This is a genomic window from Arthrobacter oryzae (genome assembly GCF_037911235.1).
GTDB lineage: Bacteria > Actinomycetota > Actinomycetes > Actinomycetales > Micrococcaceae > Arthrobacter > Arthrobacter oryzae_E.
The window spans coordinates 1-57,671 of record NZ_JBBLYW010000005.1; the positions used below are offsets into that span (position 1 = coordinate 1).

Consider the following 57,671-nt stretch of genomic DNA (forward strand, 5'->3'; position numbering starts at 1 on the left):
ACGTCTCTTCCACAGCCACAAAGGCCGGGTCCCCGGGCACATGGGCGCATTACGCCGCGTCCAAGGGAGCCGTAGATGTACTGACCGTTGGTCTGGCCTCGGAAGTCGCGTCACAGGGAATCCGCGTCAACTGCGTCGCGCCCGGCAGCACCAAAACCGGGCTGCACGCCGCGGCGGGAATGCCGGACCGGGTGGAACGCCTGAATCCGACCATCCCCATGGGCCGGGGTGCCGAACCCGACGAGGTGGCGGCTGCAGTGCTGTGGCTGTTGTCCGGCGACGCCGGCTACATTACCGGCGCAGTGCTGCCGGTAGCGGGCGGCCGCTGACAGCGTCCGATTTCCGGGCTTGGTGCCGGTGGTGGCTTCGGCTTCCCCTCCGCTGCCACCACCGGAGTCTAGAGCGGGCTCTTCTCGGGGCTCGTGCCCTTGGCAGCCTTCGCTTCGACTTCCGCTTCATGCCGAAGGATCGCGATGGCTGCTTCGAAATCCTCCAGGGATTCAAAGGCCTGGTACACACTCGCGAAGCGGAGATAGGCGACTTCGTCGAGCTTCTGGAGCGGGCTGAGGATAGCCAGCCCCACCTCGTGGGCGTCGATTTCCGCAGCGCCGGATGCCCGGATTGTCTCCTCGACTTCCTGCGCGAGCAGGGCGAGGTCGTCTTCGGTCACGGGCCTGCCCTGGCAGGCTTTCCGCACGCCGTTGATCACCTTGCTGCGGCTGAAGGGCTCGCCGACGCCGGAGCGCTTGATCACCGTGAGGCTGGTTGTTTCCACGGTGGTGAAGCGGCGCCCGCATTCGGGACACTGCCGACGCCGGCGGATGGCTGAGCCGTCGTCGGCCATCCGGCTGTCCACCACGCGGGAATCAGGGTTGCGACAAAACGGACAATACACGTTGCTTCCTTCCCTGGCGGGGTGGCAGGTCGGCTGAAATGCAGGCCGCTCGCGTGCAGGGCCGGACTACATTCTTCCAAGCTCAGTTTACGACTACATGTAGCTGAATAACAAGCCTGTAATTACTACATGTAGTGGTTAGCCGTTGCCGGCGAACCGCGCCGTCACGGCCTCGCCGTGGGCCGGCAGGTCCTCCGCTCCGGCGAGGCTGACGATGTGGCCGCTGACCTTTTCAAGGGCCGGCTTGCTGTAGTTGACCACCTGGATGGCACGAAGGAAGGTGGTGACGTTAAGGCCTGATGAGAAAGCTGCGGTACCGCTCGTAGGCAGCACGTGATTGGACCCCGCGCAATAATCTCCCAGGCTGACGGGGCTGTAATCGCCAACAAAAATTGCTCCCGCGTTGCGGATGCGGGCGGCGACGCCGGGGGCATCCGCCGTCATGATCTCCAGGTGCTCCGCGGCATAGGCATCACAGGCTGCGATCCCCTGTTCCAGGTTATCTACCAGCACCACTCCGGACTGCGGCCCGGACAGGGCTTCCCGCACGCGCTCAGCGTGCTTGGTTGAACCCGCCTGCACGCCAAGTTCGGCCCGGACCGCCTCGGCGAGGTCCTCTGAATCGGTGATGAGGACGGACGCCGCCTTGGGGTCGTGCTCGGCCTGGCTGATGAGGTCGGCCGCCACCAGTGACGGACGGGCGCTGCTGTCCGCGAGGATGGCGATCTCAGTGGTGCCGGCCTCGGAGTCGATGCCCACAACGCCCTTGACTAGCCGCTTGGCTGTAGCGACAAAGATGTTGCCCGGCCCGGTCACCACGTCCACGGGATCCAGTGCTGCGTCCGGATCCTCCGCGGGAACACCATAGGCGAAGGCTGCGATGGCCTGGGCACCTCCAATGGCGTACACCTCGTCAATGCCCAACAGGGCCGCGGCAGCCAGGATGGTCGGGTGCGGGAGTCCCCCGAAGTCTTTCTGCGGAGGCGACGCCAGTGCAATGGATGCAACGCCGGCGGCCAGCGCCGGGACGACGTTCATGATCACCGAGGACGGGTAGACCGCCAGCCCTCCGGGGACATAAAGGCCCACGCGGCCGACTGGCACCCAGTTCTGGCTCACCACGGCGCCTTCGCCCAACTCGACGTCGATGTTCGCCGGCCTCTGGCTGTCAGCAAACCTGCGCGCGCGGCTGATGGATTCCTCGAGGGCGGCCCTCACCGCCGGGTCCAGGTTCTCCAGTGCTGCGCGCAACGCAGCAGCCGGGACCCTCGGGTGTTCCTGCTCCACGCCGTCGAACGTCCTGGCGAACTCTCCCAGCGCGGCGAAGCCCCGTGAGCGGACCGCCGTGATGATGTCCGCAACCTTTTGCTCGGCGTCGGCCATGGTCTGGTGCCGGGCTCGGGGAACCGCCGCCCGGAGCCCGGCCAAGGAGAGCCGCTGGCCGCGTAGGTCAACAGTGCGGTAGCTGATGGCCGGGGTGGTGGTCTGGGCGGGGCTGTCCGGTGAAATGGTCACCCGCCCATTTTACGTGCCGGCCGGAGCGCTTCGTTCCGTGTTAAGCGGGGTGGATTAAGCGGGGTCGATTAAGCAGGGCCGACCAAGCCCAGCGCGACGACAGCGCCTAGCTGTCCTGCACCGGCGGCGTGCCCAGGAGACTGATCAGGTTCGCCACAAAGACCGCAATGGCCACGGCTGCCGGCCAGATGGCCAGAACAGCGAAGGCCCGAAGCGAGAACGCGATGCTGGCGTTCGCGGCAGTGTCTTCGTCCGGTCCCCACCATTGCCCCGCCAGCACCCCGGTCTGCCAGGCGATCAGGGCGCCCATCGCCCCGCCGATCACAGCGAAGAGCACTGTCCCGGGCATCGGGGCCGCGGCGCGTTTTCCATCGAGGAGGAATCCGGTCACGCAGCCCGCCAGAAGGAACAGGCCCGCCAGCACGAGGTCCCGGGGAAGCCAGCCTTCGGCATTCGTTCCGCTGGCCAGGGAGGGGTTGCCGGAGAGAAGGTTCAAGCCGCCGGGCGCCAGCAGCCACCACAACAGTCCCACCGGAATCCCGGCGGCGGCTATGGCCGCCGGCAGGCGCCACGAAGCGCTGCCACCGCGGTAAAGTACACCATAGGCAGGCGGGTTGCCGTCACCCACGGGGTGCTGCGGATTCGGCGGGACCGGGCCGGTGCCGGATGGCTGTGTCATGAAACAAACATTAACAAATGTTCACCGTCGTCAAACACGGGACGCGGCAGGTAACCAAGTCACGGACGCCACCGTTGGGCCCCTACGCTGGCATGCAGGATTCAACCGGAATTAGTTTCAGCAGGGAGTTAGAACACAGTGTCCTCAGACAACGCAGCCTTCGAAGGCACGTTCAAGGAGATGTTCCGCCGGCATGCGGCCGGCGTGGCGATTATCACCGTGAACTACAACGGCACCCCGTATGGATTCACGGCCACCTCCGTGGCATCGCTGTCTGCCCAGCCGCCGCGCTTTACCTTCAACATGGCGCGCACCTCCAGTTCTTGGCCGGCCATCGCCAACACCACGCACATTGGCGTCCACATGCTCGGGCTGGAAAACCAGGAACTCGCCGACCGCTTCGCGCGGACCAAGAACCGTTTCGAGGGTGACCACTGGGAGCTCGGACCGCACGACGTTCCCGTCCTTAAAGACGTAGCGGGCTGGCTGATCGGCAAGATCCAGATGCGCCTCTCCTTTGAGAACAACGCGGTGGTTGTGGTGGAGGTTGTGGAAGGACAGGTGGGCGAGGACGGCTCGCCGCTGCTGTACCACTCTGGCGCCTACAGCCAGCCCGTGCCGCTCGACTACGAGATTTAGGGCATTACCAGGGCAGGGGCGCGGACGATCCCAGTTCGAAATAGCGCGGGCTGGTCCCCCGGCTCCCGGTGAGCTCCCGCAGCAGCTCCCTGGCCGCCGTTGCGGGCTCCTTCGTCGCACCGGCCCTTCCCATTCCGGTGTTGAGTGCGCCGGGATGTACGGACCAGGCGTCCAGTTGGGCGCCGAACTCCTCATGCAGGCTCAGCGTCAGCATGTTGAGCGCCGCTTTGCTCAGCCGATAGCCGTAACTCGTCCCGAAACCCGCGAATTCGCCGCCCGCCTGAAGCGCTGCCGAGCCCAGCCTGGACGACACGTTCACCACCAGGGGCCTGCGGCCGGTCTGCCCCGCCCGGAGCAGACCGGGCAGGCATGCCTGGGTCACCCGGACGGCACCCCCGATGTTGTTGTCAAGAAGCTGCATAAGAAAACCGGGGTCAACTGCCCCCAGTGTCTTCTGTTTGCTGCCCACCGCGGCATTATTGACGACGACGTCGATGCCCGCCCCGGCGCGTACCGGAGATCACTGCCGTGCCCGGTGCCGTCGTCACTGACTGACCGGGCAACTAGCTGTCCAGGCAGGTCGGTCCGAGGAGCACCTTCAGGTCGCCGAAGAGCGACGGGCTCGGGTTGACCCTCAAGTGGACCGGGAGCGCCATCACTTCCACCCGGGTGTCGCCCTGCAGGTGCAGCCTGACTTCCGAGTTGCCCCGGTGTGTCCTCAGCACGTCACCAAGTTCAGTCACCACGGCCTCCGTGGCCTTGTGCGTCTGCATGGTGATGACCAGCGGCCCGTTCAAGCCCTCGCTGAGGTCCGGGACGGACAGCTCCATGCAGTTCAAGGTGACAGCGCCGTCGTCGCGCCGCTGCAGCCTGCCCTTGACCACCACGATCAGGTCTTCGGCGAGCACGGACGCAATGGGACCGTAGACCTGGCCGAAGAACATGACCTCCATGGAACCGCCCAGGTCCTCGATCTCGGCACGGGCATAGGCATTGCCGCTGGCTTTCGCGATCCGCCGGCTCAGCGAAGTGATCATGCCCGCAATGGTCACGATGGCGCCGTCGTGCGGGCCGTCTTCCGCGATGATCGAGGTGATGGACTGGTCGGCATGCTGGCTCAGCAGCCCCTCGAGGCCCTGCAACGGGTGGTCCGAGACGTAGAGGCCCAGCATGTCGCGCTCGAAGGAGAGCTTGTCCTTTTTCTCCCATTCGGGAAGGTCCGGGATCTCGATGCTGAGGGACGCCTCGGATTCTGCCTCGTCAAAACCGGCGAAAAGATCGAACTGACCGATCGCCTCGTTGCGCTTAAGGGTGATCACGGAGTCGATCGCTTCTTCATGGATCATGGCCAGGGCACGCCGGTGGTGCTTCAGGGAGTCAAACGCACCTGCCTTGATCAGGGATTCAATCGTGCGCTTGTTGCAGACCACTGCCGGGACCTTCATAAGGTAATCCTTGAAGGACGTATAGGCGCCCTCCTTTTCGCGTGCCGCCACCATGGCCTCGACGGCGTTAACGCCGACGTTGCGGATAGCGCCCATGCCGAAGCGGATGTCGTTGCCCACTGGAGTGAAGTTGAGGGCCGACTCATTGACGTCCGGGGGAAGCACCGTGATGCCCATGCGCCGGCATTCGTTCAGGTAGATGGCCGACTTGTCCTTGTCGTCTCCCACCGACGTCAGCAGGGCGGCCATATACTCCGGCGCGTAGTGTGCCTTGAGGTACGCGGTCCAGTAGGAGATCACGCCGTAGGCGGCCGAATGTGCCTTGTTGAAGGCGTAATCGGAGAACGGGAGCAGGATATCCCAAAGGGTCTTGACCGCAGCCATGGAATAGCCGTTGTCCTGCATGCCTTGGGAGAAGCCGGCGAACTGCTTGTCCAGCTCGGACTTCTTCTTCTTGCCCATGGCGCGGCGCAGGATGTCGGCCTGGCCGAGGCTATAGCCGGCGAGCTTCTGCGCCACGGCCATAACCTGCTCCTGGTACACGATCAGCCCGTATGTGCCGCCGAGGATTTCAGACAGCGGTTCCTCGAGCTCCGGGTGGATCGGAATGACTTCCTGGATCTTGTTCTTGCGCAACGCGTAGTCGGTGTGCGCGTTGGCGCCCATCGGACCAGGACGGTAGAGGGCCAGCACCGCGGAAATGTCCTCGAAGTTGTCGGGCTTCATGAGCTTGAGGAGGGACCGCATGGGGCCGCCGTCGAGCTGGAACACACCCAGGGTGTCGCCCCGGGCCAGCAGCTCATAGGATGCAGTGTCGTCCAGGGCCAGGGTTTCGAGATCGAGGTCGATGCCGCGGTTCATCTTGATGTTTTCCAGGGCATCGGAAATGATCGTCAGGTTTCGCAGGCCGAGGAAGTCCATTTTGATCAGGCCGAGGCCTTCGGACGTCGGATAGTCGAACTGCGTGATGACCTGGCCGTCCTGGAAACGGCGCATGATGGGAATCACGTCGATGATCGGGTCCGAAGACATGATGACGCCGGCGGCGTGGACGCCCCATTGCCGCTTCAGGCCCTCGATGCCAAGTGCCGTCTCGAAAACCTTGGCGGCTTCGGGGTCGGTGCTGATCAGCTGCCGGAAGTCACCGGCTTCGCTGTAACGCTTGGATTCCTTGTTCTGGATATCGGCCAGCGGAATGTCCTTGGCCATCACGGCCGGCGGCAGCGCCTTGGTCAGCGTCTCGCCCATGCTGAACGGGTAGCCCAGCACACGCGATGAGTCCTTGAGGGCCTGCTTGGTCTTGATGGTGCCGTACGTGACGATCATCGCGACGCGTTCGTCGCCGTATTTGCGCGTGACGTAGTCGATCACTTCGGAGCGGCGCCGGTCATCGAAGTCGACGTCGAAGTCAGGCATGGAGACGCGGTCCGGGTTGAGGAAGCGTTCGAAGATCAGGCCGTGGTGGAGCGGATCAAGGTCGGTGATGCGCATGGCGTACGCCACCATGGAGCCTGCACCGGAGCCACGGCCCGGGCCCACCCGGATGCCGTTGTTCTTGGCCCAGTTGATGAAGTCGGCCACCACGAGGAAGTAGCCCGGGAAGCCCATGGAGGTGATGACGTCGAGTTCATAGTCGGCCTGCTTGCGGACCTTGTCCGGGATGCCCTGGGGATAGCGGTAGTGGAGGCCCTTGTCGACTTCCTTGACCAGCCAGGAGGTTTCGTCTTCCCCCTCCGGGCAGGGGAACCGCGGCATGTAGTTGGCTCCGGTGTTGAACGACACTTCGCAGCGCTCGGCGATCAGGAGCGTGTTGTCGCAGGCCTCCGGGTGGTCGCGGAACAGCTCACGCATTTCCTGCGGGGACTTCAGGTAGTAGCCGCTGCCGGAGAAGGCGAAGCGCGAACCGCCGTTGTCGTAGGTCGGCTCCAATAGGGTGGAACCCGATTGGATGGCCAGCAGGGCCTCGTGCGCCTTGGCATCGTGCTCGTGCGTGTAGTGCAGGTCGTTGGTGGCCACCAGCGGCAGGTTCAGGTCCTTGGCCAGGCGCAGCAGGTCGCCCGTGACGCGCCGCTCGATATCCAGGCCGTGGTCCATCAGCTCGCAGAAGTAGTTCTCCGCACCGAAAATGTCGCGGAACTCTGCTGCAGCCTCCAGTGCTTCACGGTACTGGCCGAGCCGCAGCCGGGTCTGGACCTCCCCGGACGGGCATCCGGTGGTGGCGATCAGCCCTTCCGAATAAGTGTTCAGCAGCTCACGGTCCAGTCGGGGCCATTTGCCGAAGACCGAGTCCAGCGAGGCGATCGACGAGGCCCGGAACAGGTTCCGCATGCCTGCGTTGTTGTAGCTCAGCAGGGTCATATGGGTATAGGAACCACCGCCGGAGACGTCGTCCTTGCGCTGGCTTTCCTCGCCCCAGCGGACCCGGCTCTTGTCACCGCGGGCTGTCCCGGGTGTCACATAGGCTTCGACGCCGATGATCGGCTTGATGCCCTTGTCCGTGGCCTTGCGCCAGAAATCGAAGGCACCGAACAGGTAGCCGTGGTCGGTCGTGGCCAGGGCAGGCATCCCCAGGCGTTCGGTTTCGTCGAACAACTCCCCCAGGCGGGCCGCCCCATCCAGCATGGAGTATTCGGTATGGGTGTGCAGGTGGACGAACGAGTCATTGCTGGAAGTCACCGGACCATTCTAGTGCCGAGCGGCGACAGTTCGGGCTCAGGCGTCCCCGGAGGCCAGGACTTCGAGTGCGTACGCGAGATCCTGCGGGTAGTCGCTGGTGACCGTCACGCGCTCCCCCGTCCGGGGATTGTCGAACCCCAGCTGCCGGGCGTGGAGCCACTGCCGGGTCAGGCCCAGGGTTGCGGCCAGTCGCGGATCGGCCCCATAGGTCAGGTCGCCGGCGCACGGGTGGCGCAGGGCCGAGAAGTGTACGCGGATCTGGTGCGTCCGGCCGGTTTCCAGATGCACCTCAACCAGCGACGCCTTGCCGAAGGCCTCCAGCACCTCGTAGTGGGTCACGGACTCACGGCCGTCTTCGAGGACGGCGAAGCGCCAGTCGTGGCCGGGGTGACGGCCGATGGGCGCATCGATCGTGCCCGCGAGCGGATCCGGCAAGCCCTGGACCACCGCATGGTATACCTTGTCCACCGTCCGCTCCTTGAAGGCCCGCTTGAGGGCCGTGTAAGCCCGCTCCGACTTTGCCACCACCATGGCCCCGGACGTTCCGACGTCGAGTCGGTGCACGATGCCCGCCCGTTCAGGGGCACCCGACGTCGAAATGCGGTAACCCAGCCCGGCGAGTCCCCCCACCACGGTGGGCCCCACCCAGCCGGGTGACGGGTGCGCGGCCACACCCACTGGTTTGTCGATGACCACGAAGTCCTCGTCGTCCAGCAGTACTTTCAGGCCTTCCACAACTTCCTCCACGACTTCCAGGGGGTCCCGCCGTACGGGGACAACAACCTCCAGCACGGTGCCGGAGGCCAATTTCAGGGACTTGCCCACGGCCTTTCCTCCGGAACTGACATTGCCTTCGGCGATCAGCGTGGCCGCCTGCGAGCGGGATATGCCCATCAGCCTGGCGAGTCCAGCGTCGACACGGGTCCCGGCGAGCTCTTCGGGAACGGTGAGTCTCTCAGGCATCCTTGCCCTCCGTGGCCTTCTGGAGCCGTGAACCGTCAAGGGAAATCCCCCGGAGCGTCAGCAGGCAGATGATCACGACGGCGGAGACGACGGCGGAATCGGCAATGTTGAAAATGGCGAAATTGGGGAGTTGGATGAAGTCCACCACATGGCCCATGGCGAACGACGGTTCGCGGAACAGCCGGTCCGTGAGGTTGCCCAGGGCACCCCCCAGGAGCAGGCCGAGGGCCAATGCCCACCAGGCCGAACCAAGTTTGCGCAGCTGGAAAAGGATGGCGATCGAGACGGCCGCCATGATGATGGTGAAGACCCAGGTGACGTTCTCGCCGATGGAGAACGCAGCCCCGGAGTTGCGGATGTAGTACCAGTGCAGCAGCGGGGGAAGCACCGGGATGCGCTCCCCCTCCACCATGGTGTTGGTGACCCACAGCTTGGTGAGCTGGTCAAAGACGTAGGCGAAAACAGCGAATCCGGCGAAGAGCGACAGCAGGACCGCCTTCCGGGGCCGTGCGTGCGTCGTTTCTGGCTGCGCTGCGGCAGGTGCTGTTTCGTCAGTCATAAAGCTTTCATTCAGGAGCCAGTCCCGTGGACTGGAAGGAGGGTGCTCGTGCCTGCCGCTAGCCGCGCAGGTGGCAGTTAATGGCAAAAGCCGGCGGCCGAGGAGTCCTCAGCCACCGGCTTTCAGAATACGTGCTAAACGGCGGGGCTGCCGTCGCTGATCTCTGGCGCTGCGACGGAACCGCGGGCGTCCAGGTCACGGAGCTGGCCTTCGATGTAGGCCTTCAGGCGTGAACGGTAGTCGCGCTCGAAGCCGCGCAGCTGCTCAACCTTGCGTTCCAGGACGGAGCGCTGCTGCTCCAGGGCGCCGAGGATCTTGCGGGACTTCTCCTGCGCGTCGTTGACCAGGCTGCTGGCTTCGATCTGCGCTTCGGCGATGATCTTGTCCTTCTGCTGCTGGCCGTCGGCGACGTGCTTGTCGTGCATCTGCTGAGCCATGGCCAGGAGGCCGGCAGCGGACTCCGCCGTGGCGTTGGCCGCGGCAGGGGCAGCCGGGGCCGGAACTGCTGCAACAGCAGTTGCCGGTTCTGCGGCCTTCTTCTTGGCTTCAGCGGCGGCCTTAGCCTCTGCTTCCGCCTTGGCCCGGGAGTCGTCCTTTTCAGCCTTGACCGGAGCGGGGACCTTTTCCACCACCGGCGCCGCTGCTGCGGAGCTGGCGGGCGTGCCTGAGCCGCTCTCGGCAAGCTTCTTGCGAAGCTCGTCGTTCTCTTGGTTCAGGCGGCGCAGTTCGACGACGATTTCGTCCAGGAAGTCGTCAACTTCGTCCTGGTCGTAGCCTTCGCGGAACTTGGTCGGCTGAAAGCGCTTGTTGACTACGTCTTCTGGCGTCAAAGCCATCTGGTCACCTCGTTGGTCTAGTTAGTCAGTAGGCCTTCCGGCCGTCAAAACTACGGTACCTAAATATGGTCTGGTTCCTCTAATTCAACACTGGGTGTCAAACCGGAGTTTCTTGGCGATGCCGTGGATGGCGGTTTCCCGCCTGCTTCTGCGCCGCAAGCTGTAATGAAAATTACGCGAAAGACCTCACGATTGCCATAGCCACGCTGATAGCGATGAACAACAGCAAAAAACCGAGATCAAGCGAAATCCCGCCCAGGCGCAAGGGCGGAATGAGGCGCCGCAGCACCTTCAAGGGCGGATCTGTGACGGAGTAGACAGTGTGGGCCGTCACCAGGGCGGCGCCCTTGGGCCTCCACTCCCGAGCAAACATCTGCACCCAGTCGAAGACCAAACGGATGATCAATGCCACAAATACGAATAATAAAGCGATATAGACAAGTCCGAAAACAATTCCCATGAGTTAACTCATATCTCCATGTTCATTCCGGATACCGCAGTGTCCTGTTGCCGTTCTTATCTATTTCAGCACGGATGCCAGACAGGTGTCCTGTCTGGCATCCGTTCGGGTCTGGTGCTAGCTCTGGTTGAAGAAGCTGGCCTGCGTCTCGCTGACCTTCTTGTCGTCGCCGATGACCTCAACGTACGACGGCGAGAGCAGGAACACCTTGTTGGTGACCCGCTCGATGCTGCCCCGGAGGCCAAACACCAGGCCCGCCGAGAAATCTACGAGGCGCTTGGCGTCAGCTTCGCCCATGTCCGTGACGTTCATGATGACGGGAATGCCGTCGCGGAAGCTTTCGCCGATCAGCTTGGCGTCATTGTAGGACCGCGGGTGGATCGTGGTGATCTGGCGGAGTCCGGTGGTCTCTTCGCGGCTCGAGGCCGCGCGCTTGATAGGTGTCACAGGTGCGCGATATTCCTCTTCGGCGGCGTGTGGAGTCGGAGTTTCCCGGGCGACCTCGCGGACGGGCGCCGGCGCCCGGCGTTCCTCGCGGTCATGCTCCATTGAATCGTCCTCGTCCTTGTGCGGTGTGTTGTGCTCGGACTCGTAGTGTTCATCGCCATCGGCGAGCCCAAGATAGATCATTGTCTTGCGCAGAGCGCCAGCCATGGTCGACTCCTAATCGTGTCCGTAAGCGGGCCGCTGAGTTGACTTGACAGTATTGGAATCCCCGCCATTCTCTTCCAATACTTCGACGCTACCGCAACGCAGGACGCGAACCCAATATATCGGAGCCTATTCTCAGGTGTGTCGCACCCGCCCTGACAGCGGATTCAAGGTCCTGGCTCATGCCTGCCGAGATCCCCGAAGCTGAGGGGTGGTCCCTGAGCAGCTGCGCCGAAATTTCCGCCAGCTTGCCGAAGGCCGCATCAGGATCCGAACCCAGCGGAGCCACCGCCATGAGGCCGGCGAGCACGAGCCCCGACGACCCGGCCACCTGGTCCGCCAGCGCGGGAACTTCCAGACGGGCCGCCCCGCCCCGGTGGCTTCCGGCGTCCTCGTCCAGGCTTACCTGGATAAAGCACTCCAGTGGTCCCCTTCCGGTCCGTTCCTGCTCCGCGGCCACCGCCTTGGCAAGGGCTGCTGCCAGTTGCGGCCGGTCTACGGAATGGACAGCATGGGCATATCGCACCACGGATTTTGCCTTGTTGCTCTGCAACTGCCCCACAAAATGCCACCGTAGCCGCAGTTCACTGAGGGTGGCAGCTTTTTCGGATGCTTCCTGGTCCCGATTCTCCGCCACATCGGTGACACCTAAAGCTGCCAGCCTTCGAACGTCGTCGGCGGGGTGGAACTTGGTGACCACGATCAGCTCCGGCGGATTGTCCTGGCGGCCCGCGGCTTCGATGGCGGCCGCAATCCTCCGCCGGACCACGGCCAGGCGCTCCCGGATTTCGAGCAGGCGGGGGTCATCTGCGTCCGTCATGTCCCGGAGTTCACTCACCGGTCCACACCAGCCCGGCGAACCGCCCCGTGTCCGGGTCGCCGCGGTAGGAGAAGAGACCGTCAGTTTCGAGAGTGCAGGGTCCGGAATACTCCACAGTAACCCCGTCGCCTTCAAGCTGGCTGCGCGCACCGGCTGGAAGATCCAGGCCGGGAGTGCCCCACGATGTTGTGCACCAGGTTGCCGGTACGGCGGCGGCCACATCTGTCCGCATACCCTCGGGCACCTCGTAGCAGGACCCGCAGATCGACGGGCCGATCCAGGCCCGGATGTTCCCCGCTCCCTCGGCGCGCATGCGCGCCACTGTTGCGGGGATGACGCCGCCGGCCACGCCCGGGCGGCCCGCGTGGGCGACAGCCAGGACCGGCCGTCCCGCTGCCGTCTCTCCGGCAAGGACGACGGGCACGCAGTCCGCCACCATAACGGCAAGCGGACGCCCGGACGACACCATCGCATCAGCGGTTGGGCCCCCCGGGCCAACGCTGCCCGCCGTGGCGACCGGCGCGTCACCGATGTAGGCCACGGCACTACCGTGGACCTGGTTCATGTACTGGAATCCGTCTGCCAGGCCCGCTTCGGCCGCCAGGAGTTCGCGCCGGCGAACCACGTCAGCCGGGTCATCCCCTACGTGCAGGGCAAGGTTCCCGGCCCCGGCGTCAGTGAATGCAACCCATACGCCGGGCCGGACTTCGGTTCGCCACCAAAACAATCAAAACACCGCTAACTGACGAGCTGATAAAACGTCCTGCCGGGCCCTACTTCAGGAAGTCGGGAACGTCCAGGTCGTCCGAGCGGCTGCCGGACAGGTCCGGCTCCACAACGGAGGGAAGGTCGACGTCGAAGCCCGAGTCTGCAGGGACGGCAGAGGGACGCTGCTGTCCCCAGTTGCTCAAGCCCGATGCGCCAATACCGGCGTGGACCGGCTGGACGTGCTGGGCCGGCGCCTGAGCGGGGGCCGGAGCCGAGGCAGGCACTGCCGGACGCTGGGGCGCCGCCTGGGGCTGCGACTGGTCCATGGAAGGCGACGTGGCTTTGACGTCGTCGAAACCTGCCGCGATGACTGTCACCCGGGCCTCGTCACCGAGGGCGTCGTCGATGACAGCACCGAAGATGATGTTGGCCTCCGGGTGGGCCACTTCCTGGACCAGGCGGGCAGCCTCGTTGATCTCGAAGAGGCCGAGGTCAGAGCCGCCCTGGATGGACAGCAGGACGCCGTGGGCGCCGTCGATCGATGCTTCCAGGAGGGGTGAGGCAATGGCGAGCTCGGCCGCCTTGACGGCTCGGTCCTCGCCACGTGCCGAACCGATGCCCATCAGCGCCGAACCCGCACCCTGCATGACCGACTTGACGTCTGCGAAGTCGAGGTTGATCAGGCCCGGAGTGGTGATCAGGTCGGTGATGCCCTGGACACCGGACAGCAGGACCTGGTCGGCGGAGCGGAATGCATCCAGCACAGAGACGTTTCGGTCGCTGATGGAGAGCAGCCGGTCGTTGGGGATGACGATGAGCGTATCGACTTCGTCGCGGAGGGCGTCGATGCCCGCCTCGGCAGAACCTGCGCGGCGGCGGCCCTCGAAGGTGAACGGGCGGGTGACAACACCGATGGTCAGCGCACCGAGCGAACGTGCGATGCGAGCCACCACGGGGGCGCCACCGGTTCCGGTGCCGCCGCCTTCGCCGGCAGTCACGAAGACCATGTCGGCACCGCGCAGGACCTCCTCGATTTCGTCGGCGTGGTCCTCGGCTGCCTGCTTGCCGACCTCAGGATTTGCACCGGCCCCGAGGCCGCGCGTCAGCTCGCGGCCGACGTCAAGTTTGACGTCGGCGTCGCTCATGAGCAGAGCCTGGGCATCGGTGTTGATTGCGATGAATTCGACACCGCGGAGACCGACTTCGATCATGCGGTTGACTGCGTTCACGCCACCGCCGCCGATGCCGACGACCTTGATGACGGCCAAGTAATTCTGCGGAGCTGCCACGTTACGTGTCCCTTGTTCGTGTCCTATTGCGAAAACTGATGGAGTCTTGCTTGAAGCGTCTAACCTTAACCTTCGACTTGAAGGTTATAGTTATGTCAAGTAACTCATGTTGTGACGCTATTTCCTATGCCTGAGACATTCAATGACCTGCTCCGCGTGTCGTGGGAATACCCGCTAAATAGAGCAGGAACCGCCCCTGACCACGCCAGCCGGACCGCCACTGTGGCAGCGCCCGTGAATGCCTGTCCCGCCTGCGTGCCGCGGAACCCGTCCACTATCGTGTCACGGGATGCCGCGGCACGCTGACATCGTAGACCTGGACCGGGTTTTTGGGATCGGCGGGCGCTTTGAGCAGAGCCGCGAGCACCCTGGCCTTGAGCTCCTTCTCGCCCGCGTTACCCCAGATGATGGTCTGCCCGTCGACCAGTTTGAGTTCGACGGCGTCCACGGACTTCGCGGAGGCATCGGACAGCCTGGCGAGAACGTCGGCAGGCAGCGCGGCCAGCACCGCGGTGATGGCCTTGAACAGATCCTTGCCGATCACCCCCGCCCCGCCGTCGATCACGGGCAGCTGGATGCTGCCGGGGTCCTGGGTGCTGCCAAGCTGCACCCCGTCAACGTCGACCAGTTGGAAGACGTCCCCCTGTTTCACCAGGGCGACCGGGGTACGTTCATGGATGTGTACCACCAGCACTGACGGCGGCCTGGCCTCCGTGGTCACTTCCTTGACCTGGACGAGCGGCTGCAGCAACTGCTTCACCTCGTCGTCGTTCACCTGCGGCAGGGGCTTGCCGTGCAGCGGCTCCAGCGCATCCTTGACCTGCTGGGGCGTCAGCATTTTGGTGCCGTCCACGGTGACCGTTTGGACGGCGAACACCGGCGAGTAGACGACAACCGCCAGCAGGCCGGCCACCAGCGCCGCAATGATGCTCGCGGCCAGGATGATGTTCCGCCGGATCCGCTTGCGTTTGGGCTCCGGAAAGGACAGCACGGTGGCGGCGGGGCGATCGGACGGGGATGGGCGTTCGGGCGGAGACGCATGGTCGGCTGCAGGCGCGTCCTTCGAAGCGGAAATCACGTCCGCTTGCCCGTTGCGCGGTTGGGCCTTCCCTTTGGCGGGCCTGCCGGCCTTGTAAGTCGGCCGGCGCGTGCTAGCCACCTGGCGCCTCCGCCAGCAGTGCCTGGACGATCAGCGGGCCGTAGGCCGTAACGTCGCCCGCGCCGGCCGTAAGCACGATGTCCCCGGGTGCCGCGTTGGCCACGATAGCCCGGACTGCGTCCTCGGCAGCGACGAGCCGGCCGCCAGTGGAAAGGCGGTCCGCAATCAGTTCACTGCTTACTCCTGGAATCGGGTCTTCCCGGGCCGGATAGATGTCCAGCACCAGCGCGCTGTCAGCAGCGTTGAGTGCTTCGGCGAACTCGGCCGCGAACTCCCGTGTCCGGGAAAACAGGTGCGGCTGGAAAAGCACGTGCACCTTGTGGTTCCCCGCCACGGAACGAGCCCCCGCCAGCGCCGCCCGGACCTCCGTGGGGTGGTGGGCGTAGTCGTCGTAGACCCGCACGCCCCGCCCCTCCCCCTTGAATTCAAAGCGGCGCGATGCTCCGGAGAAATGCGCCAGGGCGCCGGACGCCGCATCGGGCGCAACGCCAAGTTCGAGTGCCACGGCAAATGCCGCGGCAGCGTTGAGGGCATTGTGGCGGCCGGGAACCTGAAGTTCCAGCGCGAACCTTCCCGCAGGGGTGGACACCCACACGTCTCCCGGTCCGCCGTCGTGCAGCCGCAGCTTTGAATCTTCAGCGGTGCCGTAGGTAACCACTCTGGTGTTGCCCCGCTCGCTGGTCCGCTCCGCAAGGGCGCGGGCGCCGGCATCATCGGCACACGCCACCAGGACGCCGTCGGCCGGGAGCAGTGCGGTGAAGCGGTCAAACGACTCGTAAACGGCTTCCGCGGTCCCGTAGTAGTCAAGGTGGTCAGGTTCAACATTGGTGACAACGGCAATGTCGGGCCGGTAATTCAGGAACGATCCGTCGGATTCGTCGGCCTCCGCGACAAAGATGTCAGACGTGCCGCTGGCAGCGTTAACTCCCAGGGCCGGCACGTTGGCACCGATTGCGAAGGTCGGATCCAGGCCGGCACGCTGGAGCAGCACCGCGATCATGGACGTGGTGGTTGACTTCCCGTGCGTTCCGGCCACCGTGACCACACGATCGCCGGCCATGGCCGCCGCCAGCGCCTCCGAACGGTGCAGCACGGGCAGCCCGGCGTCACGGGCGGCCTGGAGTTCCGGATTGTCCGCGCGGATGGCGGAACCCGCCACCACAGTCTGGGCTTTCCCCAGGTTGCCGACGGCGTAGCCCACATGGATGCCTGCGCCCGCAGCGGCCAGGTCTGCCATCACCGGGAGGTCCTTGGCGTCTGAGCCTGTCACCGGGACTCCACGGGCCACCATGATGCGGGCCACGGCAGACATGCCCACGCCGCCGATGCCGATGAAGTGCACGCGGCCCAGGGATTCCAGGCTCCGGCCGGTGCCTGCTGTTGACGTGGTCATTTGCTTACCGCTTCCAGGACAAGATCGGCCATGCGGCGATCTGCGTTTCGGATACCCAGCGCTTCGGAGCTGGCCGCCATCTTCGCCAGCCGGGCAGGATCTGACAGCAGCGGGATAATTTCCCGGCTCACCCATTCGGGCGTGAATGATTCATCGTCCACCACCAGCGCCCCTCCCGCCGCTACGGGCCCGGCGGCGTTCAGTGCCTGTTCGCCGTTGCCGATAGGGAGCGGAACGAACACGGCCGGAACGCCGACGGCCGCGGTCTCGCAGACCGTGGCTGCCCCTGCACGCCCCAGCAGCAGGTCGGCGGCAGCGTAGATGTTCTCCATGCCGTCGACATACTCCACTTGGCGGTAGCCGTCTGCGGTGAGCGGTTTGCCCTCGTCATCAACGACGACCTTGCCTCTTCCGGTGATGTGGAGGGTTTGGATTCCGGCCTTGCCCAATGCTTCCGCGGACGCCGCGATGGTGCGGTTGATGCTCTGCGCCCCGGACGATCCGCCGGTAACAATCAGGGCAGGCTTATGCTGGTCCAGCCCCAACAGCCCGCGTGCCGCCTCCCGGGCGGCAGCGCGGTCCAGCCCGGAGACTTCCTTGCGCATCGGCATGCCGACGTGACGGGCGCCGCGGAGTTTGGTGCCGGCGAAAGCAACGCCGACATGGCGGCTGAACCGGGCGCCCACCTTGTTGGCCAGGCCGGCCCGCGTGTTGGCTTCGTGGATGACGATGGGGATCTTGCGGCGCCGGGCGGCGAGGTATAGCGGCGTGCAGACGTAGCCGCCCACACCGACCAGCACGTCTGCGTGTGCGTCGTCGAGGATTTTTCCGGCCTGCTTGACAGCGCCGGCAAGCCGTCCGGGAAGCCGCAGCAGGTCCAGCGAAGGCCGGCGGGGAAACGGCACCCGGCTGATGGTGGCCAGCTCAAGGCCCGCGGCCGGGACCAGCCTGGTCTCCATCCCGCTGGGCGTTCCCACTGCCAGGAGGCGCACATCGGGACGCACGTCCCGCACTGCGGCCGCTATGGCCAGCAGCGGACTGATGTGCCCCGCCGTTCCGCCGCCGGCAAGGACTACTGACAAAGACTCGGCATTCATTAAGTGCTATTTACGCTTTCGTGTGGGGTGTGGGCGCCCGCCCTTGGTGCGGAACTTGAGCAGCCGCTTGGGCTGGACGCTTGGCGCCATCTGTTCCCGCGCCAACGACAACACTACGCCGACCGCACACAGCGACATCAGCAGCGCGGAACCGCCGTAGGAAATGAACGGCAGCGGAACTCCGATGACTGGCACGAGACCGGTGACCACGGACATGTTGACGGTTGCCTGGCCCAGGAGCCACACCATGATGGTCCCCGCAAGGACACGGTGGAACAGGTCTTCCTGCGCCACCACCACGCGGTAGATCGCGGCACCGAGGATGGCAAAAAGGATGAGTACGACGACGGTGCCCACCAGGCCGAGTTCCTCGCCAATGATGGCAAAGATGAAGTCGTTGTGGGCTTCCGGGATCCAGCTGTACTTCTGCCGGCTTTGGCCAAGGCCCACACCGAACCAGCCGCCGGACGCCAGGCCGTACAGCCCGTTGGTGGCCTGGTAGTTGGCGTCGATGCCGTTGGCGCATGACTCGCCGGTCCACCAGGACGTGATGCGGCACATGCGGTTTGAACTCGTCACGGCCATGACGGCTGCTCCGGCGGCACCGAGCAGGCCGGCAATGCCAAAGAAGTAGAGCGGGACACCGGCGAAGAACAGGGCCGCAGCCACCATCATCATGATGATCATGGCGGTGCCGAGGTCGTTGCCCACCAGGACCAGCCCGATGATGATCATGGCCATTGGGACGGCCGGGATAGCAACGTGCTGCCAGCGGCTGAGCAGCCTTCCCTTCATGGCCAGCACGGTAGCCATCCAGAGAGCGAGGGCAAGTTTTGAAGCCTCCGACGGCTGGAAGGTGATGCCGCCGAGGTCGATCCAGTTCTTGTTGCCGTTGACCTCGTCGCCCACCACTTGCACGAGGACAAGCAGAACCAGCGCCGCCCCGATCGCCGGCCAGGCCAATCGCTTGAGCCACACCACGTTGATCCTGGACAGCACGAACATGGTGAAGATGCCGATGGCGGCGAACATGCCCTGCTTCAGCGCCGCCGTGTACGGCGACTCCCCCGCGGCAATGGCCTCGACGCTGGACGCGGAGAGCACCATCATGATGCCGATGGCCGTGAGCGCGAGGGTGGAGCCGAGGATCAGGTAGTACGTGGAACCGTTGCGTGACTTTCCGTTTCCCTCCAGCTTCGCCCAGAAGCTCCGGTGCAGGCTGCGAAGCCTGGCCAGAGGAGGCACGTGCCCGGTCCTCGAAGCGGACGGGAGCCGGTTTGCACCCTGTGGCTTGGCAGCCGGGGCACGGGTGGGCGTGCTGACCATTGTTACTCCTCGCCGGTCTGAGCCTGCCCTTCCACGAGCCCGCGGACGGCTTCAATGAAGGCGTCGCCACGGTGAGCGTAGGAAGAGAACTGATCCATGGAAGCAGCCGCCGGGGCCATCAGCACAGTGTCCCCCGGAGAGGCCAGCTGCGCCGCTGCGGCAACGGCCTGGGCCATCACAGTTTCCCCGTAGATTGGCGAGGGCACTGTGCCGGCATCATCCGTTTCGGCAGACTGCACATTTTCAGTGTCGCCCTTGGTGCGTCCGATCACGGGGACATCGGGTGCGTGTCGCCGGAGGGCGTCCGTGAGCGGCGTTGTGTCCGCTCCGATCAGGACGACGGCCTTCAGCCGGGGTGCCTGCTCCTGGACGAGTTCGTCGTAGCTCACGCCTTTGGAGAGTCCGCCGGCGATCCAGATGACGTTGCTGAACGCCGACAGGGATGCTGCCGCGGCGTGCGGGTTCGTGGCTTTGGAGTCGTTGATCCAGAGCACATCGTTGTGCCGGGCAACAAGCTGGATGCGGTGCTCTCCCGGGATGTAGTTCTTCAGTCCCTGCCGTACAAATTGCGGTTCCACACCGTAGGCCCGGACGAGTGCCGCCGCCGCCAGGGCATTGGCGACCATGTGGCGCGGTGCCACCGGGCCGAGGTCCGCCATGGCGGCAAGCTCGGCGGCACTGTCCTTGCGCTCGGGGATGAACGCGCGGTCCACCAGGAGGCCCTCGACCACACCGAGCATGCTGATGGCGGGCGTTACGGTGGTGAAGCCCACGGCCCGGCAGCCTTCCACGACGTCCGCGTCCTCCACCATGCGTTCGGTTTCGATCTGCTCGGCGTTGTAGATGCAGGCTTTTTGGGTCCGTTCGTAGACCTTCGCTTTGTCGGCCAGGTAGGAAGCATAGGAGCCGTGCCAGTCCACGTGGTCCTCAGCGACGTTGAGGCAGACACTGGCGACCGGTGAAACGGAGTGGCTCCAGTGCAACTGGAAGCTCGAAAGCTCTACGGCAAGGACGTCGTACTCCACCGGGTCACGCAGGGCGTCCAGGATGGGCGTTCCCACGTTGCCGACGGCAATGGCTTTGAGCCCGGAGGCCTGCAGCATCGATTCGGTCAGCCCCACGGTTGTGGTTTTCCCGTTCGTGCCCGTAATGGTCAGCCAGTCCGCGGTCTTGCGGCCCTCCCGCTCACGCACGCGCCAGGCGAGTTCCACGTCGCCCCAGACGGGTATATGGGTCCGTGCAGCCAGCGCGAGCAGTGCCTGGTCCGGGCGCCAACCCGGGGAGGTCACAATGAGGTCCGGTTTCTGCCCGTCGATCTTCGGCATCGCGTGCACGGCGTCTTCACCCAGGAGGACGTCCACGGCACCGACGATTTTCAGAGTGTCCGCCTGAGCCCGGGCTCTCGCGCTGGTGGCTGCATCCACCACCACCACACGGGCGCCGAGTTCGATCAGGGTGTCTGCGGCGGCGAACCCGGAGACGCCGATTCCCGTAACAACGACCCGGAGTCCGGCCCAGTCGGAGTCCCAGGTCACGAGGTTCTCGAGGCGGGGCGACGTTGCCAGGGGCGACGGTATAGGACTGCTCACAGCAGGACCACCCATTCTGCGTAGAAGATACCAAGGCCCGCGGCGACGAAAAGGCCGCCGAGGATCCAGAACCGGACCACCACGGTGACTTCCGCCCAGCCCTTGAGTTCGAAGTGATGTTGAAGCGGGGCCATCTTGAAGAAGCGCTTGCCCTTGGTGATCTTGAAGTAGCCCACCTGGATGATGACCGACAGCGTGATCAGGACGAAGAGGCCGCCGATGAACGCGAGCAGCAGTTCGGTCCGGGACAGGATGGCGAAACCGGCGACTGCACCGCCGATGGCCAGCGAACCGGTGTCGCCCATGAAAATCTTCGCCGGAGACGTGTTCCACCACAGGAAGCCGACCAGGGCCGCGCTCAGGATGGCGGCAAGCAACGCCAGGTCCAGCGGGTCCCGGACGGAATAGCAGCCGCCGCCGGCCTGCCGCGGGGAGCCGCAGGCCTGGTTGCTCTGCCAGATGCCCATCAGCGTGTAGGCGCCGAACACCATGACCGATGCCCCGGCCGCGAGCCCGTCCAGGCCATCGGTGAGGTTCACACCGTTGGTGGCCGCCGTGACGATCAGGTTGGACCACAGCACAAACAGGATGGCGCCGAGGACGGAGCCGCCGAACGCAAGGTTCAGCCAGGGAATGTCCCGCACCAGCGAGATCTGGGTGGACGCCGGAGTCACGCCGTCGGCATTGGGAAAGTTCAATGCCAGGATGGCGAAAATGATGCCGACAGCACCCTGCAGTATCAGCTTGGCTTTGGCGTTCAGGCCCAGGCTGCGTTGCTTGGAAATCTTGATGAAGTCGTCCAGGAATCCCACCAGGCCCATCCCCACCATGAGGAACAGCAGCAGGAGCGCGGAGGCGGACGGGCCGGCTGACCGCGGGTTCACCATCCACATGATGAGGTGGGTCAGCGCGTAGCTGAGGAGGACCGCAAAGACCACCACGGTGCCGCCCATGGTCGGGGTGCCGCGCTTCGTGTGGTGCGATGTGGGACCGTCGTCGCGGATGAACTGGCCGTAGCTCTTCCGCACCAGCAGACGGATGAACAGCGGGGTTCCCACCAATGCAAACAGCAGGGCCAGGCCAGCGCCGATCAGCAGTGCAATCACAGCGACTCGCTCCCTTCATTGGCGGTTGCTCGGACGTGTGGGGGTAATGCTATCCGATCGCCCAGATGCCTCAGTCCCACGCTGTTGGAGGACTTGAAGAGGACCAGGTCGCCCGGTTCAAGTTCCCGCTGGAGGAGATCGTAGGCTTCGTCCACCGACTCCGCGAAGACGCATTCGTCGCCCCAGGAGCCCTCGTTGACGGCGGAGACATAGAGCGAACGTGCCTCGCGGCCAACCACCACCAGGCGGGCAATGTTGAGCCGCACCACCTGCGTGCCGACTGCCATGTGCTCCCGGATGGACTCGTCGCCCAGTTCCAGCATGGCGCCGAGGACGGCCCAGGTGCGGCGGCCGCGGCCAAGATCCGCCAGAGTCCGCAGGGCGGCACGCATCGATTCAGGGTTGGCGTTGTAGGCATCGTTGATGATGGTCACACCGTCAGGCCGCTCGGTGCGTTCCATCCGCCAGCGGCTGGCAGCGGTCTGTGAGCTAAGGGAAGCCGCGATCCGTTCCGCCGGGACGCCGGCGGCATAGGCCGCGCCGGCTGCTGCCAGGAGGTTGGTCACATGGTGGGCGCCGATCAGCCGGCTGCGGACCTGGTGCCCGGCGGCTTCGCCGGGGAAACGAAGTTCGAACTCGGGATTTCCGGCTGCATTCGTCTCGACGTGGACGGCGCGCAGTCCGGCGGCCGGGACCTCGTCTGCGGCCTGCGCGGAGAATCCCAGGACGTTTGCCTTTGTCCTGCTTGTCATGGCGGCAACGCGGCCGTCGTCGAGGTTGATCACGGCCGTGCCGCCCTCGGGGAGGGCTTCTACGAGTTCGCCCTTGGCAACGGCGATGTTGTCCACGCCGCCGAACTCCCCGGCATGGGCGGTGCCAATGCCCAGGACCACCCCGATGGCGGGCCGGACCATGTCTGCGAGATATCGGATGTGGCCCACCCCGGTGGCGCCCATTTCGATCACGAGGTAGCGGGTGTCGAACCCGGCCTTGAAAACGGTCAGCGGAACGCCCACTTCGCCGTTGTAGGACCCCTGGGGCGAGACCGTGTTGCCTTCGGCAGCAAGGATTCCGGCAAGGAGGTCCTTGGTGGTGGTTTTCCCGGCGGAACCGGTGATGCCGATGACGGTGAAACCCGACCCCTCAGCCTCGCGGCGGGCACGGATCCGGCGCACGGATTCGGCGGCCAGGGCGCCCATGGCGATGACCGCGTCCTCCACCACGATGGACGGATACGGCTTGCCGGAGTCATCCGCCACGTCCTTTTCCACCAGCGCCAGGACCGCGCCGCGTTCGAAGGCAGCGACGATGAAGTCATGGCCGTCGGCTGTCTCGCCGGGCTTGGCTACGTAGAGGGACCCCGCCGTTGCCTCCCGGGAATCCGTCACCACCGCCGAGGGCGTAATGGTCGGATCGGCGGCAAGGCGGCCGTCAGTAATATCGGCAATTTCCGCCGCAGTAAATGCAATCATCTCGGTCTAGGACTCTATCCGCTCGTCGTTCAGAACGGTGAATCCCCGGGCTGTCAAGGCCTCGCGGAGCTCCACCCTGTCGTCGAGCGCCAGGTTGACACCTTTGACTTCCTGCCAGACCTCGTGGCCGCGCCCGGCCACGAGGACCGTGTCGTGCGGATGTGCCATGTCCACAGCCTGACGGATCGCCGCGTCGCGCGGGTAAGACTCCAGGATCGTGCAGCCCAGGCCGCCGGCTTTCTTGGCCTCCAGTGCGCCCGCCAGGACGTCTGCGCGGATGGCAGCCGCGTCCTCATCGTGGGGGTCGTCATCGCTGACGATAACGACGTCCGCCAGGCGCGCGGCGATGGCCCCCATGGCCGGCCGCTTGCCCTGGTCGCGCTGACCCGTGGCACCAAAGACCACGATCACCCTTGAGCCGGGCTGAGGTGAGCGGACTGCTTCCAGCACCCGCTGCAGGGCGTCCGGGTTGTGGGCGAAGTCGACGACGGCGGCCGGCGCCATAGAGACGAGCTGCATGCGTCCGGGGACGGCTACCGTGAAGGGATCGGCCGAGTCGAGGGCTGACTGCAGTGTTGCCGGGTCCACTCCGCTGGCCAGGACCATGACGGTTGCGAGGGCGGCATTGGAGACGTTGAAGCTTCCCGGGAGCCCTGTATGGACCCGCAGTTCCGTGCCGTCGCGGTGCCGCAGCAGGAACTCCGTGCCGAGGCCCCGGGGCGCGGTGGCAGTGACGGCCCAGTCAGCGGACGCTTCCGGCTCGTTGCCTTGGGCCGTCGCCAGCGTGGTGACCGGAATGCCGGCACCGGCAGCGAGCCGGCGGCCCCATTCGTCGTCCACGGTAACCACCGCTGACTTGGCGTGCGGGGGCGTGAAGAGCTCCGCCTTGGTCTGGAAATATTCGTCCATGGTGCCGTGCAGGTCCAGGTGGTCCTGCGTCAGGTTGGTGAAGCCGGCGACGTCGAACTGCACCCCGTCCACCCGGTGGAACGACACGGCGTGCGAGGAAACCTCCATGGAGGCAGCGTCCAGGCCGCGCTCCCGCATCAGGGCCAGCAGCGCGTGGATGTCGGTGGACTCAGGCGTCGTCAGCAGGCTGGGAATCGGCTCACCGCCGGCCAGGATCTCGATGGTGCCTATCAGCCCGGTCCTACGGCCCAGCGCCTGCAGGAGCGCGTTGATGAAGTAGGTGGTGGTGGTCTTGCCGTTGGTGCCGGTGACGCCGAACAGCGACGGAGCAGCACCGCCTTCCGGCCGGCTTTGGTAGATCAGCGCCGCGAGGCCGCCCACGGCGCCTCGGGGCTTGTCAACCACCAGGACCGGCACGGGAGTGTCAGCGGACAACGCCAGGAGCCTGGCGCCGTCGTCGTCTGTCAACACCGCAACGGCGCCTGCGTCGACGGCCTGCGACACAAAGTCCGCTCCGTGCCTGGTGGCGCCGGGCAGGGCGACATAGAGGTCGCCGGGCGCCACAGTACGCGAATTGAGGGAAATCCCGGTGACGGGTACGGAGCTTGAAGCCCCCGGAACGACGACGCCGACCGACTCGCCGATGGTGCCGAGCGGCACCGCTGCAACGGCGGTGGGCCGGAACCCGGAACCGGGAACCGTGCCGCTCGTTGCGTCGGTACTGCCTTGGGCATGGTGCTCTGACAAGTGGATCTCCGTTGGTGCTAGTGGATCACACCGGGCGTAGGGGAAGTTCCCCGGGTACGTACGATGTTGTGGACGTGCTACTTGACGTACTGGGGCAGCCTGACCGGCTCGCCCGTTGATGGCGGAACGTTGTACGTCCGCAGGGCCTGGCTCATCACGGAGCGGAACACCGGACCATTGGTAATTCCGTAGATGCTGCCTTTGGGTCGCTGCAGGACAACTTCAACAATAAACCGCGGATCGTCCATCGGCGCCATCCCCACCATGGAGGCCGTGTAGCCGCAGTACCCGGACTTGCCGTCATCGCACGGCGACTCGGAGGTTCCGGTCTTGGCGCCGACACGGTAGCCGTCAATGGCCGCATCCTTGATCTGGCCCTCGGTCACTGCGCTCTCCAGGATGTCCCGCACCTGTTGCGCGGTTTCCTTTGACACCACCTGCCGGCTCTCCTTCGCCGGAACCTTCTCTTCGGTTCCGTCGGGGCCGATGTAGCTGTCGATCAGGCGCGGCTGGAGCATCACGCCGTCGTTGGCAATCGACTGATAGGCCCGGACGGTCTGCAGCGTTGATTGCGACACGCCCTGGCCGAACAGAACGGTGTATTCCTGCCTGCCGTCCCACTGGTCAGCCGGGGTGAGGATGCCGCGGGCTTCGGCGGGAAGTCCGATCTCGGGGGCCTCGCCGATGCCGAACTTCTGCAGCCAGTCGTGGCGTTGCTCCTTGGTGAGCCGCTGCCCGGCCATGACGGTTCCGGTGTTCATCGACCAGCCCAGGATGCCGGCCAGCGTCCGTTCCTCGGTCCCGTGATCGAACGAGTCCGTGAACACCTGGCCGTCGACCACGTACGACGACGGGATGGTGAACTTGTCCAGCGGGCTGGATTTGCCTTCCTCGATGACGGCGGCGGCGGTAATCATCTTCTCGACGGAACCCGGTTCGTAGGCAGCCGTCACGGAGCGTACGCCGCGGTCCTTGGCGTCCACTTTGCCGGGATCGTTGGGATCCGGAGAGTTGGTGTCTGCCATGGCAATGATGTTGCCGGTCTTGATGTCCTGGACAATGATGACGCCCCATTCGGCGCTCAGCTTGTCCGACTGGTTCTGGATGGCCTGCTGGGCAAAGTACTGGAGGTCGGAATTGAGGGTGAGCCGGATGTCCTTGCCGTCAACGGCAGGGGTCAGTTCGTCCACGCCAACCGGGATGCGGAGGCCGTCGGCGCCGATTTCGAAGAGCCGCTTGCCGGGGGTTCCCTTGAGGACTTCATCCTGGGTCTGCTCCAGGCCCGCCTGGCCGGTGGTTCCGTCTTGCAGGAAGCCGACGATCCCGCCGGCAACCGACCCGTTCGGGTAGACACGCTTGCTGGTGCCGACGGTGACTATTCCCGGAATCTGGAGTTTGGAGATACGGTCCTCCATGTCCGGTTTGAGGTCCTTGGCAACGATGTAATAGGGCTTCTCCCCCGTCAGCGCGTCCTTGATGTCCTCGGAGTCCTGGCCCAGCAAGACGGCCAGCTCCTTGATGCCCTGATCCCTGGAAACGGTGACGAGCTCTTCTTTGTCACCGACTGTGTCCAGGCGCTTGAACGACTCCGTCTTGGTGTTGACGCGCTGGTCCACCACGACGTTATAGCGGATGACACTGTTGGCGAGGACGGTTCCGTCGGCGTCCAGGATGCTGCCGCGCTCTGCAGGAAGCTCGATCGGAGTGAGGCGGTTGTTCAGCGCGGCCTCGGCCATCCCGCCGATGTCCAGGCCCTGGACCATGAACAGCTTGCCGCCGACTACCAGCAGCAACGCAAGCATCATGCCCAGGCCGAGGCGGAGCCTTCTGGTGGCGTTGGGCACTTTTGCGGTATTTTTCTTGCCGGTGCTCTGTGCCACGGTGAGTCCTTGCTGCTTGCTTGCTGGTGGTCAGTCCCGTCAGTTACTGTCCCGGCGTCTTTTGCCGCGGCGCGGGAACGGATCCGCCGTGGAGGTCAACCGCGGGCTTCGGGGCAGCCGCGGCGGGTGCTGCTGGTGCTGCCTCCTTGGCGTCCGCTGCCGCTGCGGCTGCCGCCGGAGCGGCGGCTTCCGCCGGCTTGCGGACGGCCAACGGCTCCTTGGTGCTGGCCGGAGGAACCACGGTCAACTGACCGGCGACTGCCGGCGCAGCAATGATCGCTCCGGGCTTGTCACCCTTGACGGCCGGTTTGGGCGTGCCGCTTACCGTCAGCGTGGACAGGTCGATCTGTCCCTTGCCGGTGGAAGCAACCATGCCTAACTCTGTGGCCTTGGCCGCAAGATTCTGCGGAGCATCGAAGTTCTGGACCTGCTGTGTCAGGTCCTGGTTCTGCTTCGTCAGGGTGGACTGTTCGCTGCGGAGCTGCACCAGCTGGTACTGCGCCGTAGACACGGAAATGTTCAGGACAAGGACCGCCATGAGCGCGACGGCCAGGAGGGCAAAGCAGAGCACAACGAAAGGGGCCCGGCGCTTGCGCGGCGCTGAACGGACCACGGACAGCGGGGTCCGCAGCTTCCGTTCGGATCCTCCGGAGGGCTTGAGCCCCGTGAGGGCACGGGCCGCCGTGCCGGACACGACTGGGAAGTTTTTGGCAGCGGCGGTGCTCATGCGGCCCTCCTGGCTCTGATTCGTTCAACTGCACGCAAGCGGGCGGACGCTGCGCGTGGGTTTTCGGCGATTTCGTCGGCGGTGGGCACCTCGGTGCCCTTAGTCAGGGTCTTGAGTTCGGGCTTGTGCTCTTCCAGTTCCACGGGGAAACCCAGCGGCGCGGACGACTTGGAGCCGGTCTGGAAGACTTTCTTGACGATCTTGTCCTCCAGCGAGTGGTAGGACATGACCACAACACGGCCTCCCATGGCCAGCGCGTCCACGGCGGCGGGCACGGCACGTTCCAGGACGTCTAGTTCTTCGTTGACTTCGATCCGCAGGGCCTGGAACGTGCGTTTGGCCGGGTGTCCGCCGGTTTTCGCCGCTCCGGCCGGAACGACGGCACGGATAGTGTCAACCAGTTCACCCGTGGTGGTGAACGGCTTTGCCTCACGCGCGGCTACGATGCGGTTGGCGATCCTGCCGGCGAACTTCTCCTCACCCCATTTGCGGATGATGCGGACCAGGTCCTCTTCGCTGTAGTTGTTCACAACGTCCGCGGCCGTCTGCCCGCGGCTGGTGTCCATCCGCATGTCCAGGGGCGCATCAAAGGAGTAGGCGAAGCCGCGTTCGCGTTCATCCAGCTGCAGGGACGAAACTCCCAGGTCCATCAGCACGCCGTGAACCTCATCGATGCCAAGGTCCCGGAGAACGTCGGGTATTTCGTCGTAAACAGCGTGGACCAGGTCAGTGCGGTCCTCAAAGGGCTTCAGACGCTCACCGGCAAGAGCCAGTGCTTCTTCGTCGCGGTCGATCCCGACCAGATGGAGATCCGGATACCGCTGGAGCAGGGCTTCAGAGTGACCGCCCATTCCCAGGGTCGCGTCGATGACCACCGGCGTCTCGCCGCGGTGGCGGGCTGCTTCAATACCAGGGGCCAACAAATTGATGCACCGGTCCCTGAGGACCGGTACATGGCGTTCGGACGTGGGTTTGGGCTGGTTGGGATCGCTCATACCTTCGTCCTTTCGTGCCTGGTTGCGCCTCGGTGGTCTTCGATGCGCTTCTTAAGCCAGATCCCCATCCGCGCCTATCCCAGCGTCCGCCTGGCTCCGGGGAAGTGAGCCAGGAAAACGATCGGATGGGCGGCTGGAGATCTCGTTCAAGAAACGCTTCCGTCGTCGCCTCCGGGCCTCAAAAGATTCCCGGGATGGCGTCGTCGGTTTCAGAGAAGGAGGTTTCCTTCTCTGCCAGGTACTCGTTCCAGGCCTGGGCGTCCCAGATCTCCGCACGGGAGCCGGCGCCGATAACGGCGAGCTCCCTGCCAAGACCTGCGTATGCCCGGAGTGCGGGAGGAATAGTCACGCGCCCCTGCTTGTCAGGTACCTCGTCCGAGGCTCCAGAGAGAAAAACCCGGATGTAGTCACGAGTCTGCTTGGAGGAGATGGGCGCCTCCCGCATTTGCTCGTGAATCCGTCCGAATTCCCGCTCACTGAAGACGTAGATGCAGCGTTCCTGGCCCCTTGTGAGTACCAGTCCGCTGGCAAGTTCCTCACGGAACTTCGCTGGGAGGATGATCCGCCCCTTTTCGTCCAAACGCGGCGAGTGAGTGCCAAGAAACATGGCCACCCGCCTGTCTGTCGTCAGGAGCTGCACGTCCCCTGTGCTGCCACTACCCTCTTACCTGCTCCACTTTACTCCACATCGCTCCACAGTCAACGCGACACGGAAGATTCGTCCGGAGATTGGAGGAATCTTGGCCCCGAAATAACGGGGTTTTCGGCCGGTGGCAGAAAGTGGAGGGGTTGAGTCGCCCTGTGGAACGCCTGGGGTGCTTTAAATGCAAAAGACCCGCCTGGACGGGTCTTTCTGCGATCCTGCCAATGGCAGGTGGTGCGAAGTGGAGTGGTTTAGCTGACTGCCGTCACGGCTCGCCGCGGCGGCGCTCGTCCCAGCGTTCTTCGAGGCCGCTCATGAAGGAACTGCGCCCCTTGCCGGTTTTCTTGCCACCGGTTGACTTCGCCTTGCCGGCAGCGGAGCTGCGCATCGTTGCGAAATAGACTCCGGCTCCCATCACAATGAATCCGAGGACACCAACAAAGATGCTCTGAAGTGAAACGCCCACCAGCAGGAGGAGGACACCGGCCAGGGTGGCCAGCACGCCAATCACGATGTGGCGCGTGGACCAGTTACGGCCCGGATCCGATCCCATTGAATTGGCAAACTTCGGATCGTCCTCGTGCAGCTGCTTCTCCAACTGCTCGAGCAACTTCTGTTCGTGCTCCGAGAGCGGCATCACGACCTCCTTAAGTCGGCCAGCGTCCGGACGTACCGTGGCCTCTGTGTTGTCAATCCGATAACGACCGGCATGCGCAGGAGGTTCCCGCCCCGCATGTCGGAGGACCGGATTCCACGCATTAGGACGAAAGGGCTGGTCCAGAAGACCTTTGGGAATGTCCAGACGTTCGAAATCTATGTATATCTAAGGATAGTTTGTTGCGCCCTGTTCTGAAAGACACCGCTCAGCTAGTCAGCGGCCTTATGAGGGTCCAGCAGCCGGGCAGGGAGCACTGACTTCGAGCCGAACTTCTCCGCCACCCTGTCCAAGGCTTGTTCCGCGGCCCGCCAGTTGTCATCGCGGCGGTCAAAGCTCAGCTGGAGCGAGGTCTGGGCTGCATCCTCAAGGTGCTCGGCCCTGACACCGACCAGGCGGACTGTCATGGCCCGCGGACCAAGGGATTCAAGGAGCTGCACCGCCACGGCATAGATCAGCTGCGCACTGTCCACCGGGGCGTGCACTGTTCTGCTGCGCGTGATGGTGGAGAAATCGGTGTAGCGGAGCTTGAGGGAGATGCTCCTGGCAACCATCCCCGTGCTTCGGAGCCGCTCGGCTGTGCGGTGCGACAGGCGCAGCAGCTCACGATGCAGGAGGACGTCGTCGGCAGTGTCCACGGCAAACGTTTCCTCGGCACCAATGCTCTTCTCCAGGCGGACCGGAGTCACGGGCCGGGGATCGATCCCCCATGACAGCCGGTACACGTGCTCCCCCGATGCCCCGAGCAGTTTTTTCAGTGCGGACGGCGGGGTTGCGGCAACATCGGCCACTGTGCGGATTCCCATCCGGGCCAGCACCTCGCCCGTTTTCGCCCCCACACCCCACAGCGCGTTAACGGGAAGACTGTGCAAGTAGGCAACGGTCTCATCCGGGCCGATCAGCAGGAGCCCGTCCGGCTTGCAGCGGGTGGACGCTATTTTGGCCACGAACTTGCTGGCCGCGATTCCCACGGAGGCCGTGATGCCGAGCTCCTCATGCACGCGCCGGCGGATGATCCCGCCGATCTCGCGAGGGCTCCCGAGCCGCCGGATCGCTCCGCCGACGTCAAGGAAGGCCTCGTCCACGCTCAGGGGCTCCACCAGGTCCGTGATCGAGCCGAAGATTGCCATGAGCTGGGCGGAAACCTCGTAGTAAAGCTTGTGCCGTGGCTCGATAATGACTGCCGAGGGACACATACGCGCCGCTACCGCCATGGGCATCGCGGATTTGACTCCGAATTTCCGGGCCTCATAAGAGGCGGACAGCACTACCGAGCGGTCCGCCGGGTAACCAACAATCACCGGTTTTCCGCGCAGCCCGGGCCGGGACCGAAGTTCCACCGAGACGAAAAATGCGTCCATGTCCACATGCATGATGCTGCTCCGACGGAGCTCCCGGAGGGTCGCTTCGAGCTGCTGTTTATCCTGTTCCGACCCCACGCCTTCAATCCTATGCCGTGGTACTGACTAAACTGGAGGCTGCATCCGGCGTCAACACCAGGAGGACTGTCCCTGTGAAGGTAATTGGAAAGCTCAAGCCTGCGGGCTGCGCCGTTGTGGTGGCTGGCGCGATGCTGGCCCTGGCGGCGTGCACCCCGGCCGGTCCCGGAGCCAAGGCAACCGGGACCGCCAGCGCTTCAGCTTCCGCCACGGGGCAGGTAACCACCACGGCTCCGGCCAGCCCGTCGGCGTCGCCCGGGACCACCGCGGCCGTCGGAGCGCTCGTCGCCGGGTTCCCGGAAAAGCTGCTCCCCGTGATGCCGGGGGCGCGGGTGGTCTCGAGCAGTTTCGACAAGACGTCCGCTCCGGCCACGGCAGCATTGGTGGGTAACATCGGCTCGCCGGCCGCCGACGTCGTGACCTTTTACACGAAGGCGCTGGAGGCCCAGGGGTTCAAAGCCGTACCTGGCGAAAACGTAGGCGCCGTCGCGTCAAAGGATTTCCTTCGCGGTGACAACGAGACGGTGAACATCGCAGTGGTGGAAACCGGCGGGGTCTCGACGTTCACCATCGGCGCCAACGTCGCAGCTGAGTCCGCGAAGTGACGGTCGCAGAGCAGCTGCGCTTGGAGCAGACGGCCTTCGTGGCCGCCGTCGCCGGCAAGCTCAATGACTTCCTGGCCACCCGCCAGTCAGTGATGTCCGCCATTTCCCAGGACATCGATCCGCTGATGGGCTCCATCTCCAACCTGGTCACCGGCGGCAAGCGCCTGCGTGCCCTGATGTGCTACTGGGGCTGGCGCGGCGCCGGCGGCGAGGCTGCCGCCACGGAGGTGGTGACTGCCGGATCCGCACTGGAACTTTTCCAGGCGGCGGCACTGATCCACGATGACATCATCGACCGTTCGGACACCCGGCGCGGAGGCCCCAGTGTGCACCGCCGCTTCAGCCAACTGCATGAAACGCAGGGGTGGGCCCTGGACAGCGAGCGGTTCGGCCACGCCGCAGCCATCCTGACCGGCGACCTCTGCCTCTCCTTCAGCGAAGAGACATTCACCGAAATAGGCGAGGCGGCAGCATCGGGCAGCCGGGCCCGGCTGATCTTTAACCTAATGCGGGCCGAAGTGATGGCGGGTCAGTACCTTGACATCCTGGAAGAAGTGGCCGGCCCCATGCGCGACCGCGCCGGAGCTGTCAGCCGGGCCCAATCAATCATCCGGTTCAAGTCGGCGAAGTACTCGACTGAGCACCCGCTGGCCCTGGGAGGCGCCCTGGCAGGAGCGTCGGATGAACTGCTCCGCGGCTATTCCGCATTCGCCTTGCCGCTCGGCGAGGCCTTCCAGCTCCGCGACGATGTACTCGGCGTCTTCGGTGATCCGGTTACCACCGGGAAGCCGGCCGGCGATGACCTGAGGGAAGGCAAGCGAACGGTCCTGGTTGCCTTCGCCCTCGACCAGGCGTCCCCCGCGGAATCCAGCTTCCTCGATGCAAAACTCGGAAGCCCCGACCTGTCCGACAGCGATGTGGAGGAAATCCGGCGCATCATTGTGGACTGCGGTGCGCTCCAGGCCACAGAAGTCCTGATTGAGGAATTCGGCCGCGCAGCCTTCGCCGAACTGGACCTGCTGCCGTTGGACGACCTGCCCAAGACGGCCCTGCGGAAACTGGCCGAGGCAACTGTCAGCCGCGCCGCCTGAGATCGGCGGCGCGGCCCCCGCGCCTGAACTCGTCCAGGCCGGGGTCGCCCCGGCTACTACCAGGCGAGGGACTGTGCCCGGCGGCGGATCTCCGTCTTTCGGCCTTCGCGCAGCGCGTCAATCGGGCGGCCGCGCAGTGATTCATCCGGCGTAAAAAGCCAGGTGATGAGTTCCTCATCGGAGTAGCCCGCATCGGACAGGACCACGATGGTCCCCTTCAGGCTTTCAACCGGATGGCCATCCTGCATAAAGTCGGCGGGAACCGACCTGATTCGACGTTCGCCGACCCTGAGGGCAACCAGCGCCTTTTCGTCCAATAATCCGTGGACCTTCGTGATGGAAACGTTCATCATTTCTGCAACGTCGGGCAGCGGCAGCCATTCGCCTACAAGGCTTTCTACAGTACTCACGGATCAAGATTGCCACGGCGGGCGCTATTGCGCCTAGTCAGCGCGATTCGGCGGCGTGACCCGTGAATCGACACTCCGAAAATAGGCATATATCCAATGCCAAACATTTCTTGTGCTAATCGACAATTCGTGAGAGATTCACATAGATCACATTTGCATCAACACTAACTTTAGTAACACTAGTATCATTCGTAACACCGGCCTGACCGACAGCATTCGCCGCTGAGAAGAGGATCATCCCTATGACCACGCCCCGATCGCCAAAGCAGCACCCCAGGCCGAGCCTGCCTCTGATTGCGGCGACCACGGCCGCGCTTCCCGCAGTAGTGCTCTCTTCGCTGGCTATCGCGCAGCCGGCAGCGGCGGAATCCCGCCCGCGGACCGTACCCGCGACCCTGGCTGCTGCCATGCAGGCCCAGGAAGCCGCGCTGAAGTCAGGCGTCATTCCGGCAGGATCCGTTTCCACGTCCCTGCCCGCCTCCCTCCGCCCGGCCCGGCCCTCCGCCCCGGCCGAATACACCATTGCGCGCGGTGACACCGTCAGCGGCATTGCAGGTCGCTACGGCCTCGACGCCTACGCCATCCTGAAGCTGAACAACCTGCAGCCGAACACCGTTATTTACCCGGGGCAGAAGATCAAGCTGACCGGTTCGGCATCAGCGCCGGCCCCCTCCGCTCCCGCGGCCAAGCCGGCGGCCCCTTCCCTTGCCAGCACCGGGGGGAGCGTCTACACCGTCAAGGCCGGTGACACCCTCGGGGCCATCTCCGCACGGCACGGCGTCAAGTTGTCTGAGGTGTTGGGCTGGAACGGCCTCAACATGAACTCCGTGATCTACCCGGGCCAGAAGATCAAGATCGGCAGCGGCCAGGCTACCGCACCGGCTGCGGCCCCTGCGGCCAAGCCCGCTCCTGCGGCGGCTCCGGCTCCTGCCGCCAGCTCGGGCTCCTACACGGTGAAGTCCGGCGATACGTTGTCCGCCATCGCCGCCAAGCACGGGGTCAAGCTGTCAGAGATCCTGTCCGCTAATAAGCTGACCATGAGCAGCGTGATCTACCCCGGCAACAAGCTGGTCATCCCGGGCGCTTCGATCCAGCCGGCCGCCAGCGTCACTCCCCTGGTGCCCAGCTCATTCCTCGGCTTCACCTACCCGGCGGCCGTGGTCTCGTCCGCCAACCAGAACAAGGCCCTGCTCAACGCTTCGCCCGTACCCTCCAGGGAACAGATGAAGTCGATCGTCGCGGACACGGCACGCCGCATGGGCGTGGATCCCTCCCTGGCCCTGGCCTTCGCCTACCAGGAGTCCGGCTTCGACCAGCGCGCAGTCTCGCCGGCCAACGCGATCGGCACCATGCAGGTCATTCCGACATCGGGCGAATGGGCTTCGGACCTCGTGGGCCGCAAGCTGAACCTGCTCGACCCCTATGACAACGCCACCGCCGGCGTAGCCATCATCCGCCAGCTGACCCGTACCAGCAAGGACCTGGACCACGCCATCGCCGGCTACTACCAGGGACAGTACTCGGTCAGCAAGTACGGCATGTACGACGACACCAAGACCTACGTTGCAGCGATCAAGGCGCACAAAAAGAACTTCAGCTAATTTGGCGCCGGAGCTCGTGCAGCGAGTGCCGGGAGGGTAACGATACGGGTCCGGATTGCATGTCGATTCGGGCCCGTTTCCTCGTAGCACTTAGGATCGTAAGGTGCAGGAAAAAGTGTCGGACTCCCTCGTTGGAACGCTGGTGGACAACCGTTACCGGGTTCAGTCCAGGCTGGCGCGCGGCGGCATGTCCACCGTTTACCTTGCAACGGACCAGCGGCTGGAGCGCGACGTCGCGCTCAAGGTCCTGCATCCGCACCTCGTCAATGACGGTAATTTCCTGGACAGGCTGGGCAGGGAGGCAAAGGCAGCGGCCAAGCTCTCCCATGCCCATGTGGTGGGCGTCCTTGACCAGGGCAGCGACGGGCACACCGCCTACCTGGTGATGGAGTACATCAAGGGCCACACGCTCCGGGACGTCATCAAGGAGAAGGGGGCTTTGTCGCCGCGGCTTGCCCTGGCACTGATCGACCCCGTGGTTGAAGGGCTGGGAGCAGCACACGCGGCGGGACTGATCCACCGGGACATCAAACCCGAAAACGTGCTGATCGCCGACGACGGCCGCATCAAGGTCGGCGACTTCGGACTGGCCCGCGCGGTCACCACCTCGACGAGCACGGGGGCCCTGATCGGGACGGTGGCCTACCTGTCACCGGAGCTCGTGCTCGGCAGGCAGGCGGATGCCCGCAGTGATATCTACTCAGTGGGCATCATGCTCTATGAAATGCTCACCGGCAAGCAGCCGTTCGACGGTGAAGTCCCCATCCAGGTGGCCTATCAGCACGTGAATTCCTCAGTGGAGGCACCCTCTGCGGTGGTCCCGGGGCTGGCTGCCGAAGTGGACGAGCTGGTGCAGTGGTGCACGGCAAGGGACCCCGAACAGCGCCCGGTGGACGGCAATGCGCTCCTCTCAGAGCTCAGGCACATCCGTACCAACCTGACCGACGCGGAACTTGATCTCCAGCCCCCTGCGGCAATCGCCGCCGTCGCCCATTCTCCGGCGGGCCTCCGCCCGCCTGCGCACCCGCCCGCCAATCCGCCTCTCGTCAGCGCGCCGTCCGGCAAAGCAGACACCGGGCCAGGGTCCCCCGGCCGCCAGGACCAAACGGAAATCCTGTCCGCCGGACAGCATCCAACGGAAATCATCGCCCGCGAAAGCAATCCCACAACGGTGCTTTCCGCGTCGGGACGGCGGCCCGGCCAGTTCGGGGCGCTGGCGGCCCCGTCGGATCAGGAAGCCGCCTTCGGGGACGCAGATGATGACGGGCCCGACACCGCCGCTCCCTTGAGCAAACGGGCGCTCCGCAAACAGGACCGCGACGCAGCAAAGGCACAGTCGAAGGCAGCATCAACCCCGGTCCGGTCTCTCCGCGAAGGCAACCCCCGTCGTCGGGGCATCCTCTGGATCATCATCCTGGTGATCGCCGCGTTGCTGGCAACGGGCGCCGGCTGGTTCTTCGGCATGGGCCCCGGCTCCCCCGGGACCGTTCCCCGGGTGGCCAATAAGACCGTAGCCGAGGCCCAGCAGCTGCTGGGCACCGCGGGGTTCCAGTCCACCACAAAGGACGTTTTCGACGACGACATCCAGTCGGGTCTCGTCGTGGGCACGGAACCTGAAGCGGGGCGGGAAATCCGCAAGTTCCAGATGGTGTCGCTGTTCGTCTCCAAGGGGCCCCAGCTCTTTCCCTTGCCCGGCCTGGCCGGCAAGTCGCTGGAAGAGGCAAAGAACGATCTCAACGGCGCGGAGATGGCCCTGGGCAAGGTCACGGAAACCTACAACGAAACCGAGCCCGAAGGGACCGTCCTCGCCCAGGACCCGGCGGCGGGCACCCCCGCCCGTCGTGGTACGCCCGTCAGCCTGACCGTCTCGAAGGGGCCCGAGCCCATTGCCGTTCCCGACGTGCGCGGGCAGGAACAGGGTGCAGCGGTCAAGGCGCTTGAGGCCGCGGGACTGGCTGCTGTCATTTCGCCCGAAACAGTCAACGACAAGAAGGTCCCCAAGGGCGCCGTCGTGGCCCAGGACCCGTCGTCCGGTACCCTCACCCGGGGCAAGCCCGTCACTCTCACGGTGTCCAAGGGGCCTAAACTCGTGGAAGTCCCCAGCTACATCGGCAAGCAGGCCGATGATGCCCGCAAGGCACTGGAGAAACTCGGCTTTGAAGTCCGGGTGAACAACATCCTGGGCGGCTTCTTCGGAACAGTCCGGGACCAGGACCCGGTAAACACCCAGGTGCCCGAGGGCTCCGTCATCACCCTTACCGTCGTCTGACGACAAGGCCGCGCCTGACGAACTCCCCAAACCGCTGCTACGAAAAAGCTCCGCCCGGCTGGTGCAGCCGGGCGGAGCTTTTTAGTCTGTCAGCGGTTCTCTTGGCTGAAGGGCAGCGGGTCAGCGCTTGGACAGGGCCCCTGCAACGAGGAAGGCCATTTCCAGTGACTGCATGTGGTTCAGGCGCGGATCGCAGACCGATTCGTAGCGGTCCAGGAAGGCTTCCTGGTCGATGGGGTCGGCGCCGCCGAGGCACTCCGCCACGTCGTCGCCGGTCATCTCGACATGCAGGCCGCCCGGAACGGTTCCCAGCGAGTGGTGGACCTCGAAGAAGCCGCGCACTTCGTCGATGACGTCGTCGAAGTTGCGTGTCTTGTAGCCGTTGGGCGATGTGACCGTGTTCCCGTGCATCGGGTCGGTGACCCAGAGGACCTGCGCGCCGGAGGCGGTGACCTTCTCAACGATGGCGGGGAGCTTCTCGCGGATGTTGCCTGCGCCCATGCGGGTGATGAAGGTCAGCCGGCCGGGTTCGCGGTCCGGGTCCAGTTTGTCGATGAGCCGCAGGGCGTCGTCCCCGGAGGTTGAGGGTCCCAGCTTGACGCCGATGGGGTTGCGGACGCGGGACAGGAAGTCGACGTGGGCATGATCCAGTTCGCGGGTGCGTTCGCCGATCCAGAGGAAGTGCGCCGAGGTGTCGTACGGAAGTCCCGTGCGGGAATCAATGCGGGTCAGGGCGCGCTCGTAGTCGAGCAGCAGCGCCTCGTGGCTCGCGAAGAACTCAACGCGCTTCAGTGCCTCGAAGTCAGCGCCGCAGGAAGCCATGAACTTGATGGCCCGGTCAATGTCACGCGCCAAGGACTCGTAGCGGGCGTGTGCCGGGTTCTCGGTGAAGCCCTTGTTCCAGTGGTGGACCAGGCGCAGGTCAGCGAAGCCGCCCTGCGTAAAGGCCCGGATGAGGTTCAGTGTCGAAGCCGACGTGTGATACGCCTTCAGCATCCGGCCTGCGTCATGGGCGCGGGATTCCGGGGTGAAATCGTAGCCATTGACGATGTCGCCCCGGTACGCCGGGAGGGTCACGCCGTCGCGGGTTTCGTCATTGGAGGATCGCGGCTTGGCGAACTGTCCGGCCATGCGGCCCATTTTGATGACTGGCATCGCCGCGCCATACGTCAGGACGACGGCCATCTGCAGGATGGTCCTCACCCGCGCGCTGATCTTGTCCGCCGTTGCGGCCTCGAACGTTTCGGCGCAATCCCCGCCCTGGAGCAGGAACGCCTTGCCCTGCGCAGCAGCGGCGAGCCTTTCACGGAGGATGTCCACTTCACCGGCGAAGACGAGCGGCGGAAGGACGGATAGTTCCTTCACGGAGGCGTCAAAAACCTCTTTGTTTTGCCAGCTGGGCTGCTGGGAAACCGGCAGTTCCCGCCAGTGGTCCAGTCCCGGATAGTTGGCGGCACCGCTCTGGGCGGTACTGGTCAGCAGGGAGGCAGGTTTTGCAGATAGCTCAGTCACACTACAAGACTAGTTCCCGCATCGGGGTTTCGGCACCGCACCCGTCATTCGGCCCGAAGTTCCGTCACAGAACCCCGTCACGCATTTCCGGAATCCGAGGAACCGGTGCCGCCGTCTGAGCCGGTGGAGTCACCCGGGCTGCCTGAGCCATCGGTGGGTTTGCCCGCCAGCCGCAGTTTGACCACCGCCGCGTACTCGTCCACATACTCCTGCCCTGACAGGCGCATGAGTTCGTACATGATTTCGTCGGTCACGGACCGCTGGATCAGGCGATCTTCCTCCAACCCGTAGTAGCGGCTGAAGTCCAGCGGTTCGCCGAAGATCATGCCGATGCGCCTGATGTTCGGCATCCGTTTTCCGATGGGTTGGACCTTGTCCGTCCCGATCATCGCAACGGGAATGACCGGAACCCTGGCCTGCAGGGCCAGCTTGGCTACACCGACCTTTCCCCGGTAAAGCCTCGAATCGGGGCTGCGGGTTCCCTCCGGATAAATGCCCAGCAGCGAACCGTGCGAGAGAACGTCCATTCCGGCGTTGAGCGAAGCTGCGGAGGCCGCTCCCCCGGACCGGTCCATGGGGAGCTGGTTTGTCAGCCGGAAGAACAGCGCCGTCAGCCGGCCCTTAAGGCCAGTGCCGGTGAAATACTCAGACTTGGCCAGAAAGATCACGGGACGCGGAACCATCAGGGGCATGAAGATGGAGTCGGAGAACGACAGGTGGTTGGAAGCCAGAATGGCGGCGCCGTCGGCCGGGACGTTGTCCAGTCCCTTGACCCAGGGCCGGAAAAGGAGCTTGAGCACCGGCCCCAGAACGAACGTCTTCATGAACCAATAAAACACGTGGTGTACCTCTCCGGAAGGCGTCTGGCCGGCCCTCCGTCGGGTCCGGCCAGGACTTCAATGCAACCCTACTCTAGTGAGATTTGTGCCGAATGATGACACGATGGGCATATGAGAGAAAGCAGCAAACCGACGGTGCCTGCCGCTTTCAGCTACCCCGGCCATGGCCCCAACGCCCGGATCGGCGTTGCCGTTTGCCACGGTTTCACCGGGAGTCCACTCAGCGTCATGCCATGGGCCCTGCACCTCGCGGAACAGGGGTTCGCAGTCTCAGTCCCCCTCCTGCCCGGGCACGGGACTGACTGGCGCGAGCTGGCCCGTTCCGGCTGGCGCGACTGGGCCGGCGCATTTGAGGATGCCTATCTCGAGCTCGCGGACCGGACTGACGCCTGCTACGTCGCCGGGCTCTCCATGGGCGGCGCTGTTGCCCTGCACACGGCGTCCCGCCACCCTGTTGCCGGTGTGGCCGTGGTCAATCCCGGGCTCAGCTTCTACGATCGCAGGGTTCGGATCATCGGCGTCCTGAAGTACTTCCAGCGGACCACCCTGCCGATTGTTGAGGCCAACCCCACCGCAGCCGCCACTGACGACGGCGACTATTCACAGACCCCGCTCGCCGCTGTCCACCAGCTGAAGAAGCTGTTTGCCGCCGCCCGCCGTGGATTGCCCCGTGTCACCGCCCCGGTCCTGGTCTTCAAGTCGGACACGGACGATGTTGTGCCGCCGACCTCGCTTGAAATGATCAGGCGCCGGCTGGGATCGGCCGAGCTTCGCGTGGTGCCGCTGCCCAACAGCGGCCACGTGGCCACGCTGGATAACGACGCCCCCGCGATCTTCGAGCATTCCACCCGCTTCTTCCATGAGCACGCGCCGCACGACGTACCCTCGGAGACATCATGAGCATCGCCGCCGACCACAGCCCCTTCAGCAGCCCCTTTACCGGCGACGGCCCCCCGATCGGAGTGGCCGTTTCCCACGGCTTCACCGGGAGCCCGCACGGTGTGCGGGCCTGGGCCCGGTCGCTGGCCGACGCCGGCTTTGCCGTGCGGATGCCGCTGCTGCCGGGGCACGGCACCAGCTGGCAGGAACTGTCACGGACCCGCTGGCAGGAGTGGTATGCCGCTTACGACAAGGCTTACCTGGAGCTCGAAGCCGAATGCGACCATGTGTTTACCGCCGGCCTGTCCATGGGAGGGGCCCTGGCCTTGAGGGTGGCCGCACTGCGCCCGGTGGCGGGCACGATTGTGGTCAACCCCGGCCTGGTCATTGACGATCCCCGGGCGCCGCTGGCCGGCATCCTGAAGCTGGTCCTGAAAAGCACTCCGGCCATCGCGAACGACATCCTCAAGCCGGACACGGACGAGGGCGCCTACCCGCGGACTCCGGTGGCGGCGGCCCACGAGCTCAACAAGATGTTCAGGGACACCCGTCGGCTGCTCCCGCGGATCACCGCACCCGTGCGGGTGTTCCGCTCCACAGTGGACCATGTGGTGTCCGACTCGAGCATCGTGGCCCTGCGCCGCGGCCTCACCAATGCCCCGCTGGAGCTGAGCGCGCTGGAAAACAGCTACCACGTGGCCACCCTGGACCATGATGCCGACCGGATCTTCAGCGGGACCACGGACTTCATCCGCGCAGTCGTGTCCGGAAACGTCAAGGCGTCCCCCGCCAGCCCTGAAGGAAACAGCCGATGAACAGATCCGACTCCAACTCCTCGGACCAAAGCGCGAACCAGGACGACGCCGTATGGCTCGACCTGGTTGCCCGGCTCGAGGGCACCGACGCTCCGGCCACCGATACGCCGGCACCGGCCAGGGAAGAGGGCGGACCCCACAAGCGGCCTTTCCGCGATTTCGATCCGCTGGGCCTCGCGGGCGCCGCACCGGCCGAGCCCTCGGCGTCCGAACGCCAGGCCGCTGCGCGGGCACCGTTTCCCGGAGCGGATGACGCTGGAACGGACAGTGCAGCAGCGGACAGTTCAGCGGCAGTCATCGGGCCCCGCGACTATGAGGCCGACGACGACGAGCCGTTCGTTCCGGAGGAACCGCCGAGCCTGGCCGGCACTGATCCCCTCACCATGCTGGCCTGGCTGGGAGCGGTGGGCGGACCCGTCGCCCTGGTGCTCTCCGCCATGTTCTGGCGCTCGGCGCCACTGATGGCAATTCTGGGAATCGTCGCAGCATTCGTGCTGTCGGTGGTCTACCTGATCATGCAGCTGCCCCAGGAAAAAGACGAGCACGACGACGGCGCCCGGGTTTAGCCGGCCGGCTTCCGCCTGTTGACTTCCCGGTTAGCCGTGCATCCGGCTGCTGACCCGGGACAGGTCCGCGGCGCCGATCAGCCCGGCGTTGGGGCCGAGCGCTGCCAGTGCGATTTCGGCCGCCGGACGGAACCCGCGGCCGGTCAGATTGCGGGCAAAAGCCTTCCGGGCCGGCGCCACCAGCAGTTCACCGGCATCGCACAGGCCCCCGCCGATTACGAACTTTCCGGGATCCAGCGCAGCGGCCAGGTTGGCGAGCCCCAGCCCCAGCCATTCCCCGACGTCCTCCAGCAGTTCCCGGGAGGTGGGATCCCCAGCTTTGGCCAGTTCCGTCACGATGACGCCGGTGATCCGGTCCACCTGCCCGTCCACGGCTTTGAGGAGTTCCTGTGCCACCGGCGAATTGGCAGCAGCCAACTCGCGGGCTTCGCGGCCGAGGGCGTTGCCTGACGCGTATTGTTCCCAGCAGCCGCGGTTTCCGCATTCGCAGCGGTGGCCGCCGGGCATGATGATCTGGTGGCCGAATTCGCCCGCCACGCCAAAACGTCCGCGTTCCACCCGGCCGTCCATCACCATGGCACCGCCGATCCCGGTGCCAAGGGTGATGCAAACGAGCCTGTTCTGTCCCTGCCCGGCGCCAAAGCGCCATTCGGCCCACGCGGCGGCATCGGCGTCGTTGGTCAGCAGCACCGGCCGGCGCAGCAGGCGCTGGAGGTTCTCCCGCAGGGGTTCGTTGCGCCAGGCGAGGTGCGGGCTGAACAGCACCGTCCCGCCGTCGAGGTCCATCCAGCCGGCCGCGCCGATTCCCACTGACCAGATGCGGTGGCCGCGGCTCAGCTCCTCCACAAGTTCCACAATCACCTGTTCCACGGCCCGGGGGTCGTTCCCCGGCGTGGAGCGCCTGGCCTGGCTCAGTATCCTGCCGTCGGCATCCACTACGCCGGCGGCAACCTTGGTGCCCCCGATATCCACACCGATGGCCAGGCCCTTGCGCCCCAGGCGGAGGTGCTCGCGGAAGGTCTGGCTCGCGGCCAGCACTTCCTGCCCGGCAGGCTTCCTGCGCCGCCAGGCAGCCGTCCGTCGAAAGGGTCTGGGCGAGGCGCCGGGCGAAGGAGTATGCATGGTTCCCCATTCTATTGCCCGCCCCTTATTTCCGGGGCGGCGCACCTGCGGGACACGCCTCCCGGAAGGCCGGGGGTGGCGGGTTTCACGTGCTTAACCGTAAAGTTACTCGCCAGTAGGTGAAACAGAACACACCTCCACAGCGGGCGTACTAGTGTTAGCAGTACCCCCTGCGGGTCTATGGATAACAAAGGAGCTATCGTGCGCGAATTCAGTGTTCCGCCCTTGGTGAATGTACCCCCGGAAACCAACATCACCGACCTGGTGCTGCGGCAGGCCGCCAAGGCCTCGAACCCTTCCCTGTATTCGCGGCTCGACGCCGCCGGACAGTGGCAGGACATTTCCGCCACCGATTTCCTCGCCGACGTCCGCGTGCTCGCCAAGGGCCTCATGGCCAGCGGCGTGGCGGCCGGCGACCGCGTGGGCATCATGTCCCGCACACGGTATGAGTGGGCACTGGTGGACTTTGCCATCTGGTTCGCTGGCGGCGTCTCCGTCCCCATCTACGAAACATCCTCGCCCAGCCAGGTTGCCTGGAACCTCGGCGATTCAGGTGCCGTGGCAGCGTTTGGCGAGTCGGCCCACCACGAGGACGTCATCCGGCAGGCCGCCACGTCCGAAGGGCTCTCCTCCCTCGCCCACGTCTGGCAGCTGGAAGGCGCAGGGCTGGACGAACTCCGCGCCGCCGGAACCGCTGTCAGCGACGACGCACTCGAAGCCCGCAGGAGCCAGGCTTCGCTCACCGACGTGGCGACGATCATCTACACCTCCGGCACCACCGGCAGGCCCAAGGGCTGCGAACTGACCCACGGAAACTTCGTGGAGCTATCCGAGAACGCGCTGGCCACATCGCTGTCCGGCATCGTCCACGAACAGGCGCGGACCATCATGTTCCTGCCGCTCGCCCACGTGTTCGCCCGGTTCATCTCGGTCCTCGCCGTGGCGGCCGGCGTTACGGTGGCACACACTCCGGACATTAAGCACCTCTTGCCGGACCTGCAGAGCTACAAGCCCACGTTCATCCTCGCAGTGCCGCGCGTTTTTGAAAAGGTCTACAACTCGGCGATGACGAAGGCGGAGGACGGCGGCAAGGGCGCCATCTTCCACAAGGCGGCCGACACTGCAATCGCCTACTCGCGGGCCCGCCAGGCCGGGTCGATCGGCTTCGGCCTCAAGCTACGCCATGCGCTGTTCGACAAGCTGGTTTACAGCAAGCTGCGTGCAGCCATGGGCGGCCAGGTGGCCCACGCCGTGTCCGGTGGCGGCCCGCTGGGCGAGCGCCTGGGGCACTTCTTCCAAGGCATCGGCATGCAGATCCTCGAAGGCTACGGCCTGACCGAGACCACCGCGCCCATTACGGTCAACACCCCCTCGCTCATCAGGATCGGGACGGTCGGCGCTCCCCTGCCGGGAAATGCGGTGAAGATAGCCGACGACGGCGAGATCCTCGCCAAGGGCGTCTGCGTGATGCGCGGCTACTACAAGCGCGAAGACCTGGCGGCGGACACGTTCGTGGACGGCTGGTTCCGCACCGGCGACATCGGTCAGATGGACGATGACGGCTTCCTGACCATCACGGGCCGCAAGAAGGAGATCATCGTGACGGCCAGCGGCAAGAACGTTGTGCCCGCCCTGCTCGAAGACCAGATCCGGGCCGACGCCCTGGTTTCGCAGGTGCTCGTTGTGGGAGACAACATGCCGTTCATCGGCGCCTTGGTGACCCTGGATGAGGAAGCCCTGCCGGGGTGGCTGCAGCGACACGGGCTGCCGGCCTCCACCACCGTCGCTGAAGCGGCGGACCATCCGGTGGTCAAGGCCGCCGTCCAGGATCTCATCACCCGCGCAAACCACTCAGTGTCCCAGGCCGAAGCCATCAAGTCGTTCCGGATCGTGCCGTCCGACTTCACGGAGGCTTCCGGCCACCTGACCCCGTCCATGAAGGTCAAGCGGGCCCAGGTGATGAAGGACTTCGAAGCGGTCATCGGGGAGATGTACGCGGCACCGCGCCCTGCCCGTACCGAGCCGTCCGGACAGCACTAAGAGTCGGCCAGCACAACAAGGGAGGGCCTCCCGGTTCATGTTGAACCGGGAGGCCCTCCCTTTGTGCCTGTTCGACGTTGTCTTTGCGACGTTGCCTGTTTGTCTGGCTACTCGACGACCAGCAGCAGGTCCCCGCCCTGGACCTGTTCCACGGCGCCGACGGCGAGGCGCGAAACGGTGCCGGCCACCGGCGTCGTGATGGAGGCCTCCATCTTCATGGCCTCGATGGTGGCAACGGTGTCTCCGGCATTCACGGCGTCGCCCACCTTGACCGTCAGTGTCACGGCTCCGGCGAACGGCGCTGCGACGTGGCCCGGCTGGCTGGCATCCGCTTTTTCAGCTGCCTTGACGTTGCTGACCACGGAACGGTCGCGGACCACCACCGGCCTGGACTGTCCGTTGAGCGTGCACATCACGGTGCGCATGCCCTTCTCGTCCGGCTCAGACACAGCTTCGAGGGAGGCGATCAGGCGGACGCCCTTCTCCAGTTCGATCTCGTGCTCGGCCCCGCGCTGGAGGCCGAAGAGGTAGTCGCGGGTATCCAGGACGGAGAGGTTGCCGTAGGTCTCCACGCTCTTCTGGTAGTCCTTCGTGGGACCCTCGAAGAGCAGGCGGTTGAGGGTCTGCTGGCGGGTCTTGGAGTCGCCCTTCAGCGCGGCGCTGTCTTCGGCGCTGAGCTCGGCGTCCCGCACCTTGATGCTGCGTCCCTGGAGGGCCTTGGTACGGAACGGCTCCGGCCAGCCTCCGGGAGGATCACCAAGCTCACCGGACAGGAACCCGATGACTGAATCGGGGATGTCGTAGCTCTGCGGGTTTTCGTTGAAGTCCGCGGGGTCGGCGTTAAGGCCCACGAGGTGCAGGGCGAGGTCGCCTACCACCTTGGAAGACGGAGTGACCTTCACGAGGCGGCCCAGGATGCGGTCGGCTGCCGTGTACATGTCCTCGATGGCCTCGAAGCGTTCCCCGAGGCCAAGGGCCATGGCCTGCTGCCGCAGGTTGGAGAGCTGGCCGCCGGGGATCTCGTGCTGGTAGACACGGCCGGTGGGGCCCGGCAAGCCGGATTCAAAGGGTGCGTAGACGCGCCGCACGGCCTCCCAGTAGGGTTCCAGCGAGCTGACCTTGGCCAGGCCCAGGCCTGTGTCGCGCGGAGTGTGGGCCAGGGCGGCAACCAGTGCGGATGCCGAGGGCTGGCTGGTGGTGCCGGCCAGGGAAGCCGAAGCGACGTCCACCGCGTCCACTCCCGCATCCACTGCCGCCAGCAGCGTGGCCAGCTGGCCGCCTGCGGTGTCATGCGTGTGCAGGTGGACCGGAAGGTCGAAGCGTTCCCGCAAGGCCGCCACAAGCTTCGCTGCGGCCGCGGGACGCAACAGCCCGGCCATGTCCTTGATGGCGAGGATGTGGGCACCGGCGTCGACGATCTTCTGCGCCAGCTCCAGGTAGTAGTCCAACGTGTACAGCTTTTCGTCGGGATCAAGCATGTCCCCGGTGTAGCAGAGGGCGACTTCAGCGACGGCGGTACCGGTGGCCCGGACGGCGCGGATGGCCGGGGCCATCTGGTTGACGTCGTTGAGGGCGTCGAAGATCCGGAAGATGTCGATGCCGGTGGCGGCAGCCTCGTTGACGAATGCCTCGGTGACTTCCTCGGGGTACGGCGTGTAGCCCACGGTATTGCGGCCGCGGAGCAGCATCTGCAGGCAGATGTTGGGCAGTGCCGTGCGAAGCGCGGCAAGCCGGTCCCAGGGATCCTCGCCGAGGAACCGCAGGGCGACGTCGTACGTGGCACCGCCCCACGCCTCCACGGACAGCAGTTCGGGGAGCAGTGCGGACACGGCGGGGCCGGCCGCCACGAGGTCGCGGGTACGGACCCGGGTGGCCAGCAGCGACTGGTGGGCGTCACGGAACGTGGTGTCGGTGACGGCGACGGCCTCCTGGGCGCGCAGGGCCTTGGCGAAGCCTTCCGGACCCAGCTCGAGCAGCCTCTGGCGCGAGCCCTTGGGTGCGGGGGTGTCCCCCACCGCGGGCAGCTTGGCCGCGGGGTCCGAGTGGACCGTGAGCTCGCCGTTGGGCTTGTTGACGGTGACCTCTGCCAGCCAGGTCAGCAGCTTGGTGCCGCGGTCCGCGGAGACACGGGCCTTGAGCAGCTCGGGGCGCTGGTCGATGAAGTTGGTGGCGACATCGCCGGCGATGAAGTCCTTGTCGTCCAGGACGGCCTGGAGGAAGGAAATGTTGGTGGATACGCCGCGGATGCGGAATTCAGCCAGGGCGCGGCGCGCCCTGGCGACGGCTGCGGGGTAGTCGCGGCCGCGGCAGGTCAGCTTGACCAGCATGGAGTCGAAGTGCGGGCTGATTTCGGCACCCGAGTAGACGGTGCCGCCGTCGAGCCGTACACCGGCGCCGCCGGCGGACCGGTAGCCGGTGATCTTCCCGACGTCCGGCCGGAAGCCGTTGGCCGGATCCTCCGTGGTGATGCGGCACTGCAGTGCTGCACCCTTGAGCTGGACGGTCTCCTGTGAGAGGCCAAGGTCAGCGAGTGTCTCACCGGAAGCGATGCGCAGCTGCGCCTGCACCAGGTCCACGTCGGTGACTTCCTCGGTGACCGTGTGCTCCACCTGGATGCGGGGGTTCATCTCGATGAACACATGCTGGCCCGCGCGTTCCCCGACGGTGTCCACGAGGAACTCCACGGTACCGGCGTTGACGTAGTTGAGCGCCTTGGCGAACTTCACGGCATCGCGGTAAAGCGCCTGACGGATGCCTTCATCCAGGTTCGGTGCCGGCGCAATCTCGATCACCTTCTGGTGGCGGCGCTGGATGGAGCAGTCGCGTTCGAAGAGGTGCATGACGTTGCCCTCGGCGTCCGCCAGGATCTGGACCTCGATGTGCCGGGGGCGAAGCACGGCCTGTTCCAGGAACATGGTGGGGTCACCGAACGCGGCATCGGCTTCGCGCATGGCAGCCTGGAGCGCTTCGGGAAGCGCGTCACGGGTGTCCACCCGCCGCATGCCGCGCCCGCCGCCGCCGGCCACGGCCTTGGCGAAAATGGGGAAGCCGATCTCGTCCGCGGCGGCGATCAGAACGTCCAGGTCCTTGGAGGGCTGGCTCGACTTAAGGACGGGAACACCGGCCGCGCGTGCCGCTTCGAGGGCGGCAACCTTGTTTCCTGCCAGCTCAAGGACCTCAGCCGGAGGTCCGACAAAGGTGATGCCGGCCTCTTTCGCGGCCCGGGCCAGGCGGGGATTCTCCGAGAGGAATCCGTAACCGGGGTAGATGGCGTCGGCACCGGATTCCTTGGCCACCCGGACCACCTCATCCACGTCGAGGTACGCGCGGACGGGATGGCCCTCTTCGCCGATCAGGTACGCTTCATCAGCCTTCTGGCGGTGGATGGAGTTACGGTCCTCGTTCGGGAACACGGCAACAGTCTTGGCGCCCAGCTCGTAGCCGGCACGGAAGGCGCGGATCGCGATTTCGCCGCGGTTAGCCACCAGAATCTTGGAAAACATACTTCTCCTGCATCATTGCGGGTGTATCGGTAAGTGGTCACAGTGTGTAAGACGGGCGCGTGGAAACACAAATCATTGTGTCGACCATCACAGAATTATCCGTCATGGAGGCCGGATTAGGCAGACCCAACCGATACCGGCCGCCGGCGTCTGCGTGGTATGCGCCGCACACACGCCCGATGAAGCGGGATTCATCACCGGGGCAACATATGATGAGTCGGGGGCGCTTACGCGCGCCCTCCGCTCCGGGGAGCCGGAGCCGGCACTACCCCAAAACGGCAACCGGCGTTAGGTATTGGTTTTTCACGTGCAAGTAGTCAGCATCAGCAGCCTCAAAGGCGGGGTCGGCAAAACTTCCGTCACCACCGGATTGGCATCTGCGGCCCTGGCCGCCGGCATCCCCACCCTTGTGGTGGACCTTGATCCGCACGCGGATGCCAGCACGGCGCTTGGTGTCCAGCCGGATGACCAGCTCGACATCGGCAGGATGCTGAAGAGCCCCCGCCGCGCCCGGCTTACGGAGAACGTCGTCACCAGCGGCTGGGTGGCCCGGGAAAACTATAACGGAGCCCGGCCCGCCGTCCTGGACGTCGCGGTGGGTTCCGCTTACACGGGCATTTACGACCGGCCTGACCTTGGCCGCAGGGACCTGCGCAGGTTGTCGGCGGTTCTGGCCGGCACGGACAAGTACCAGCTAATCCTGGTGGACTGCCCGCCGTCGCTGAACGGTCTGACCCGGATGGCGTGGTCCGCCAGCGACAAGGTGGCCCTGGTTGCCGAACCTGGCCTGTTTTCCGTGGCGGGTACGGAGCGCACTATGCGCGCCATCCAGCTGTTCCGCCAGGAGTTCGCCCCGAACCTCTCCCCCGCCGGCATTATTGCGAACCGCGTCCGCTCGGGTTCGTCCGAGCACGCCTTCCGCCTCGCGGAGATGCAGTCGATGTTCGGTGAACTGCTGCTGACTCCCCACATTCCGGAGCAGGCAAACTGGCAGCAGATCCAGGGTGCGGCGCATTCCGTGCACCACTGGCCGGGCGATTCGGCGAAAAATGCCGCCAGTTTGTTCAACACTCTTCTTGACAACCTCCTGGCCTCCAACGGCTCTGATTCCGCCGGGGCCCTCCGGGAACGGAGCCTCCGGTAGCTGACCACGGAGACAAATGCCCTCCTCGTAACCGGCACGCACACTGAACGCAGAAAGGCCGCCTTCACTTCGGAAGGCGGCCTTTCTGCTGAGGGTGGAACCGTTAGCCTGTGGTGCCGGTCTTGCGGGCGGCGCGGCGCTTGCTGAGTTCATCGTCCGGAAAGGACTGCTCGACGGCGTGCTCGCTGGGAAGCGCAGCGAGGCTGCCTTCCACTTCGCGCCACACCCGGCCGACGGCGATTCCGAAGACGCCCTGGCCGCCCTGGACCAGATCAATGACCTCGTCCGCGGACGTGCACTCATAGACGCTCGCGCCGTCGCTCATGAGTGTGATCTGTGCGAGGTCCTCAACGCCGCGTTCCCGCAAGTGCTCCACAGCGGAACGGATCTGCTGCAGCGAGACGCCCGTGTCCAGCAGCCGCTTGACCACTTTCAGCACCAGGATGTCGCGGAAGCCGTAGAGCCGCTGCGAGCCGGAACCGGCGGCGCCTCGAACTGCGGGCTCAACAAGGCCCGTGCGTGCCCAGTAGTCGAGCTGGCGGTAAGTGATGCCTGCGGCCTTGCAGGCAGTCGGTCCGCGGTAGCCCGCGTCCTCGTCCAGGACAGGAAGGTCTTCCGTGAAGAGGAGGCCCTGAGCACCGCTCGCGGGCAGGGCAACGCCTGCCGTTGAAGCCTGCTTGAGCTCGCCTGCTTCGCCTTTCGGACTCACGTGGACCCTCCTCGTCGTATGCTCCCCTAAGGAAGTTGCGGCACCAGCGATCACAGATCTGAAATTCATCTGTGTAATTTCAGCCGGAGCTGCACATTCCAGTGTGACTTGCGCGGCTGTTGTATGCAATGGGAACTTGATATCTTCGACGTTAGGCCTGCCACGGCCCAAGGTCAAAGACGTTGGCCTACTTTGAGGGGCGTGTCGAAACTTTCAGCCTCAACTTTAACCTTAACGTGACCCTAGCCGTCGAAGTCTTCCGGCTCCACGTCGTCGAGGAACTCGCGGAAGCGCCGCAGTTCACGCTCCTCGTCCACGGTGGGTCCGGGCTCGGTGTCTTCGCCTTCGTCGTGCTCGGTAATCCGGACACCTGCCTCATCCATCACCGAATCCGCGCACCAGATACGGCACTTGGCCCGCAGGGCCAGGGCAAGGGCATCGGAGGCCCTGGAGCTCACGGTGGTGCCGTCTTCAAACTGGAGCTGACCGTAGAAGATGTTGTCTTCGACGGCGACGATGTTCACACTGACGATGGAGTGACCCAACGATTCGACGACGTCGATCAGGAGGTCGTGCGTCATGGGCCGTGGCGGCACCACACCCTGCTGGGCCAACGCAATAGCACTGGCTTCCGGGGTGCCGATCCAGATGGGCACGTGCCGTTCGCCGTGAAGTTCGCGAAGCAGCACCAGCGGCTGGTTCGACGGCAATTCGATCCTCACACCTACGATCTCGACTTCAATCATCAGATATCCATTCGCGATATGCGGTCCTGCACCAAAGCCCGGTGCAGCGTCAGGCAGAGATCACTGATCTCCCGGGCTGCCTCGGCGGCCCGGGCATGGGATGCCGCGTCCTTGCGGGACGTCAGCGGCGCTACGGCACGTTCCACCAGGCCAAACTCCCGCTCCGCGGCGGCCTGGAACGGCCGCAGGTGGCGGGGTTCGAGGCCATGGCTTTCCAGCTGGACGCAGGCACGGGCCACCTGCAGGGCGTGTTCATCGAACTTCCCGTTGACGTGGCCGATCAGCCCGAATTCAAGCAGGGACCGAAGCAGCGGCACACTGGCGCCGGACTCGGCCCGCAACTGGTCTTCGCTGAGTCGGCGCACCTTGTTCTGCAGTTCGGTGGCGAGCTCGTCCGACACGATCCGCGGGGACACGGTAACGCCAGGCGGCAGGTTCTCCGGGCGTTCGCCGCGGTCGATGGCGTCAAGGTAATCCTTGATCACCTTCAGCGGTAGGTATTGGTCGCGCTGGAGAGCCAGTACGAAGCGGAGCCGCTCTACATCCGTGTCCGCGTACTGCCGGTAGCCGGCCGGCGTGCGTTGGGGATTGATCAGGCCTTTTTCTTCAAGGAACCTGATTTTGGACGCCGTCATGCCAGGGAAGTCGTCACTCAGTTGCGCGAGTACTTCCCCGATATTCAGGACCTGGGGTCCGCGCCGTTCCGGTTGTTGTGCCAGAGCCACAGGCAACTACCCCGGGATCAGACGTTGCCTGCTGCGCGGGCAGGGCTGAGGTAGAAAGTGAGCCGGAACTTGCCGATCTGGACTTCATTGCCGGACTTGAGTTCCACGCTGTCCACGCGGTCGTGGTTGACATAGGTTCCATTGAGGCTGCCGGTGTCAACGACCTCAAAGCTTCGTGCCGTCCGACGGAACTCGACGTGGCGGCGGGAGACCGTGACGTCGTCAAGGAAGATGTCCGCGTCCGGGTGGCGGCCCGCAGTGGTGACATCAGAGTCCAGCAGGAAACGAGCACCGGTGTTGGGCCCGCTGTGGGCAACCAGGAGCGCCGAACCGAACGGAAGGGCTTCAACTGCAACCCGCTCCTCCGGAGAGAGCTTGGGCGCAATGATCGGCTCATCACGGATCGGCGTGAGATGGATCGAGGTGGTCTCCGAAGCTTTCACTCCGCCCGTGCCGTAATCACCAACGTTGTGGCTATTCTCGTGACCAACCATGGATTCCTCCTCTTCCGTTGCAGATGTCCCCCTGCAAACAACGCGTGCCCTCCGGAAAAGCCTGGCAGATCCGGTTACGGCGTGCCGTCCGGCTGCTGATCGCTCAGCAGCCGGACGGCCATGCCGGTTATCTTTAGCCTACCTGTTGTTCGTACTCCGATGCACTGAGCAGGGACTCCACTGCGTCGGCCTCTGCGAGCTTGACCTCGATAAGCCAGCCGTCGCCGTAAGGATCGCTGTTAATCAGTGCCGAATCGGTGTCCAGGGCTTCGTTCCTTGCGACGATTTCGCCGCTCACGGGAGCGTAGATGTCGCTCACGCTCTTGGTGGACTCAACCTCGCCCACGACCTCGTTCGCGGCGACCTTGGTGCCGACTTCGGGCATCTGCGCGTAAACGACGTCACCCAGTGCGTCCTGGGCGAAATCGGTGATGCCAACCCGCACCACGCCGTCGGCGTTCGGGGCGGAAACCCACTCGTGTTCGGCAGTGTAGGACAGGTCTTCGGGAATGTTGCTCATCAGGGGCCTTTCATCGGGTCAACCACGAATATTGGTCAATCAGCAATGTCATCGGAGGTCTGCAGAACAAGCCGCCGCTGAAAGTATATGCACATCGACAGCCGCGGCAGGGAGCCCCTGTCTGCCCCTTGTGGCACAGTAGTGACATGCCAGAACTTCCCGAAGTGGCCGGGCTGAGCGCTTTCCTGGGCGCCCGGCTTCGTGGAGCTGTACTGACGAAAATCCAGATCGTGTCCTTCGCGGTCCTCAAGACGGCAGACCCGCCGTATACGGCATTGGAAGGCCGCGCCATCTCCGGTGTCCAGCGCCGCGGGAAGTTCATCATCCTGGACGCTGACGGAATCTACGTCGCGTTCCACTTGGCCAAGGCCGGCTGGCTGAGGTACACGGAATCGCCCACCCATGCCGTGCTGCCACGGGGCAAGGGGTACATCGCCGCGCGGCTGGAATTCACCATGAGAAGGCCGGAAACCGACGGCGGCGAAGTGCAGATAGGGATCGACCTCACGGAGGCAGGCACAAAGAAGAGCCTCGCACTTTACGTGGTCCGGGACCCCGAACAGATCCCCGGAGTCGCCACTCTGGGCCCCGACCCGCTAGGCGACTCGTTCAGCCTAGACACTTTTGCTGAAATTCTCTCCGCGAGCACCCAGCAGATTAAGGGACTATTACGGAATCAGGGAGTGATCGCCGGAATCGGGAACGCCTACAGTGACGAAATCCTCCACGCGGCGCGGATCTCCCCTTTCGCCATCGCGAAGTCGCTGGACCCGGCAGCCGTCCGCGTTCTCTACGACTCCGTCCACAGCATCCTGGGCACGGCGGTGGCGGAGGCCGTGGGAAAGGCACCCAACGAATTGAAGGACGCGAAGCGGAACACCATGCGCGTCCACGGCCGGACCGGTGATGAGTGCCCGGTCTGCGGCGACACCATCCGTGAAGTGTCTTTTGCCGACAGGGCCCTCCAGTACTGTCCGACGTGCCAGACAGGCGGCAAGATCCTGGCAGACCGGAGGACGTCCCGTTTCCTGAAGTAGGAAGGCAACCTGTCACGGCACAAAGTACGGCATAAGAACCCGCGCTTAACGAAAAACCGCCCCGTCCCGGGATGATTCCCGGAAACGGAGCGGTTTTTTCTTGCTGGTCGGGCTGACAGGATTTGAACCTGCGACCCCTTGACCCCCAGTCAAGTGCGCTACCAAGCTGCGCTACAGCCCGTTAGTTCCGCCGTTCTCCGCTTCGGTTTTCCTCCTAGTTACCCCGGGATTTTTACCTCAGCAGTCCGGCCGAACCACCTCCAAAAGCTTACACGATTCCGGAGGGTGCAAGTGACACTTTGCGGGTGTCACCGGCGAGGTGTGTCGTAATTAACGCTTCTTGCCGCGCTTTTCACGGACGCGCATGTTGACCTCGATGGGCGTTCCCTCGAAACCGAAGGTTTCGCGGAGGCGCCGGGTAATGAAGCGGCGGTATCCCGGGTCCAGGAACCCGGTAGTGAACAGGACAAATTTCGGCGGGCGGCTGGAAGCCTGGGTGCCGAAGAGGATGCGGGGCTGCTTGCCGCCGCGCACCGGGTGCGGGTGTGCAGCCACGAGTTCGCCGAGGAAGGCGTTCAGGCGTCCGGTGGGGATGCGCTTGTCCCAGCTTTCCAGTGCCGTGTCCAATGCAGGAACCAGACGGTCCTTGTGCCAGCCCGTCAGCGCCGAAATGTTCACGCGCGGCGCCCAGGCCACGTGGGCCAGGTCCTGCTCGATTTCACGTTCCAGGTAGGTGCGGCGTTCGTCGTCCAGCAGGTCCCATTTATTGAAGGCGAGAACCAGTGCGCGCCCGGATTCGATGGCCAGCTGCAGGATGCGGACATCCTGCTCGCTGAGCACTTCGTCCACGGCGAGCAGCACGACGGCGACCTCCGCCTTTTCCAGGGCGCTCTGCGTACGCAGCGAGGCGTAGAAGTCTGCGCCCTGTGCCATGTGCTGGCGGCGGCGGATGCCGGCTGTGTCGACAAAGCGCCAGGTGCGTCCGCCAAGTTCGATGAACTCATCGACGGGGTCGCGGGTGGTGCCGGCGGTGTTGTCCACGACAACACGCTCGGAACCCGCCAGCTTGTTAAGCAGGGAGGACTTGCCCACGTTCGGACGGCCGATCAGCGCGATGCGGCGCGGGCCGCCGGAGCGTTCCAGGCCTTCGATCGTGGAGTACTCGGGCAGGGTGTCCATGACGTGGTCGAGGAGGTCGGCGACGCCCCGGCCGTGCAGTGCCGAAACCGGGTACGGCTCACCGAAGCCAAGGCCCCAGAGCGTTGCCGAATCGGCTTCCTGCGCGAAGTCATCCACCTTGTTGGCCACCATGATGACCGGCTTCTTGGACTTGCGGAGCATCTTTACGACGGCTTCGTCCGTGGCGGTGGCCCCGACTGCGGAGTCGACGACGAACAGCACGGCGTCGGCGAGTTCCACGGCCATCTCGGCCTGTTCGGCGACCCGGGCGTGGATGCCGCGGGCATCGTGCTCCCAGCCGCCGGTGTCCACCACGGTGAAGTTCCGGCCGTTCCAGGTGGCCGAGTACATCACACGGTCGCGCGTGACGCCGGGGGTATCCTCCACCACGGCTTCGCGGCGGCCGAGGATACGGTTCACCAAGGTGGACTTGCCGACGTTCGGGCGGCCGATGATGGCCAGGACCGGATCGAGCTTGACCGGACCGTCGAAGTCCTCGTCGTCGTAGTGGCCGCTCAGGAGGGCGGCGTCATCCTCGTCCAGTTCGTAGTCGTCCAGGCCGGCCCGGAGGGAGGCGGCTCGGAGCTCGGCCTCGTCATCGTCCAGGGCAGCAAGATGCTCCGCCACCTGGTCCGTGCCGGTGGGCGTGTATTCGTCTTCGCCGGCGCCAAATTTGCCGGAGGCTTGAGTCGTATCGCTCATTGCACTTTCCTTAGTGGTGATCTGCCGGCGTCCCGGCTACTTCTTCATGACGTTTTTGCGGGGAATCCGCGCCGGGCAAAGGCTGCCCGCTGAGTTGAATCGTTTGCTGGACATGGCGTGCCAATGCAGCGCGGATCTCATTTCCCGCCCTGTCCATTGAAACACGCCCTGTCTCGCCGGGCCTTCGTCCTACAGCCAGGGCCTTGCCGAAGCTGACATGCAGCCTCCGGCCCGGCCACGGCACGGCGTCGAGGTGTTCGCCGCCGATCCTGGTGCCCAGGATGGCAACGGGAACCACGGTGGCGCCGGAGTTCAGCGCGAGCCAGGCGACCCCGTTGTTAATGGTGGAGGCCTCGCCGCGCCCCCGTGTTCCTTCCGGGAGGATACCGACGCACCTGCCGGCGTCGAGCGCGCATTTGCTGAGCTGCAGCGCGGCCCGGTCGCCGGAACGGTCCACCGGAAGCTGGCCCGAAGCCTTGAGGACGCGCCCGAGGAAACCCTTGAACATTTCCTTTTTAACGAGGATGTGCATGGGGCGCGGCGACGCGCCGAACATCACCGGCCCGTCCAGGAAGCTGATGTGGTTGCCGGCAAAGATCACGGGGCCTTCAACCGGAACGTTGTCCCGTCCGTGGATTGTCGTCCGGTAGACCACATGGTCCAGCAACCAGCCGACCGGCCGGCTCCAAGCCGTGGTCCAGGCACCCGGCAGGACTCCCTCGCCTGCCTGGCGTCGGCCCGGACGGGGGCCTCCCGCGTCAGTCACGGTTGAGGACCTTGTTGACGATGCCCAGGGCCGCGCCAACGGTGCCGTCGAAGTCCAGATCCGACGAATCCAGGGTGACAACACCGTCAGCAGCCGTGGTGAAGTTGACGACCGTCGAGTCCTTGGCGTCGCGCTGGGTGACCTGGGCCGCCAGCTGCTCAGCGCTCTGCGTGCCGCCCAGCTGGACGCCCCGGCGGCGCAGCCTGGCCTCCTCGCTGGCAGTCAGCAGCATGCGGACTTCAGCGTTGGGCGCCACCACGGTGGTGATGTCCCGCCCTTCCACCACGATGCGGCGGTGGTGGACCTCAATCAATTCACGCTGCCGGCGCACCAGTTCCTTCCGCGCACCGAGGGTGGTGGCGATGGCACTGACGGCCGAGGAGATGGCCGGTTCACGGATGGCCTCGGTCACGTCGATTCCGCCTACCCGGACGTATTCCTCATTCGGGGTGGTGCTGACGTCCAGCGGCAGGTCCTCGGACGCCTGCTCAATGGCCCCGGCGTCGCCCAGGTCGATGCCCCGGTCCAGGCAGTACCAGGTCAGGGCACGGTACATGGCGCCCGTGTCCAGGTATGCCAGGCGGAGGCGTCGTGCCACTTCCCTGCTGACGCTGGACTTCCCGGACCCGGAAGGGCCGTCGATGGCAACCACCAGCGGCCGGCCCTGGCGAAGCATGGGCACGGTATCAATGAGTTCCTGTGTCATTACTGCAGTACCCGCCATCCACGGTCGTTGAGTGCTTCGATCAGCAGATCATGTTTGTTGGGCAAAACCGACAGTTCCACCATTCCTACATTCTGCCCGGAGGAGTGGTCCAGCCGCAGGTCTTCGAGGTTGACCCCGATTTCGCCGATCTCCGTCAGGAGGCGGGCGATCTGTCCCGGCCGGTCGTCCACCAGGACGGTCAACCAGGAATAGGCCTGCGGGGGTCCGCCATGCTTGCCCGGAATCCGGGACTGGCCGGCGTTGCCCTCGCTGATCAGCTGGGCCAGGTCAAGGCGGGCACCGGGGGCAGCCGGATCTTCAAGCGTGCCAATCAGGCGGTTGAGGTCCTCACGCACGCCGTGCAGGATCTCGACCACCGGGCCCGCGTTGGCACCCAGAATCTGGACCCACAGCGTGGG

The 57,671-nt window shown here is 65.0% G+C and carries 53 protein-coding genes and 1 tRNA gene (1 of these 54 running past the window's edge); 12 read left to right on the forward strand and 42 right to left on the reverse strand.

Features of this window, described 5'->3' with window-relative positions:
• On the forward strand, nt 1–329 hold a 329-nt coding region (locus WMN78_RS01700), incomplete at its 5' end, for an SDR family oxidoreductase (protein WP_340531652.1).
• Between the two features lie 68 nt (nt 330–397).
• On the opposite strand, the gene nrdR is transcribed toward WMN78_RS01700, so the two are convergent.
• From nrdR to WMN78_RS01715, 3 genes are all read right to left on the reverse strand, one after another.
• A complete protein-coding gene (gene nrdR, locus WMN78_RS01705) occupies nt 398–895 on the reverse strand; it encodes a transcriptional regulator NrdR (protein WP_340531654.1) in 498 nt (165 codons plus the stop codon).
• A 138-nt stretch (nt 896–1,033) separates the two neighbouring features.
• Entirely contained in the window at nt 1,034–2,410 is a 1,377-nt protein-coding gene (gene hisD, locus WMN78_RS01710; RefSeq protein WP_340531656.1) for a histidinol dehydrogenase, read from the reverse strand.
• A 106-nt stretch (nt 2,411–2,516) separates the two neighbouring features.
• A complete protein-coding gene (locus WMN78_RS01715; protein ID WP_340531657.1) occupies nt 2,517–3,089 on the reverse strand; it encodes a hypothetical protein in 573 nt (190 codons plus the stop codon).
• A 180-nt stretch (nt 3,090–3,269) separates the two neighbouring features.
• Between WMN78_RS01715 and WMN78_RS01720 the strand changes: the two genes are divergently transcribed.
• Nucleotides 3,270–3,728, forward strand: a complete 459-nt coding sequence (locus WMN78_RS01720) for a flavin reductase family protein (protein WP_425341100.1) — start codon at nt 3,270–3,272, stop codon at nt 3,726–3,728.
• A gap of 4 nt (nt 3,729–3,732) precedes the next feature.
• On the opposite strand, the gene WMN78_RS01725 is transcribed toward WMN78_RS01720, so the two are convergent.
• The 24 genes from WMN78_RS01725 to dinB all read right to left on the reverse strand — a co-directional run bounded on the left by WMN78_RS01725 (nt 3,733) and on the right by dinB (nt 31,206).
• The gene (locus WMN78_RS01725) at nt 3,733–4,224 is read right to left on the reverse strand and encodes an SDR family NAD(P)-dependent oxidoreductase (protein WP_340531739.1); all 492 of its coding nucleotides are present in this window, start codon (nt 4,222–4,224) and stop codon (nt 3,733–3,735) included.
• Nucleotides 4,225–4,291: 67 nt separating this feature from the next.
• The gene (dnaE, locus tag WMN78_RS01730; RefSeq protein WP_340531659.1) at nt 4,292–7,849 is read right to left on the reverse strand and encodes a DNA polymerase III subunit alpha; all 3,558 of its coding nucleotides are present in this window, start codon (nt 7,847–7,849) and stop codon (nt 4,292–4,294) included.
• Nucleotides 7,850–7,885: 36 nt separating this feature from the next.
• Nucleotides 7,886–8,812, reverse strand: a complete 927-nt coding sequence (locus WMN78_RS01735) for an RluA family pseudouridine synthase (RefSeq protein WP_340531660.1) — start codon at nt 8,810–8,812, stop codon at nt 7,886–7,888.
• Complete coding sequence (gene lspA / locus WMN78_RS01740) at nt 8,805–9,371, reverse strand: signal peptidase II (protein WP_340531661.1); 567 nt, start codon at nt 9,369–9,371, stop codon at nt 8,805–8,807. Before lspA ends, WMN78_RS01735 begins: the two co-directional genes overlap by 8 nt.
• A gap of 134 nt (nt 9,372–9,505) precedes the next feature.
• A complete protein-coding gene (locus WMN78_RS01745; protein ID WP_340531662.1) occupies nt 9,506–10,207 on the reverse strand; it encodes a DivIVA domain-containing protein in 702 nt (233 codons plus the stop codon).
• A 172-nt stretch (nt 10,208–10,379) separates the two neighbouring features.
• On the reverse strand, nt 10,380–10,667 hold the full coding sequence (locus WMN78_RS01750; RefSeq protein WP_340531663.1) for a YggT family protein: 288 nt from the start codon (nt 10,665–10,667) through the stop codon (nt 10,380–10,382).
• Nucleotides 10,668–10,784: 117 nt separating this feature from the next.
• Nucleotides 10,785–11,321 carry a cell division protein SepF gene (locus tag WMN78_RS01755; protein ID WP_340531664.1) on the reverse strand — a complete coding sequence of 179 codons (537 nt, stop codon included), beginning with the start codon at nt 11,319–11,321 and terminating at the stop codon, nt 10,785–10,787.
• A gap of 88 nt (nt 11,322–11,409) precedes the next feature.
• Nucleotides 11,410–12,138 (reverse strand): YggS family pyridoxal phosphate-dependent enzyme, encoded by a 729-nt coding sequence (locus WMN78_RS01760; RefSeq protein WP_340531665.1) that lies wholly within the window; start codon nt 12,136–12,138, stop codon nt 11,410–11,412.
• 10 nt (nt 12,139–12,148) lie between these two features.
• Nucleotides 12,149–12,865 (reverse strand): polyphenol oxidase family protein, encoded by a 717-nt coding sequence (locus WMN78_RS01765; protein WP_340531666.1) that lies wholly within the window; start codon nt 12,863–12,865, stop codon nt 12,149–12,151.
• Between the two features lie 46 nt (nt 12,866–12,911).
• A complete protein-coding gene (gene ftsZ, locus WMN78_RS01770; protein ID WP_340531667.1) occupies nt 12,912–14,135 on the reverse strand; it encodes a cell division protein FtsZ in 1,224 nt (407 codons plus the stop codon).
• A 274-nt stretch (nt 14,136–14,409) separates the two neighbouring features.
• The gene (locus tag WMN78_RS01775; RefSeq protein ID WP_340531668.1) at nt 14,410–15,294 is read right to left on the reverse strand and encodes a cell division protein FtsQ/DivIB; all 885 of its coding nucleotides are present in this window, start codon (nt 15,292–15,294) and stop codon (nt 14,410–14,412) included.
• Nucleotides 15,287–16,687 (reverse strand): UDP-N-acetylmuramate--L-alanine ligase, encoded by a 1,401-nt coding sequence (gene murC, locus WMN78_RS01780; protein WP_340531669.1) that lies wholly within the window; start codon nt 16,685–16,687, stop codon nt 15,287–15,289. The genes WMN78_RS01775 and murC overlap by 8 nt, the downstream gene beginning before the upstream one ends.
• Entirely contained in the window at nt 16,684–17,784 is a 1,101-nt protein-coding gene (gene murG, locus WMN78_RS01785) for an undecaprenyldiphospho-muramoylpentapeptide beta-N-acetylglucosaminyltransferase (RefSeq protein WP_340531670.1), read from the reverse strand. Before murG ends, murC begins: the two co-directional genes overlap by 4 nt.
• Nucleotides 17,785–17,790: 6 nt before the next feature.
• Complete coding sequence (gene ftsW, locus WMN78_RS01790) at nt 17,791–19,110, reverse strand: putative lipid II flippase FtsW (protein ID WP_340531671.1); 1,320 nt, start codon at nt 19,108–19,110, stop codon at nt 17,791–17,793.
• Nucleotides 19,111–19,112: 2 nt separating this feature from the next.
• The gene (gene murD, locus WMN78_RS01795; RefSeq protein WP_425341099.1) at nt 19,113–20,714 is read right to left on the reverse strand and encodes a UDP-N-acetylmuramoyl-L-alanine--D-glutamate ligase; all 1,602 of its coding nucleotides are present in this window, start codon (nt 20,712–20,714) and stop codon (nt 19,113–19,115) included.
• Nucleotides 20,696–21,805 (reverse strand): phospho-N-acetylmuramoyl-pentapeptide-transferase, encoded by a 1,110-nt coding sequence (mraY, locus tag WMN78_RS01800; RefSeq protein ID WP_340531674.1) that lies wholly within the window; start codon nt 21,803–21,805, stop codon nt 20,696–20,698. Before mraY ends, murD begins: the two co-directional genes overlap by 19 nt.
• The gene (locus WMN78_RS01805; protein ID WP_340531676.1) at nt 21,802–23,277 is read right to left on the reverse strand and encodes a UDP-N-acetylmuramoyl-tripeptide--D-alanyl-D-alanine ligase; all 1,476 of its coding nucleotides are present in this window, start codon (nt 23,275–23,277) and stop codon (nt 21,802–21,804) included. Before WMN78_RS01805 ends, mraY begins: the two co-directional genes overlap by 4 nt.
• Nucleotides 23,278–23,283: 6 nt before the next feature.
• Complete coding sequence (locus WMN78_RS01810; RefSeq protein WP_340531677.1) at nt 23,284–24,933, reverse strand: UDP-N-acetylmuramoyl-L-alanyl-D-glutamate--2,6-diaminopimelate ligase; 1,650 nt, start codon at nt 24,931–24,933, stop codon at nt 23,284–23,286.
• 77 nt (nt 24,934–25,010) lie between these two features.
• Nucleotides 25,011–26,813 (reverse strand): penicillin-binding protein 2, encoded by a 1,803-nt coding sequence (locus WMN78_RS01815; RefSeq protein ID WP_340531678.1) that lies wholly within the window; start codon nt 26,811–26,813, stop codon nt 25,011–25,013.
• Between the two features lie 43 nt (nt 26,814–26,856).
• Entirely contained in the window at nt 26,857–27,540 is a 684-nt protein-coding gene (locus WMN78_RS01820; RefSeq protein WP_340531679.1) for a hypothetical protein, read from the reverse strand.
• Nucleotides 27,537–28,535 (reverse strand): 16S rRNA (cytosine(1402)-N(4))-methyltransferase RsmH, encoded by a 999-nt coding sequence (rsmH, locus tag WMN78_RS01825; RefSeq protein WP_340531680.1) that lies wholly within the window; start codon nt 28,533–28,535, stop codon nt 27,537–27,539. Before rsmH ends, WMN78_RS01820 begins: the two co-directional genes overlap by 4 nt.
• Nucleotides 28,536–28,713: 178 nt before the next feature.
• Nucleotides 28,714–29,142 carry a division/cell wall cluster transcriptional repressor MraZ gene (gene mraZ / locus WMN78_RS01830; RefSeq protein WP_011691421.1) on the reverse strand — a complete coding sequence of 143 codons (429 nt, stop codon included), beginning with the start codon at nt 29,140–29,142 and terminating at the stop codon, nt 28,714–28,716.
• Between the two features lie 301 nt (nt 29,143–29,443).
• Entirely contained in the window at nt 29,444–29,815 is a 372-nt protein-coding gene (locus WMN78_RS01835) for a DUF3040 domain-containing protein (RefSeq protein ID WP_340531681.1), read from the reverse strand.
• A gap of 230 nt (nt 29,816–30,045) precedes the next feature.
• The gene (gene dinB, locus WMN78_RS01840) at nt 30,046–31,206 is read right to left on the reverse strand and encodes a DNA polymerase IV (RefSeq protein ID WP_425341101.1); all 1,161 of its coding nucleotides are present in this window, start codon (nt 31,204–31,206) and stop codon (nt 30,046–30,048) included.
• Between the two features lie 140 nt (nt 31,207–31,346).
• Here dinB and WMN78_RS01845 point away from each other — a divergent pair, with 140 nt between their 5' ends.
• Nucleotides 31,347–31,877, forward strand: a complete 531-nt coding sequence (locus WMN78_RS01845; RefSeq protein WP_340531683.1) for a hypothetical protein — start codon at nt 31,347–31,349, stop codon at nt 31,875–31,877.
• Nucleotides 31,874–32,968, forward strand: a complete 1,095-nt coding sequence (locus WMN78_RS01850; RefSeq protein ID WP_340531684.1) for a polyprenyl synthetase family protein — start codon at nt 31,874–31,876, stop codon at nt 32,966–32,968. The genes WMN78_RS01845 and WMN78_RS01850 overlap by 4 nt, the downstream gene beginning before the upstream one ends.
• A 56-nt stretch (nt 32,969–33,024) precedes the next feature.
• Here the strand turns inward: WMN78_RS01850 and WMN78_RS01855 are convergent, their stop codons facing one another.
• Entirely contained in the window at nt 33,025–33,378 is a 354-nt protein-coding gene (locus WMN78_RS01855; protein ID WP_340531685.1) for an Rv2175c family DNA-binding protein, read from the reverse strand.
• A gap of 242 nt (nt 33,379–33,620) precedes the next feature.
• Here WMN78_RS01855 and WMN78_RS01860 point away from each other — a divergent pair, with 242 nt between their 5' ends.
• Together WMN78_RS01860 and WMN78_RS01865 are read left to right on the forward strand one after the other, a co-directional pair.
• Nucleotides 33,621–34,979 (forward strand): LysM peptidoglycan-binding domain-containing protein, encoded by a 1,359-nt coding sequence (locus WMN78_RS01860; RefSeq protein WP_340531686.1) that lies wholly within the window; start codon nt 33,621–33,623, stop codon nt 34,977–34,979.
• A 103-nt stretch (nt 34,980–35,082) separates the two neighbouring features.
• Nucleotides 35,083–37,248 (forward strand): Stk1 family PASTA domain-containing Ser/Thr kinase, encoded by a 2,166-nt coding sequence (locus WMN78_RS01865; RefSeq protein WP_340531687.1) that lies wholly within the window; start codon nt 35,083–35,085, stop codon nt 37,246–37,248.
• 120 nt (nt 37,249–37,368) lie between these two features.
• Here WMN78_RS01865 and WMN78_RS01870 read toward each other — a convergent pair whose 3' ends face one another.
• Nucleotides 37,369–38,760 (reverse strand): class II 3-deoxy-7-phosphoheptulonate synthase, encoded by a 1,392-nt coding sequence (locus WMN78_RS01870; protein ID WP_340531688.1) that lies wholly within the window; start codon nt 38,758–38,760, stop codon nt 37,369–37,371.
• A 77-nt stretch (nt 38,761–38,837) separates the two neighbouring features.
• Entirely contained in the window at nt 38,838–39,599 is a 762-nt protein-coding gene (locus WMN78_RS01875) for a lysophospholipid acyltransferase family protein (protein ID WP_340531689.1), read from the reverse strand.
• Nucleotides 39,600–39,710: 111 nt separating this feature from the next.
• On the opposite strand from WMN78_RS01875, the gene WMN78_RS01880 reads away from it, so the two are divergent.
• The 3 genes from WMN78_RS01880 to WMN78_RS01890 are packed head-to-tail and all read left to right on the forward strand — an operon-like array spanning nt 39,711 to nt 41,859.
• Nucleotides 39,711–40,499 carry an alpha/beta hydrolase gene (locus WMN78_RS01880; protein WP_340531690.1) on the forward strand — a complete coding sequence of 263 codons (789 nt, stop codon included), beginning with the start codon at nt 39,711–39,713 and terminating at the stop codon, nt 40,497–40,499.
• Nucleotides 40,496–41,293 (forward strand): alpha/beta hydrolase, encoded by a 798-nt coding sequence (locus WMN78_RS01885; RefSeq protein ID WP_340531691.1) that lies wholly within the window; start codon nt 40,496–40,498, stop codon nt 41,291–41,293. Before WMN78_RS01880 ends, WMN78_RS01885 begins: the two co-directional genes overlap by 4 nt.
• A complete protein-coding gene (locus WMN78_RS01890) occupies nt 41,290–41,859 on the forward strand; it encodes a hypothetical protein (protein ID WP_340531693.1) in 570 nt (189 codons plus the stop codon). The genes WMN78_RS01885 and WMN78_RS01890 overlap by 4 nt, the downstream gene beginning before the upstream one ends.
• A gap of 30 nt (nt 41,860–41,889) precedes the next feature.
• Here the strand turns inward: WMN78_RS01890 and WMN78_RS01895 are convergent, their stop codons facing one another.
• Nucleotides 41,890–42,981, reverse strand: a complete 1,092-nt coding sequence (locus WMN78_RS01895) for an ROK family glucokinase (RefSeq protein ID WP_340531694.1) — start codon at nt 42,979–42,981, stop codon at nt 41,890–41,892.
• 201 nt (nt 42,982–43,182) lie between these two features.
• On the opposite strand from WMN78_RS01895, the gene WMN78_RS01900 reads away from it, so the two are divergent.
• Nucleotides 43,183–45,021 (forward strand): AMP-dependent synthetase/ligase, encoded by a 1,839-nt coding sequence (locus WMN78_RS01900; RefSeq protein WP_340531695.1) that lies wholly within the window; start codon nt 43,183–43,185, stop codon nt 45,019–45,021.
• Between the two features lie 107 nt (nt 45,022–45,128).
• On the opposite strand, the gene WMN78_RS01905 is transcribed toward WMN78_RS01900, so the two are convergent.
• A complete protein-coding gene (locus WMN78_RS01905) occupies nt 45,129–48,524 on the reverse strand; it encodes a pyruvate carboxylase (RefSeq protein WP_340531696.1) in 3,396 nt (1,131 codons plus the stop codon).
• Between the two features lie 307 nt (nt 48,525–48,831).
• Between WMN78_RS01905 and WMN78_RS01910 the strand changes: the two genes are divergently transcribed.
• A complete protein-coding gene (locus WMN78_RS01910) occupies nt 48,832–49,668 on the forward strand; it encodes a ParA family protein (RefSeq protein WP_340531697.1) in 837 nt (278 codons plus the stop codon).
• A gap of 103 nt (nt 49,669–49,771) precedes the next feature.
• Here the strand turns inward: WMN78_RS01910 and WMN78_RS01915 are convergent, their stop codons facing one another.
• The 5 genes from WMN78_RS01915 to gcvH form a co-directional block, all read right to left on the reverse strand.
• Complete coding sequence (locus WMN78_RS01915; protein ID WP_305940484.1) at nt 49,772–50,377, reverse strand: MerR family transcriptional regulator; 606 nt, start codon at nt 50,375–50,377, stop codon at nt 49,772–49,774.
• Nucleotides 50,378–50,619: 242 nt separating this feature from the next.
• A complete protein-coding gene (locus WMN78_RS01920; protein WP_340531700.1) occupies nt 50,620–51,123 on the reverse strand; it encodes a bifunctional nuclease family protein in 504 nt (167 codons plus the stop codon).
• A complete protein-coding gene (locus WMN78_RS01925; RefSeq protein WP_340531740.1) occupies nt 51,123–51,842 on the reverse strand; it encodes a MerR family transcriptional regulator in 720 nt (239 codons plus the stop codon). The genes WMN78_RS01920 and WMN78_RS01925 overlap by 1 nt, the downstream gene beginning before the upstream one ends.
• Nucleotides 51,843–51,865: 23 nt before the next feature.
• Nucleotides 51,866–52,342 (reverse strand): FHA domain-containing protein, encoded by a 477-nt coding sequence (locus tag WMN78_RS01930; RefSeq protein WP_317782153.1) that lies wholly within the window; start codon nt 52,340–52,342, stop codon nt 51,866–51,868.
• A gap of 133 nt (nt 52,343–52,475) precedes the next feature.
• A complete protein-coding gene (gcvH, locus tag WMN78_RS01935; RefSeq protein WP_340531702.1) occupies nt 52,476–52,862 on the reverse strand; it encodes a glycine cleavage system protein GcvH in 387 nt (128 codons plus the stop codon).
• Between the two features lie 146 nt (nt 52,863–53,008).
• Between gcvH and WMN78_RS01940 the strand changes: the two genes are divergently transcribed.
• Nucleotides 53,009–53,899 (forward strand): Fpg/Nei family DNA glycosylase, encoded by an 891-nt coding sequence (locus WMN78_RS01940; protein WP_340531704.1) that lies wholly within the window; start codon nt 53,009–53,011, stop codon nt 53,897–53,899.
• 104 nt (nt 53,900–54,003) lie between these two features.
• Here the strand turns inward: WMN78_RS01940 and WMN78_RS01945 are convergent.
• From WMN78_RS01945 to WMN78_RS01965, 5 genes are all read right to left on the reverse strand, one after another.
• Nucleotides 54,004–54,080 (reverse strand) — tRNA-Pro (locus WMN78_RS01945).
• Between the two features lie 149 nt (nt 54,081–54,229).
• On the reverse strand, nt 54,230–55,780 hold the full coding sequence (gene der / locus WMN78_RS01950; RefSeq protein WP_028271704.1) for a ribosome biogenesis GTPase Der: 1,551 nt from the start codon (nt 55,778–55,780) through the stop codon (nt 54,230–54,232).
• Between the two features lie 10 nt (nt 55,781–55,790).
• Nucleotides 55,791–56,492: a lysophospholipid acyltransferase family protein gene (locus WMN78_RS01955; protein ID WP_340531741.1), complete on the reverse strand. Its 702-nt coding sequence runs from the start codon at nt 56,490–56,492 to the stop codon at nt 55,791–55,793.
• A gap of 46 nt (nt 56,493–56,538) precedes the next feature.
• A complete protein-coding gene (cmk, locus tag WMN78_RS01960) occupies nt 56,539–57,252 on the reverse strand; it encodes a (d)CMP kinase (RefSeq protein ID WP_340531705.1) in 714 nt (237 codons plus the stop codon).
• Nucleotides 57,252–57,671, reverse strand: partial view of a prephenate dehydrogenase gene (locus tag WMN78_RS01965; RefSeq protein ID WP_340531706.1) — the 3' end only. Its footprint extends 690 nt past the window's final position; 420 of the gene's 1,110 nt are visible here — the last part of the coding sequence; its start codon lies beyond the right edge, outside the window; the stop codon is at nt 57,252–57,254. The genes cmk and WMN78_RS01965 overlap by 1 nt, the downstream gene beginning before the upstream one ends.

What these genes read in the sequence shown, in the direction of transcription:
- WMN78_RS01715 (WP_340531657.1), bottom strand. Translation starts at nt 3,089, where the DNA reads ATGACACAGCCATCCGGCACCGGCCCGGTCCCGCCGAATCCGCAGCAC.
- WMN78_RS01720 (WP_425341100.1), top strand. Translation starts at nt 3,270, where the DNA reads ATGTTCCGCCGGCATGCGGCCGGCGTGGCGATTATCACCGTGAACTAC.
- WMN78_RS01735 (WP_340531660.1), bottom strand. Translation starts at nt 8,812, where the DNA reads ATGCCTGAGAGACTCACCGTTCCCGAAGAGCTCGCCGGGACCCGTGTC.
- lspA (WP_340531661.1), bottom strand. Translation starts at nt 9,371, where the DNA reads ATGACTGACGAAACAGCACCTGCCGCAGCGCAGCCAGAAACGACGCAC.
- WMN78_RS01745 (WP_340531662.1), bottom strand. Translation starts at nt 10,207, where the DNA reads ATGGCTTTGACGCCAGAAGACGTAGTCAACAAGCGCTTTCAGCCGACC.
- WMN78_RS01750 (WP_340531663.1), bottom strand. Translation starts at nt 10,667, where the DNA reads ATGGGAATTGTTTTCGGACTTGTCTATATCGCTTTATTATTCGTATTT.
- WMN78_RS01755 (WP_340531664.1), bottom strand. Translation starts at nt 11,321, where the DNA reads ATGGCTGGCGCTCTGCGCAAGACAATGATCTATCTTGGGCTCGCCGAT.
- WMN78_RS01760 (WP_340531665.1), bottom strand. Translation starts at nt 12,138, where the DNA reads ATGACGGACGCAGATGACCCCCGCCTGCTCGAAATCCGGGAGCGCCTG.
- murC (WP_340531669.1), bottom strand. Translation starts at nt 16,687, where the DNA reads ATGACCACGTCAACAGCAGGCACCGGCCGGAGCCTGGAATCCCTGGGC.
- murG (WP_340531670.1), bottom strand. Translation starts at nt 17,784, where the DNA reads ATGAATGCCGAGTCTTTGTCAGTAGTCCTTGCCGGCGGCGGAACGGCG.
- ftsW (WP_340531671.1), bottom strand. Translation starts at nt 19,110, where the DNA reads ATGGTCAGCACGCCCACCCGTGCCCCGGCTGCCAAGCCACAGGGTGCA.
- murD (WP_425341099.1), bottom strand. Translation starts at nt 20,714, where the DNA reads ATGGGTGGTCCTGCTGTGAGCAGTCCTATACCGTCGCCCCTGGCAACG.
- WMN78_RS01805 (WP_340531676.1), bottom strand. Translation starts at nt 23,277, where the DNA reads ATGATTGCATTTACTGCGGCGGAAATTGCCGATATTACTGACGGCCGC.
- WMN78_RS01820 (WP_340531679.1), bottom strand. Translation starts at nt 27,540, where the DNA reads ATGAGCACCGCCGCTGCCAAAAACTTCCCAGTCGTGTCCGGCACGGCG.
- rsmH (WP_340531680.1), bottom strand. Translation starts at nt 28,535, where the DNA reads ATGAGCGATCCCAACCAGCCCAAACCCACGTCCGAACGCCATGTACCG.
- mraZ (WP_011691421.1), bottom strand. Translation starts at nt 29,142, where the DNA reads ATGTTTCTTGGCACTCACTCGCCGCGTTTGGACGAAAAGGGGCGGATC.
- WMN78_RS01835 (WP_340531681.1), bottom strand. Translation starts at nt 29,815, where the DNA reads ATGCCGCTCTCGGAGCACGAACAGAAGTTGCTCGAGCAGTTGGAGAAG.
- dinB (WP_425341101.1), bottom strand. Translation starts at nt 31,206, where the DNA reads ATGCATGTGGACATGGACGCATTTTTCGTCTCGGTGGAACTTCGGTCC.
- WMN78_RS01860 (WP_340531686.1), top strand. Translation starts at nt 33,621, where the DNA reads ATGACCACGCCCCGATCGCCAAAGCAGCACCCCAGGCCGAGCCTGCCT.
- WMN78_RS01880 (WP_340531690.1), top strand. Translation starts at nt 39,711, where the DNA reads ATGAGAGAAAGCAGCAAACCGACGGTGCCTGCCGCTTTCAGCTACCCC.
- WMN78_RS01885 (WP_340531691.1), top strand. Translation starts at nt 40,496, where the DNA reads ATGAGCATCGCCGCCGACCACAGCCCCTTCAGCAGCCCCTTTACCGGC.
- WMN78_RS01890 (WP_340531693.1), top strand. Translation starts at nt 41,290, where the DNA reads ATGAACAGATCCGACTCCAACTCCTCGGACCAAAGCGCGAACCAGGAC.
- WMN78_RS01895 (WP_340531694.1), bottom strand. Translation starts at nt 42,981, where the DNA reads ATGCATACTCCTTCGCCCGGCGCCTCGCCCAGACCCTTTCGACGGACG.
- WMN78_RS01905 (WP_340531696.1), bottom strand. Translation starts at nt 48,524, where the DNA reads ATGTTTTCCAAGATTCTGGTGGCTAACCGCGGCGAAATCGCGATCCGC.
- WMN78_RS01920 (WP_340531700.1), bottom strand. Translation starts at nt 51,123, where the DNA reads ATGATTGAAGTCGAGATCGTAGGTGTGAGGATCGAATTGCCGTCGAAC.
- WMN78_RS01930 (WP_317782153.1), bottom strand. Translation starts at nt 52,342, where the DNA reads ATGGTTGGTCACGAGAATAGCCACAACGTTGGTGATTACGGCACGGGC.
- gcvH (WP_340531702.1), bottom strand. Translation starts at nt 52,862, where the DNA reads ATGAGCAACATTCCCGAAGACCTGTCCTACACTGCCGAACACGAGTGG.
- WMN78_RS01940 (WP_340531704.1), top strand. Translation starts at nt 53,009, where the DNA reads ATGCCAGAACTTCCCGAAGTGGCCGGGCTGAGCGCTTTCCTGGGCGCC.
- der (WP_028271704.1), bottom strand. Translation starts at nt 55,780, where the DNA reads ATGAGCGATACGACTCAAGCCTCCGGCAAATTTGGCGCCGGCGAAGAC.
- cmk (WP_340531705.1), bottom strand. Translation starts at nt 57,252, where the DNA reads ATGACACAGGAACTCATTGATACCGTGCCCATGCTTCGCCAGGGCCGG.